The sequence below is a fragment of the Kitasatospora sp. NPDC087314 genome (genome assembly GCF_044744365.1).
Lineage (GTDB): Bacteria > Actinomycetota > Actinomycetes > Streptomycetales > Streptomycetaceae > Kitasatospora.
Genome location: NZ_JBIUYE010000007.1, coordinates 1 through 57671, shown reverse-complemented (window position 1 = coordinate 57671; position 57671 = coordinate 1). Strand labels below are relative to the sequence as shown.

Genomic DNA, 57671 nt, shown 5'->3' with positions numbered 1-57671 from the left:
CCGTCTCCTGGTCCGGCCTCGCCGTCCTCGCCGCCGGCCTCGCCCTCCTCGCCCTCCCCACCCGCCCGGTTCGCCACCGCGCCTGACCGGGTCGGACGGTCGCGGACCGTCCGCCGCGCAGGAAGCCGGCCCGTCCGACTTCCTACGCAGTCGGGGGCGGGGCGGGTCGGCGCCGGGGTCAGATGCCGAGGTGGGTGGCGATGCCGGTGAGGACGCAGTCGAGGCCGGTTTCGAACTGCCAGGTGGGGTCGTCCTTGCGGGTGGCCTCGTGGAGGTAGCGCTGGTAGGCGGGGTAGCGGCCGGTGCCCATGAGGAAGGACATGCGGGGGGCGAGGGCGGCGCGGGTTTCGTCGCCGCCGGACCAGCCGTGGTCGCGTTGGAGGTCCTGCAGGGCGATCTCGGCGGCGACGGAGCCGTGGACGTAGCCGGTGACGGTGCGGAAGACCGCCATGGTGGTGTCGGCGTCCAGGCCGTGGTCGGCGAGGGCGGCGAAGGCCCGCTCGGGGACGGCCAGTTGGTTGGGGCTGAGGGAGGCGGCGGCGGCGCGGACGGTCCACGGGTGGGCCAGGTTCATGGCGCGCAGGTGGACGGCCAGGATGCGCATGGTGTCGCGCCAGCCGGCGGCCGGGGCGTCCAGGGGGAGCCGGCCGTAGACGAAGTCGACCATCAGCTCGATGAGTTCGTCCTTGCCGGAGACGTACCGGTAGGCGGCCATCGGGGCGACGCCGAGGGCGGTGGCGAGCCGGCGCATGGTGACGGCGTCGAGCCCCTCGGCGTCGGCGATCTCGACCGCGGCCTCGGCGATCCGGTGCGGGGTGAGGGTGGTGCGCGGTGCGGGCGCCGGGCGGGCGAGGCGCTCCCAGAGTGAGGCCTGGGGCTGGGTCCGGTCGTCGTCCCCGGTGGGGGCCTGCTGGGCGGGCATGGGGCGGGCTCCTTCCGGCTGGGGCTCCCCACCGTACCACTCGCGTGTACGGCGTATCGGTAGTGGACGGCGTACGCGACTGTGTGTACGTTGTATCCAACAGATACGGTGTACGCATCGTCCCGGAGGGGGACCCCATGTCCACGGATGACAAGCAGGGCCTGCAGGTCGCGGTCATCGCCGGCAGCACCCGGAACGGCCGGTTCGCGCCCGTCGTCGCCGACTGGCTGCTCGGCCACGTCGCCACGCGCGACGACATGACCGCCGACCTGATCGACCTGGTGGAGACCCCGCTGCCGACCACTTTCCCGTCCTTCGGTGGCGAACTGGAGTCGGGCGCCGCCGAGTTGATCGCCGCCGTCTCGCCCCGACTGGAGTCCGCCGACGCCTTCGTGATCGTCACGCCCGAGTACAACCACAGCTTCCCGGCCCCGCTGAAGAACGCCATCGACTGGCACAACCACCAGTGGCACGGCAAGCCGGTCGGCTTCGTCTCCTACGGCGGACTCTCCGGCGGTCTGCGCGCCGTCGAGCAACTGCGGGTGGTCCTCGCCGAGTTGAACGCCATGACGATCCGCAACACGGTCAGCTTCCACGGCGCCGCCCAGTGCTTCGATACCGACGGCAAGCCGCTGGACCCGGCCGCCGACGCCGCCGCCAAGACCATGCTCGACCAACTCGCCTGGTGGGCCGAGGCGTTGCGCGAGGCCCGGCGCGTCCGCCCGTTCGCGGCCTGACCCGGTGACCCCGGGAAAGCGGATGGTGGACCCACCATGGTGACGGAACCGGTCGAGGAGCGCCCCAAGCCGCCGCTGCTCGGCATCCTCGGGCTGATGCTCGGCATCTTCCTCTCCGCCCTCGACGGCCAGATCATCGGCACCGCGCTGCCGACCATCGTCGGCGACCTCGGCGGGCTGGACCACCTCTCCTGGGTGGTCACCGCCTACCTGCTCACCTCCGCCGCCGCCACCCCGCTCTGGGGCCGGCTCGGCGACCTGTACGGGCGCAAGGGTGCCTACCAGTGGGCGGTGGGCGTGTTCCTGGCCGGTTCGGTGCTGTCCGGACTGGCCCAGAACATGGGCGAGTTGATCGCCTTCCGGGCGGTCCAGGGGGTCGGCGCCGGCGGGCTGATGGTCGGCGCGCTCTCGGTGATCGGGGTGCTCATCCCGGCAACCGACCGGGGGCGGGTGCAGTCGGTGATCGGGGTGCTGATGCCGATCGCCTTCGTCGGCGGGCCGCTGCTCGGCGGCTTCCTCACCGACCGGCTGAGCTGGCGCTGGGCGTTCTACGTCAACCTGCCGGTGGGCCTGTTCGCGCTGGCGGCGGTCGGACTGGGCGTCCGGCTGCGGACGGAACGCGTCCGCGCGCCGTTCGACTGGGCCGGGGTGGCCCTGCTGACCACCGGCATCCTCGCCCTCACCCTGATCGGCAGCTGGGGTGGCGTGACGTACTCCTGGACCTCGCCCCGGATCCTCGGGACGGCGGCCGTCGCGACCATCGCGCTCGCCTGGTTCGCCCGGGTGGAACGGCGCGCGCCCGGACCGCTGATCCCGCCCGCCCTGTTCCGCGACCGCAACTTCACGGTCGCCCAGGTCCTCGGCTTCCTCACCGGCGCGTTGATGCTCGCCCTGGTCGGCTACCTGCCGCAGTACCTGCAGTTCGTGCAGGGCGCCTCGCCGACCACCGGCGGCCTGCTCCTGCTGCCGCTGATGCTCGGCATGATGGGCACCCAACTCCTCACCGCCCGGCTGATGGCCGAGCCCGGCGGCGAGCGGCGCTACCCGCTGCTCGGGGGCGCCCTGGCGGTGGTCGGGGCGGCCCTGCTGCTGCTCCTCGGCACCGGCACCCCGACGGTCCTCGCCTCGGCGCTGACCGCCGTCGCCGGGGTCGGGATCGGCCTGCTCATGCAGAGCACCATGCTGACCTCGATGGGCGCCGTCCGGCCTCGGGACATGGGCGCCGCGATGGGGGTGGTCACCCTGCTCCGCAGCATCGGCGGCTCGCTCGGCATGGCGGTACTCGGCGCGGTCTACACGGCCCGGATGGCGGCCGCCCTCACCGAGCGGCTCGGCGCCGGCCGGAGCGCCCGGCTGACCGGTGGCGGCGAACTCACCCCGGCGGCGCTCACCGGCCTGCCGACCGGCGTCCGGGACGCGGTCGGGGCGGCCGTCACCGCCGGCCTGCACGGCGCCGTGGCCGGCGGGGTGGTGCTGGCCGCCGTCGCCACCGCCGTCGCCTGCCTGGCCCGCCCGAACCCGCGGCCGGGCCCGGGCGTCGGCGCGGACCAGGAGGCCCCGGAGGGCGCGTCGGCCCCGGCGACGGCGGGCTGACCGCCGGGACGGCGGGCGGGCACGGCGGTTGAGCGGCCGGGGTCTTGACGCCCGACCGGGCGGGTGATCGGATTCCCGCATGCCGGACACCACCGCCCCGACCGACCTCGGCCCGCTCGACGTCCTGGCCCGCTATCGGCAGGCGATCCTCGACAAGGACGCCGACGCCCTGGCCGACCTCTACGCCGTCGACGCCGTGCACGAGTTCCCGTTCCTGTCCCCCGGCATGCCGGAGCGCCACCAGGGGCGGGAGGAGGTCCGGGCCGGGTACCGCGCCGTCTGGGGCGCGAGCCCGGCGCAGCCGCAGGAGATCCGCGAGGTCGCCGTGCACGAGGGCGCCGACGGCGAGGTGATCACCGTCGAACAGGTCGTGGTGGGGACGCTGGCCACGACGGGCAAGCCGTTCCGCGTGCCGGGGCTGCTGGTGATCAGGGTCCGGGACGGCCGGATCGTGCACGTCCGCGACTACATGGACGGGCTCGGCGTGGCTCACGCGATGGGTCGGTTGGGCGCCGTCGCGGCCCGGCTCGAAGCCGAGGGCGAGAGCGAGGGCCGGGCCTGACGGGCGCCGGGGGAGAACGCCACGAGCCTCCGGAGGGATCCCCTCCGGAGGCTCGGTACGAGGCTCAGGCGGTCAGCGTCCCGGACGGGCCCTAGCCGTCAAGGCCCGCCGGCCGGGCGATCAGCACTCGATGACGTTCACGGCGAGGCCGCCGCGCGAGGTCTCCTTGTACTTGATCTTCATGTCGGCGCCGGTCTCCTTCATCGTCTTGATCGCCTTGTCGAGCGAGACGTGGTGCCGTCCGTCGCCGCGCAGGGCCATCCGGGCGGCGGTGACGGCCTTGACCGAGGCCATGCCGTTGCGCTCGATGCAGGGGATCTGGACGAGGCCGCCGACCGGGTCGCAGGTGAGGCCGAGGTTGTGCTCGATGCCGATCTCGGCGGCGTTCTCGACCTGCTCGGGGGTGCCGCCGAGGACCTCGGCGAGGCCGCCGGCGGCCATCGAGCAGGCGGAGCCGACCTCGCCCTGGCAGCCGACCTCGGCGCCGGAGATGGAGGCGTTCTCCTTGAAGAGCATGCCGATGGCGCCGGCCGCGAGGAGGAAGCGGACGATGCCGTCCTCGTCGGCGCCCGGGATGAAGTTCAGGTAGTAGTGCAGGACGGCGGGAATGATCCCGGCCGCACCGTTGGTCGGCGCGGTGACCACCCGGCGGCCGGAGGCGTTCTCCTCGTTGACCGCCATCGCGTAGAGGGTCACCCACTCCATCGCGTTGGCCGGGCCGATGCCCTCGGCGCGCATCGCCCGGGCGGCGGCCGCGGCGCGGCGGCGGACCTTGAGGCCGCCGGGCAGGATGCCCTCGCGGGACATGCCGGCCCGCACGCACTCCTGCATGACCTGCCAGATCTCCAGCAGACCGGTTCGGATCTCCTCCTCGGAGCGCCAGGCCTTCTCGTTCTCCAGCATCAGGCCGGAGATGGACAGCCCGGTCTCGCGGGTGAGCCGCAGCAGCTCCTCGCCGGTGCGGAAGGGGTAGCGCAGCGCGGTGTCGTCGGGCTTGACCCGGTCCGCGCCGATGGCGTCCTCGTCGACGACGAAGCCGCCGCCGACCGAGTAGTAGGTCTTCTCCAGCAGCGTGGAGCCGTCCGCCGCGAACGCCCAGAGGGTCATGCCGTTGGCGTGGTACGGCAGCGAGCGGCGGCGGTGCAGGATCAGCTGGGTGTCGGGGTCGAAGGCGATGGGGTGGGTGCCGAGCAGGTTGATCCGCTTCTCGGCGGTGATCCGCTCGACGTCCTTGTCCGCCTGGTCGACGTCGACCGTGCGGGGGGAGTTGTTCTCCAGGCCGAGCAGGACGGCCTTCGGGGTGCCGTGGCCGTGGCCGGTGGCGCCCAGCGAGCCGTAGAGCTCGGCGCGCACGCTCGCCACCGCGGGCAGCAGGTCCTCGGACCGCAGGCGGCGGGCGAACATCCGGGCCGCGCGCATCGGGCCGACGGTGTGGGAACTCGACGGGCCGATGCCGATGGAGAAGAGGTCGAAGACGCTGATGGCCACGGGGGACGTCCTTGTCTGGTCTCGTGGAGGAACGTGCGGGCAGGGCTGCTGACACGGGTCGGGGCACCGCGCGCACTGTCCAGTGTGCGCGGTGCCCCGGGGTCCCAGGTACCGCGGCGACGTGAGGCCGGTCACCCCGCCCGAAGGATCACCGCAGTGATCGGAGACCGGTCGCTTACAGGTTGGGGTACAGCGGGTACTTGTCGGCCAGCGCGGTGACGCGGGCCTTGAGCGCGGCGGCGACGTCCTCGTCGAAGGCGGGCTTGAGCGCCTCGGCGATGATGTCGGCGACCTCGCGGAAGTCCTCGGCCCGGAAGCCGCGGGTGGCCAGCGCCGGGGTGCCGATGCGCAGGCCGGAGGTGACCATCGGCGGGCGCGGGTCGTTCGGGATGGCGTTGCGGTTGACCGTGATGCCGACCTCGTGCAGCCGGTCCTCGGCCTGCTGGCCGTCCAGCTCGCTGTTGCGCAGGTCGACCAGGACCAGGTGCACGTCGGTGCCGCCGGACAGCACCGAGGCGCCGGCCTCGGCGACGTCGGCCTGGAGCAGGCGCTCGGCGAGGATCCGGGCCCCCTCCAGGGTGCGCTCCTGGCGCTCCTTGAACTCCTCGGACGCGGCGATCTTGAAGGCGACGGCCTTGCCCGCGATCACGTGCTCCAGCGGGCCGCCCTGCTGGCCGGGGAACACCGCGGAGTTGATCTTCTTGGCGTACTCGGCCTTGGACAGGATGACGCCGCCGCGCGGGCCGCCCAGGGTCTTGTGGGTGGTGGTGGTGACCACGTCCGCGTACGGCACCGGGTTGGGGTGCAGACCGGCGGCGACCAGGCCGGCGAAGTGCGCCATGTCCACCATCAGCAGCGCACCGACCTCGTCGGCGATGCGGCGGAACTCGGCGAAGTCCAGCTGGCGCGGGTAGGCGGACCAGCCGGCGATGATCAGCTTCGGCTGGTGCTCCTTGGCCAGACGCTCGACCTCGGCCATGTCGACCTGGCCGGTCTTCTCGTCCACGTGGTACGCGGCCACGTGGTAGAGCTTGCCGGAGAAGTTGATCTTCATGCCGTGGGTCAGGTGACCGCCGTGGGCCAGGCTCAGGCCCAGGATGGTGTCACCCGGCTGGATCAGCGCGAACATCGCGGCGGCGTTGGCCTGCGCGCCGGAGTGCGGCTGGACGTTGGCGTGCTCGGCGCCGAACAGGGCCTTGATGCGGTCGATCGCGATCTGCTCGACCACGTCGACGTGCTCGCAGCCGCCGTAGTAGCGGCGACCGGGGTAGCCCTCGGCGTACTTGTTGGTGAGCACCGAGCCCTGGGCCTCCATGACCGCCACCGGGGCGAAGTTCTCGGAGGCGATCATCTCCAGGGTGGTCTGCTGGCGGTGCAGCTCGGCGTCGACCGCGGCGGCGATCTCCGGGTCGAGGGCGTGCAGGGACTGGTTCAGAACCGTCATGGTGTGGTCTTCCCGGGAGGAGAGAGGGGGGAGCCGGGCGGGACGGCCGCCGCGCTGCGGCCGCCCCGTCACAAGAGGGTCAGCCGCCGATGAAGGCGGTGTACTCGTCCGCGCTGAGCAGCTCGTCGGTGGACTCGACCTGGACCTTGAACAGCCAGCCGCCCTCGAAGGGGGCGCTGTTGACCAGGCTGTTGTCGTCCACGACGTCCTGGTTGATCTCGACGATCTTCCCGGTCACCGGGGAGAACAGGTCGCTGACCGACTTGGTGGACTCCAGCTCGCCGCAGGACTCGCCCGCGGTCACGTCGTCGCCGACCTCGGGCAGCTGCACGTAGACGATGTCACCGAGCGCGTCGGCCGCGTGGGCGGTGATGCCGACCGTGGAGACACCGTTCTCGGTGGCGGTCAGCCACTCGTGCTCCTTGGTGTACTGCAGGTGCTGGGGGTTGCTCATGGCGTCATTCTCCAGGATGGGAAGCGGGTACGACGAAGCGGGCCGCCGCACGGACGGCTTCGACGTGGGTCTACGGGGGAGGAGGCCTCGGCGGGCGCGCCGGTGGGTCGTCAGCAGGCGCGCCCGCAGGGCCTCAGCGGGCGCGCTTGTAGAACGGCAGCGCCACGACCTGGACCGGCTCGTGCTTGCCGCGCACGTCCACCGCGACGGTGGTGCCGGGGGCGGCGTGGGCCGCGTCGACGTAGGCGATCGCGATCGGCTTGCCCAGCGTCGGGGACGGGGCGCCCGAGGTGATCCGGCCGATCGGGGCGCCGTCGGCGGAGACCACGGTGTACTCGGCGCGCGGGACGCGCTTGCCCTCGGAGACCAGGCCGACCAGCACCCGCGGCGGGTTGGCCTCGGCCTCGGCGGCGGCCTTCTCCAGCGCCTTGCGACCGATGAAGGCGCCCTCGTTGGTGGTCTTGTCGAAGCGGACGACCCGGCCCAGGCCCGCGTCGAACGGGGTCAGGTCGGTGGAGAGCTCGTGCCCGTACAGCGGCATGCCGGCCTCCAGGCGCAGCGTGTCACGGCAGGACAGGCCGCACGGGACCAGGCCGTGGCCCTCGCCGGCGGCGGTCAGTGCCTGCCAGACCGCCTCGGCGTCGCCCGGGTTGCAGAAGACCTCGAAGCCGTCCTCGCCGGTGTAGCCGGTGCGGGCGAGCAGCACGTCGCGGCCGGCGACCTGGGCCGGGAGGATCGCGTAGTACTTCAGGCCGGGCAGGTCGGCGTCGGTGGTCCCGGCCAGGATGGCGGTGGACTCCGGGCCCTGGACGGCGATCAGCGCGTAGGTGTCGCGGTCGTCGGTGACGACGGCGTCGAAGCCCTTGGCGCGGGCGATCAGCTCGTCCAGCACCAGCTGGGCGTTGGAGGCGTTGGCGACGACCAGGAAGGCGTCCTCGCGCAGGCGGTAGACGATCAGGTCGTCCAGGATGCCGCCGTTCTCGGCGCAGATCATGGTGTAGCGGGCACGCAGCACGCCCAGCGCGGAGACGAAGCCGACCAGCGCGTGGTCCAGCATCTCGCCGGCCTGCGGGCCGGTGACGGTGATCTCGCCCATGTGGGAGAGGTCGAACAGACCGGCCCGGGTGCGGACGGCGAGGTGCTCCTCGCGCTCGCTGCCGTAGCGCAGCGGCATGTCCCAGCCGGCGAAGTCGGTCATGGTCGCGCCGAGGGCGCGGTGCAGCGCGTCGAGCGCGGTGAGGCGGAGGGACGACATGGCCTGGAACTCCTCGGTCGGGGCACTCATGGGTGCACGCGCCGGAACCGGACCCGCTCGGGGACCGACCCTGCGCGCGGGCATGCGGCGGCGTGGGTCTCCCCATCTGTCGTCGAACCTGAGAGCTTCACCGCCCACCTGCCCGCAGCTGTTTCCAGCATCCAGGACAGCATGGTGGCTTGCACCGTGGGTGGGCGCGCGACAGGGCCGTGCGCCACTTTCCAGATGTGCCTAACCCGTGCGGTAGGGGGGCCTGAGAGATTCCGGGGAGGACTTGCTCCTTCGGCGCCGGCCGTGCCGCCTGACGGGGCACTCCGGGCTCTCCCGCGCGGGTTCGAGCGGCCGGTATGGAGTTGTGGGTCCGGCGGCGCGTCGCGCCGTCGAACGCGCACATCATGGCACGTCCGCGCCGACGGCGGGAGAGGGGGACCGGTCACACGGTGCCGTACCCGCCGGTCACCCCGTCCGGTACCGAACGGGAGCGCTGCCGGGAGCCCTAGACTGCTGCGCGTCGGCGCAGCAGAGGGCGGCCGACCGGCAGAGGGCGGATCAGGCGCGCATGGGGTACCCGGTGGAGCAGCAGCAGGGGTGGGGCAGCCCGGAGTCGGCGCCGCCGGGCGGCGGGTGGCCGGCCAACGAGCTCGAACAGGTGCTGACCGCCGCGCTGGGCGACCCGGGTGCGACGCCGCGGGTGGTCGAGGTGCTGGCCCGCAGCCAGGTGTGGATCCCGCTGCCCTCGGGCGGCGACCCGCAGGGGACGGCGCTGGACCTGCCGACCATCGAGCTGGCCGGCGACCCGTACGTGCCGGTGTTCTCCTCGCAGGAGGTGTTCCTGCGCCAGGCGCCGGGGATGGCCTTCGCGGTGGCGCCGGTCTGGGAGTTCGCCCGCGGGCTGCCGCTGGGCGTGGGAATCGCGGTCAACCCGGAGGCGGCGGTGGGCATCCCGGTGCCGCCGCAGGGCGTGGCGGAGCTGCGCCGCGGCCCGCGCGAGGAGCGCTGGGCGGGCCCGGACCAGGGCGGGCACCAGCCCCAGGAGGAGCCGACCGGCGGCCGGGTGGCGCTGCGCGAGCCGGTGCCGGGCGAGGACCCGGAGTACTTCCTGGCCGCCTGCCGGGCCGAACTGTCGGCCCTGCCCGGAGTGTTGACCGCCCGCCGGGCGCTGGCCAGCGTCGAGGGCGAACCGACCGTGATGTTCGTGGGCGTCCAGTTGGACCCGGCGGCCCCGGCCGACCCGGCCGCGGTGAACGAGGCGCTCGGCCGGGCGCTGGGAACCGCGCCGCTGCCGGGGGGCGTCCACCTCGTACTGCTCGATCTCGCCGATGATCCGGTGGTCGAGTGGCTGCTCACCCGGGTACTCCCCTTCTACGCCCGGGTGTGAGCGACGTTCGTTCGTAGGCACGTCGCCGTGGCGGTGGCCGGTGCCGCGCCATAGGGTGCGTGCAGACGGCCGACGGGTCGGCGGGGTCGAGGAAAGAGGCGCGGCGAGGTGGGCGCATGAGTGCGGGAGCGGTAGCGGGCGGTGCACCGGGGCCCTGGGGCCAGGCATCCGCCGGGCGCCCCGGAGCGGATCCGGGCGCGCTGGAGCGCGCCCTGCGCGAGGTCGCGCCGGAGCGCTACGAGGCGTACGAGCAACTGCTGCACGCGCTGGCCGACGGCCAGGTCTGGATGCTGCTCTGGCACGGCACGCCGGGCAGCGCCGACGCCCAGTACGGGAACATGGAGATCAGCGGCCACGGCTACGCGCCGGCCGTCACCTCGCCCGAGCAGCTGACGGCCTCCGGCTGGGCGCGGGCCCACGAGGTCATCTCCGGGCGGGAGATCGCCGCCTCGCTGTACCGGACCCGCTGGGGCCTGTGGCTCAACCCGCACGCTCCCGGCGGCGGGGTCGGCGTGCCCTGGGCGGACCTGCGGCGGATCGCCGCGGGGCTGGAGCGGCTGCCGGCCGGGCCGTTGAAGCTGAGCGAGCCGCAGCTGAACGCCCAGCAGTTCTTCGCGCTGCTGGAGCGGCAGGCCGGCGAGGTGCGCGCGGTGCGGGCGCTGCGCCGGGCCTGGGTGCAGCCGGCCGTGGGGGAGCCGTACCTGGCGATCGGCCTTGAGCTGTACGAGAGTTCGCCGCCGGCGGTGGAGGCGGTGCGGGCGCTGATGCAGCGGGCGATCGCGGTCGCCCCGGAGGGGCTGGCGGTGTCCACGGTGGCGATGGCGGACGAGTACGACCCGGTGGCGCTGTGGATGCGGGCCCACGCGCGCCCGTTCTTCGACCGGGAGGCCGGCCGGCCTCCGACCGGTCCCTACCCGCCGGTGCCGCCCCCGCCGTACCCGTCGCAGCAGGGGCCGGGGTACGGCTACGCCACCCGCCCGCCCGCGCAGGGTTGGCCCGGGCAGCAGCCGCAGCAGCAGCCGTGGCCCGGATACCCCGGACGATAGATCCAAAACCTCTTCACCGAAGCCGACTTGATCTTGCATCAGGTCGGCTTCGGTGTTTTCCGGACGACATTCCGGCCGGTGCTGTCAGGCATCTTGACATGCCAGTTGTGGCCATGTGAAGAGGGATATGCCGAAGATCAGGAGGTGCATGCGTACAGATCACAGTTGGGCATCTGTCGGTGGTCAGGGCTGGCGTAAGCCAGTTCGGATGGCAGAGAGTTCTGCGCAACGCACCGCGCGTACTGGGAACCCCACGAAGGTGAACGCGCACGCCGACCGCCAGAACCACGCGACGCCCATCCCGCGTGGGGGCAGTACCTGTGCACGACGTACTGCCGCGAACACCCGCTCCTAGCACCTCCGCACGTCCGCAGCCGTACCGCCAACCGGTGACCGGCGCCCGTGGGCCGGCCACCGTCGGCGAGGGGACCAACTGACCATGACCGCAACCGCCACAACCGCCGGGAACGAGCCCGAGGCGCCCGCCTCCACGACCCCGGCCAAGACGATCGAGGGACGCTCCCTCGGCCGGATCGCCTGGACCCGCTTCAAGCGGGACAAGGCCGCCGTCGCCGGCGGCATCGTGGTGATCCTGCTGATCCTGCTGGCCTTGCTGGCCAAGCCGATGGAGGCGGTGTTCGGCCTCGACCCGGACGCCCTCCACCAGGACCTGCTGGACGCCAACCTCGGTGGCATCCCGCTCGGGGACTGGGGCGGGATGAGCTGGGACCACCCGCTCGGCGTCGACATCGCCCAGGGCCGTGACCTGCTCTCCCGGGTCATCGAGGGCTCCTGGGTCTCGCTGCTGGTCGCCTTCGGCGCGACCGTGCTGTCCAACGTGATCGGCACCGTCCTCGGCGTGATGGCCGGGTACTACGGCGGCTGGGTGGACACCCTGATCAGCCGGATCATGGACGTCTTCCTGGCCTTCCCGCTGCTGCTCTTCGCCATCGCGATCTCGACCTCGCTGCAGGGCGGCGCGTTCGGCCTGGACGGACTGCCGCTGCACATCGCGGTGCTGATCTTCGTGATCGGCTTCTTCAACTGGCCCTACATGGGCCGGATCGTGCGCGGGCAGACGCTCTCGCTGCGCGAGCGGGAGTTCGTCCACGCGGCCCGCAGCCTGGGCGCCCGCGGCCCGTTCATCCTGTTCAAGGAGCTGTTGCCGAACCTGGTCGGTCCGATCCTGGTCTACTCGACCCTGCTGATCCCGACCAACATCCTCTTCGAGGCGGGGCTCAGCTTCCTCGGCGTCGGTATCCAGCCGCCGCAGGCCTCCTGGGGCGGGATGCTCCAGGACGCGATCAAGTACTACCAGGTGGACCCCCAGTACATGGTGGTCCCCGGTCTGGCGATCTTCATCACCGTGCTCGCCTTCAACCTGCTCGGCGACGGGCTGCGTGACGCCCTCGATCCCAAGAGCAACTGACGTCGCGTCAGAGCCCTCCGTATCTCTCCACATCCTCAAGGGGTTGATCTCACCCATGCGTAGGTCCCGTACCGTCGCGCTGACCGCGGCGGCAGCCGCCGCGGTCCTGATCGTGACCGGCTGCTCGTCCGGCAGCAAGAGCTCCGGTTCCTCCTCCGCCAGTGGCAGCGCCGCCGGCGGCGGCGGCGCCGACGCGGCAACCAAGGGCGTCGTCAACGCCTCGGACAAGAAGGGCGGGACGGTCACCTACGAGATGAAGGGTGCCCCGGACTCCTTCGACCCGGGTAACACGTACTACGCCTACATCTACAACTTCTCGCGCCTGTACGGGCGTCCGCTGACCACCTTCGCCCCCGGTGCCGGCGCGGACGGCAACAAGCTGGTCCCGGACCTCGCCGAGTCCCTGGGCAAGCCCAGTGCGGACGGCCTGACCTGGACGTACAAGCTGCGCGCGGGCCTGAAGTACGACGACGGCACCCCGATCAGCTCGAAGGACGTCAAGTACGCCGTCGAGCGCTCCAACTTCGCGCCGGACGTGAACTCCAACGGCCCGACGTACTTCCACGACTTTCTGGTCGACAACGCGACCCCGTACCAGGGCCCGTACAAGGACAAGACCGGCGGCCTGGACTCGATCGAGACCCCGGACGACCAGACCATCGTCTTCCACCTGAAGCAGCCGTTCGCGGACTTCGACTACCTGGTCAGCGCCCCGCAGACGGTCCCGGTCCCGCAGGCCAAGGACGACGGCTCCGGCTACGTCAAGCACGTGGTCTCCTCGGGCGCCTACAAGTTCGACTCCTACGACGACGGCAAGCAGCTCACCCTGGTCCCGAACACCAACTGGGACCCGGCCACCGACCCGATCCGCAAGCAGCTCGCGGACAAGATCGTGGTCCGGATGGGCATGGAGCAGTCCACCATCGACAAGGACCTGATCGCCGGCAACGCCCAGGTGGACCTGGTCGGCGGCGGCGTCGACCCGCAGACCCAGGCGCAGATCCTGCAGAACCCGAAGCTCAAGACCAACACCGACAACGCCTACGGCGGTCGCCTGGTCTACACCGCGATCAACACCAAGGTCGCGCCGTTCGACAACATCGAGTGCCGCAAGGCCGTCCAGTACGCGATCGACAAGGTCTCCGTGCAGACCACGCTCGGCGGCCCGATCCGCGGCCAGATCGCCAACACCGTGCTCCCGCCGGACATCGCGGGCCACCAGGACTTCAACGTCTGGGAGACCAAGGACAACAAGGGCGACCTCGACAAGGCCAAGGCGGCCCTGAAGGCCTGCGGCAAGCCGGACGGCTTCAACACGGTGATCACCGCCCGCACCGAGCGTGACCCGGAGGTCCAGGCGGCGACCGCGATCCAGGCCGCGCTGAAGAAGATCAACATCAACGTCGAGATCCAGAAGTACGCGCAGGGCAAGTACTTCTCGGACGCCGCCGGTGTCCCGCAGTTCACCCAGGACCACAACATCGGCCTGATGATGATGCAGTGGGGCGCCGACTGGCCGACCGGCTACGGCTTCCTGCAGCAGATCTCGGACGGCCGCGCGATCAAGGCCTCCGGCAACAGCAACCTGGCCCAGCTGAACGACCCCGAGGTCAACAAGCTGCTCGACGACGCCATCACCAACACCGACCAGTCGGCGCGCGAGAAGATCTACGGCCAGATCGACAAGAAGATCATGGACCAGGCGGTCTACGTCCCGCTGACCGACTTCAAGGTCTTCCTGTACCGCCCGGACAGCGCCACCAACCTGGTGTCCACGTCGGCCTTCTCGGGCGAGTACGACTACCTGAACATCGGCATCACCAAGTAAAGAGCCTGGCTCCGCATCCCTGAAGGCAGGTGAAGGCAGCGGCGCCCGTCGCCGTCCGGAAGATCCCGGACGGCGGCGGGCCGCCGGAGCCGCCCTACTGTGTTTGCCTACATCATCCGCAGGATCTTCGCAGCCGTCGTGCTGCTACTGGTGGTCAGCGCGGTCACCTTCGCGATCTTCTTCCTGCTCCCGCGCATCGCCGGCGAGACGGCCGACCAGCTGGCCACGCAGTACGTCGGGAAGAACCCGTCGCCCGAGGCGATCGCCGCGGTCAAGCAGAACCTCGGCTTCGACCAGCCGCTGTACACCCAGTACTGGAACTTCCTGAAGGGCCTGGTCGGCGGCGCCGAGTACAAGTTCGGCCCGGATCCGGTCACCTGCCACGTCCCGTGCTTCGGCTACTCCTTCAAGAACCACCTGGAGGTCTGGCCCGAGCTGACCAAGCGCATCCCGATCACGCTCTCGCTGGCCATCGGCGCGGCCGTGTGCTGGCTGGTCTCCGGCGTCACCACCGGCGTCATCTCGGCCCTCAAGCCGCGCTCGATCTTCGACCGGCTCGCCATGGGCATCGCCCTCACCGGCGTCTCGCTGCCGGTCTTCTTCACCGGCGCGCTGCTGCTGACCCTCTTCAGCTACCAGTGGCCGATCCTGGACAACCTCCAGTACGTCGACTTCACCGACGACCCGCTCATGTGGGCCCGCAACCTGATCCTCCCGTGGATCTCACTGGCCTTCCTCTACTCCGCGCTCTACGCCCGGCTCACCCGCGCCGGAATGCTGGAGACCATGAGCGAGGACTACATCCGCACCGCCCGGGCCAAGGGCCTGGTCGAGCGCAAGGTCGTCACCCGGCACGGGCTGCGCGCCGCGCTCACCCCGATCGTCACCATCTTCGGCATGGACCTCGGCCTGCTCCTCGGCGGCGCCCTGATCACCGAACAGGTCTTCTCGCTCCAGGGCGTCGGCGCCTTCGCCGTCCAGGCGATCGCGGACAACGACCTGCCCAAGATCCTCGGCGTCACCCTGCTCGCCGCCTTCTTCATCGTCGCCTGCAACCTCGTGGTCGACCTCCTGTACGCCCTCGTCGACCCCCGCGTGAGGCTCTCGTGACCGAGCTCCAGAAGACCCCGGCGGACACCGGGCAGACCCCGTCCGGCGACCCCTTCCTCTCCGTCCGCGACCTGCGGATCCACTTCGACACCGACGACGGCCTGGTCCGGTCGGTGGACGGGGTCAGCTTCGACCTGCACAAGGGCCGCACCCTCGGCATCGTGGGTGAGTCCGGCTCCGGAAAGTCCGTCACCTCGCTCGGCATCATGGGCCTGCACCGCTCCAAGCGGGCCCGGATCAGCGGCGAGATCCGGCTGAACGGCGAGGAGCTGATCGCGGCCGGCCCCGAGCGGGTGCGCCAACTGCGCGGCCGTGAACTGGCGATGATCTTCCAGGACCCGCTGACCGCGATGCACCCCTACTACACCGTCGGGGCGCAGATCATCGAGGCGTACCGGGTGCACCACCCCGAGGCGTCCAAGAAGCAGGCCCGGGCCCGCGCGATCGAGATGCTCGACCGGGTCGGCATCCCGCAGCCCGACCGCCGGGTGGACGACTACCCGCACCAGTTCTCCGGCGGCATGCGCCAGCGCGCCATGATCGCCATGGCGCTGGTCAACGACCCGTCCCTGCTGATCGCCGACGAGCCCACCACTGCCCTGGACGTCACCGTCCAGGCGCAGATCCTGGACCTCATCCGCGACCTCCAGGAGGAGTTCGGCTCGGCCGTCATCATCATCACCCACGACCTCGGGGTGGTCGCCGAGCTCGCCGACGACATCCTGGTCATGTACGGCGGCAAGTGCATCGAGCGGGGCCCCGCCGAGACCCTCTTCGACGCGCCCGAACACCCCTACACCTGGGGCCTGTTGGGATCCATGCCGCGCCTGGACCGCGAGCTCCAGGACCGGCTCGTCCCGGTCAAGGGCACCCCGCCCAGCCTGATCAACGTGCCGTCCGGCTGCGCCTTCCACCCGCGTTGCCCGTACGCCGACCTGACCGGCGGGCGCTCGTCGAGCGAGGTGCCGGTGCTGGTCGAGGCCGCGCCCGGGCACCACGCGGCCTGCCACCTCCCGGCCGCCGAACGGCACCGCATCTTCGCCGAAGAGATCGCGCCCCGGCTGTGAGCCCGGCCTCGTACCACCTTTCTGGAGAGAACCGATGACGGACACTCAGGCGGCCACGATCCCTTCGCCGGCGCCCGCCTCCGACCGCGAGCCGCTGCTCCGGGTGACCGGCCTGACCCGGCACTTCCCGATCCGCGGCGGACTGCTGCGGCGTCAGACCGGTGCGGTGCGGGCCGTCGACGGCATCGACTTCACCGTCAACGCCGGCGAGACGCTCGGCGTCGTCGGCGAGTCCGGCTGCGGCAAGTCGACCATGGGCCGGCTCATCACCCGGCTCGACGAACCGACCGGCGGGAAGATCGAGTTCGAGGGCACCGACATCACCCACCTGGGCGTCGGCGCGATGCGGCCACTGCGCCGCGACATCCAGATGATCTTCCAGGACCCGTACTCCTCGCTCAACCCGCGGCACACCGTCGGCACCATCGTCGGCGCGCCGTTCCGGCTGCAGAAGGTGGCGACCGAGGGCGGCACCAAGAAGGCCGTCCAGGAGCTGCTGGAGCTGTGCGGGCTCAGCCCCGAGCACTACAACCGCTACCCGCACGAGTTCTCCGGCGGCCAGCGCCAGCGCATCGGCATCGCCCGGGCGCTCGCCCTGAAGCCGAAGATGGTCGTCGCGGACGAGCCGGTCTCGGCCCTGGACGTCTCCATCCAGGCGCAGGTGGTCAACCTGCTGGACGACCTCCAGCGCGAACTCGGCCTGACGTACCTGATCATCGCGCACGACCTCTCGGTGGTCCGGCACGTCTCGGACCGGGTCGCGGTGATGTACCTGGGCAAGATCGTCGAGATCGCCGACCGCGACTCCCTGTACGCGAACCCGATGCACCCGTACACCAACGCGCTGATGTCCGCGGTGCCGGTGCCCGACCCGCGCCGGCGCCAGCGGGCCGGCCGCGAGCGGATCCTGCTCAAGGGCGACGTCCCCTCGCCGATCAACCCGCCCAGCGGCTGCCGCTTCCGCACCCGCTGCTGGAAGGTCCAGGACGTCTGCGCGAGCCAGGAGCCGCCGCTGACCGCGCTGAAGACCGGGCACCAGGTGGCGTGTCACTTCCCCGAGCAGCGCGAGGGGAACGACTAGCACCGCCCCGAGCAGCGCGAGGGGAACGGCTGACCCCGCCCCGAGCAGCGCGAGGGCGTTGATCTTCAGGCCGCCACGGTCTGACACCTCGCGGTCCGGAGGGGAGGTCTGCGCCGGTCATAGTTGTCCGGTGACCTCGCAGATCTTCCCCTCCGACGTGCAGCAGTCGCTGGACCTCGTCGGCATCTTCGTCTTCGCCCTCTCCGGAGGGCTGCTCGCCGTCCGCAAGAACATGGACATCTTCGGCATCGCGGTGCTGGCCGAGGTCACCGCGCTCGGCGGCGGTGTGATCCGGGACCTGGTGATCGGCGCGACCCCGGTCGCCGCCTTCAGCAACCTCGGCTACTTCGTCACCCCGCTGGTGGCGGGCCTGGTGGTGTTCTTCCTGCACCCCGAGGTCGAGCGGATCAACCGGGCGGTGCAGACCCTGGACGCCCTCGGCCTCGGACTGTTCTGCGTCACCGGCACCGCCAAGGCGCACGACTACGGGCTCGGCGCGGTGGCGGCCGTCGCACTCGGCATGGTCACCGCGGCCGGCGGCGGGGTGATCCGCGACGTGCTGGCCGGCGAGATCCCCTCGCTGCTGCGCTGGGACCGGGAGATCTACGCCGTGCCGGCCCTGGTCGGCGCAGCCCTGGTCGCGGTGCTGATCGGTACCGACCGGCTGACCGGTGCCACCGGCACCGCCGCCGCGCTCACCGCCTTCGGGCTGCGGATGCTCGCCCTGAAGTACGGCTGGCGCGCCCCGCGGGCTTGGCGCCGCAACGGTTCTCGCACCAGCGAGGAGTAGGCGAGCCGCCGTACGCGAGCGAGATCGCCTCCGCCGTGCAGAGCAGTTCCGGCACCATCCGGGCCAGTTCGGCCGGCGGCACCTGGCTCGCCGGGGCGCTCAGCGCGCAGGCCGCGACCGTCCGGCCGCCGCTGCCCGCCACCGGCGCGGCCACGCAGGTCACCGGCTCCAAGTGCTCGGCCGACTCCGCCGCCCAGCCCCGGCGCCGCACCGCCACCAGCTCGGCCGGCAACTCCTCGTCCGGGGTGCCGTCCTCGGGCAGCCCGGCCAGTAGCACCCGGCCGATCGCCGTCCCGCCGGCCGGTGCCCGCCGCCCGATCCGGGACGCCCGCCCGGCGCCCGGCCCGGCCCAGCTCCCGGCCACCTCGTCCAGGTACAGCACCTCGCCGTCCTGCAGCACGGCCAACTGGACGGTGTAGCCGCAGCGCGCGTTGAGCGCCGCCAGGTACGGCGCGGCGACCTGCCGGACGTCGATCTCCTCCAGCGCCCGGTGGGCCAGCGAGAGCACCCGGCCGCCGAGGCGGTAGCGCAGATCGGGCTGGCGCTGCGCGAAGCCGTGCTCCTCCAGGGTGCGCAGCAGCCGCAGCGCGGTGGACTTGTGCACGCCGATGCTGGTCGCGGCCTGTTCCAGGGTGACCGGCCCGTCGCCGAGGGACCCGAGCAGGGTCAGGGCGCGATCGACCGACTGCGACATGGCGCCCCCTCCTGTCCGCGCCGATGGGAAGTGTTCGTGGGAGGTGTCCGTGGGGGCGCGGCCGGAGAGCCTGCCCGTCGGGAAGCGTCCGCCAGGCTAACCGCTCGGCCGCGCGGCGGGTCAAACGGGTGCCGGACACCGCCGTCCGGTGGGCGCACTCGGGGAGCCGCGTTGTGGCCGGATCGGTGCGCACACCGGGACGGCTCTCGGGAGTGCCCTCTACAGCCCGGGGAGCGCCCTCTACAATCGGATGGTTATGCCATACCTGGACCATGCGGCGACCACGCCGATGCTGCCCGAGGCGATCGCCGCGATGACGGCGCACCTGGGGGTGGTCGGCAACGCCTCGTCCCTGCACGCGGCCGGCCGCCGGGCCCGCCGGGTGGTCGAGGAGGCCCGCGAGTCGCTGGCCGACTCGCTGGGCGCCCGACCGAGCGAGATCGTGCTCACCGGCGGGGGCACCGAGTCCGACAACCTGGCCGTCAAGGGCCTGTACTGGGCCCGCCGGGACGCCGACCCGGTCCGTACCCGGGTGCTGTGCAGCCCGGTCGAGCACCACGCGGTGCTGGACGCGGTGCACTGGCTCTCCGAGCACGAGGGCGCCGACGTCGAGTACCTGCCGGTCGACCCGCTCGGCCGGGTCCACCCGCAGGCGCTGCGCGAGGCGATCGAGCGCGACCCGGCGTCCGTCGCGCTGGTCACCGTGATGTGGGCCAACAACGAGGTCGGCACCGTCCAGCCGGTGCGCGAACTCGCCGCCGTGGCGGCCGAGTACGGCATCCCGATGCACGCCGACGCGGTGCAGGCGCTCGGTCAGGTTCCGGTCTCCTTCGCCGAGTCGGGGCTCACCGCGCTCACCGTCACCGGGCACAAGATCGGCGGCCCGTTCGGCATCGGCGCGCTGCTGCTCACCCGCGGCGCCACGCCCGTCCCGCTGCTGCACGGCGGCGGCCAGGAGCGCGACGTCCGTTCCGGCACCCTGGACGCGCCCGCCGCCGCCGGCTTCGCCGCCGCGGCGGCCCTCGCGGTCGAGCGCCAGCCCGAGCACGCGGTCGCGCTCGGCGCACTGCGCGACGAGCTGATCGCCGCCGTGGCGGCGGCCGTCCCCGACGCGGTGCTCAACGGCGATCCGGCCGCCGAGGGGCGGCTGCCCGCCAACGCCCACTTCTCCTTCCCCGGTTGCGAGGGCGACGCGCTGCTGATGCTGCTCGACGCCCAGGGCATCGAGTGCTCCACCGGCTCGGCCTGCTCGGCGGGGGTGCCGCAGCCCAGCCACGTGCTGCTCGCGATGGGCGTCGACCCGCTGCTGGCCCGGGCCTCGCTGCGGTTCTCGCTCGGGCACACCTCGGTGCGCGAGGACGTGACGGCGCTGGTCGAGGCCATCGGGCCGGCCGCCCAGCGGGCCCGCAACGCGGGCCTGGCGGCGGTGCGCCGCTGACCACCGCGCGCTGTTGCCGGCTCCGGGAACAGCGGCCGCAGGACGTACGCTTGGAGCCATCATGACTGACTTCCCGGGTGCCCCGACCGCTCCGTCCACCGGCCGCCTGCGCGTGCTCGCGGCGATGTCCGGCGGCGTCGACTCCGCCGTCGCCGCCGCCCGCGCCGCCGAAGCGGGGCACGAGGTGACCGGCGTCCACCTGGCGCTGTCCGCCAACCCGCAGTCCTTCCGCACCGGCGCCCGCGGCTGCTGCACCATCGAGGACTCCCGGGACGCCCGCCGCGCCGCCGACGTGATCGGCATCCCGTTCTACGTCTGGGACCTCGCCGAGCGCTTCCGCGAGGACGTCATCGACGACTTCGTCGCCGAGTACGCGGCCGGCCGCACCCCCAACCCCTGCCTGCGCTGCAACGAGAAGATCAAGTTCGCCGCGCTGCTGGACAAGGCGATCGCGCTCGGCTTCGACGCGGTCTGCACCGGCCACTACGCCCGGATCGTCGACCTGCCCTCCGGGGAGCGCCAGCTCCACCGCGCCGTCGACGCGGCGAAGGACCAGTCGTACGTTTTGGGCGTCCTCGACGCCGACCAGCTCGCCCACTCCCTCTTCCCGCTCGGCGACACCACCAAGGACGTCATCCGCGAGGAGGCCGAGCGCCGCGGCCTGGCCGTTGCCAAGAAGCCGGACAGCCACGACATCTGCTTCATCGCCGACGGCGACACCCAGGGTTTCCTGGCCAAGCACCTCGGCACCGCCACCGGCGACATCCTCGACGTCGACGGCACCAAGCTCGGCGAGCACGACGGCGCGTACGGATTCACCATCGGCCAGCGCAAGGGCCTGCGGATCGGCCGCCCCGCCCCGGACGGCAAGCCCCGCTACGTCCTCGACATCTCCCCGGTGAACAACACCGTGACCGTCGGCCCGCTGGAGGGTCTGGACGTCACCGGGCTCACCGCGATCCGGCCGCGCTGGTGCGGCACCGAGCCGCTCGCCGACGGCCGGTACACCGCCCAACTGCGCGCCCACGGCGAGGAGGTGCCGGTCTCCGCCGCCGTCGTCGACGGCGAGCTGCGGGTGCAGTTGGACACCCCCGTCCGCGGCATCGCCCCCGGCCAGGCCGTGGTGCTGTACGACGGCACCCGCGTCGTCGGCTCGGCCACCATCGCCAGCACCGAGCGCCCGGCGATCCACGCCTGAGCGGTCATCACGATGGATGACGCCGCTGAATCCCCGGGATGACCACGGCCGGAGATTGCATCCATTGGGCTGATTCGACGGTCCGGGCCACGAACCTAATCTCACAGCCATGAACCGATCCCGCCGTATCGCGGCCATCGCAGCCCTTGTCCTCGCCCTGCCCCTCCCGATGGCCGGGGCCGCGATGGCCTCGTCGTCGCCGTCCGCCACCGCGCCCGCCGCTGTCGCCGGTGCCTCGACCCCCGCCGCCTTCCACGGTGAGCTGCCCCGCCCGACCGGGCAGTACGCGGCCGGTGAGGAGGTGCTGCGGCTGACCGACCGGAGCCGCACCGACCCCTGGGTGCCCTCGGCGGGGCCGCGGCAGCTGGCGGTGTCGATGTTCTACCCGGCCCGGCAGGGCAGCGGCGAGCCCGCTCCGTACATGACCCTCGGCGAAGCGCAGGGCTTCGTGGCGACGCGGGTCCCGCCGGGTACCGGACTCCAGCCGCAGGACGTCGTGGACATCAGGACCCACGCCTACACCGGCGCGAAGGCCGCAAACGGGAAGTTCCCGCTGGTGGTCCTCTCCCCCGGCTTCGAGAACCCCCGCGCCACGCTGACCGGTCTGGCGACCGACCTGGCCAGCCACGGCTACGTCGTGGCCCTGGTCGGTCACACCTACGAGGACTCCGGCGAGACGCTCGCCGACGGCAGCACCCCGGGCTGCGCGCTGTGCGACACCGGCGCGCCGGACTCGCTCCCGGACAGCCGGGCGAAGGACGTGTCCTTCGTCCTGGACCAGCTGACCGGGCAGCACCCGGTCTGGCGCCTGTCCCACCTGATCGACCGGGACCGGATCGGGATGGCCGGGCACTCGATCGGCGGCGCGTCGACGCTCAACGCGATGGCCGGGGACCGGCGGATCCTCGCCGGGGTGAACATGGACGGCAGGTTCTGGCCGCCGGTCCCGACCGACACGCTCAAGGGCCGCTCGTTCCTCCTGCTCGGGAAGGAGAGCGACCACTCCGCCGGCGGCGGGGACGGGTCATGGGGGCAGGCCTGGGCGGGCTGGGACGGCTACAAGCCCTGGGTGACCGTCGCGGGCACCAACCACGGCAGCTTCACGGACGTCACCGTCCTGGCCGCCGAGGCCGGCATCCCTGCCCCTCCGGGGACGACCACCTCGCCGGAGCGCGGGATGCAGCTGACCCGGGAGTACGTCGGGGCCTTCTTCGACCGGACGCTCAAGGGCATCGACCAGCCCCTGCTCGACGGCCCGTCGGCGGCGAACCCGGAGGTGTCCTTCCAGCACCCGTGACAGGTCGTGGCGGAACTCGCCCCGCTCGACGGACACCGGGGCGCAAAGCCGGTGAGTGGGGGCGGCAGGGCGTGATAGACCAGTCAGCACTATGAACATCACTGTCTTCTGCTCCGCGTACTCGCTCGACGACCGTTACACCGCCCCCGCCGCCGAGTTCGCCCGGCTCCTCGGGGAGGGCGGGCACACCCTGGTGTGGGGTGGGTCGAACGCCGGGCTGATGGGGCTGCTCGCCGACGAGGTGAAGGCGGCGGGCGGCCGGCTGGTCGGCGTGCTGGTCGAGATGCTGAAGCACAAGGGGTACGTCGGCGCGGACGAGCTGGTGATGACCGCCGATCTGGCCGAGCGCAAGGCGGAGTTGGCCGCCCGCGCGGACGCCATCGTCGTCCTGGTGGGCGGGCTGGGGACCTTGGACGAGGTGACCGAGGTGCTGGAGCTCAAGAAGCACGGGATGTTCGCGAAGCCGGTGATCGTCCTCGACACCGAGGGCTTCTACACCGGCCTGCGCACCCAGCTGGAGCGGATAGACGCCGAGGGCTTCCTGCCCCGGCCGCTCGGTGAGCTGATCGGCTTCGCCGACACCCCGGCCGAGGCGTTCGCGCAGCTCAAGGCCTGAGAGGATCAGGACCATGGCTGTACACCTGATCACCGGCGCCGGCTCCGGCATCGGCGCCGTCCTCGCCGAGCACCTCGCCGAACGCGGCGACGACCTCTGGCTGCTGGCCCGCGACGCCCGCCGCGCCACCGAACTGCGCGAGCGCTTCCCCGGCGCCCGCACCCTGGTCGGCGACCTCGGCGACCCGGCCAAGCTCTCCTGGGCCTTCGGCCACCAGGCGCTGCCCGTCGAGCTGGACTCCGTGCTGCACGTCGCCGGCATGGTCGAGCTGGGCACGGTCGGCGAGCTGCCCGTCAAGGCCTGGCAGGAGACGCTCAACGTCAACCTGGTCGCCCCCGCCGAACTGACCAGGCTGCTGCTGCCCTCGCTGCGCCTGGTCAAGGGGCACATGGTGTTCGTCAACTCCGGTGCCGGCCTGCGCTCCGACGCCGAATGGTCGGCCTACGCGGCGAGCAAGCACGGCCTGAAGGCGCTGGCCGACGCACTGCGCCACGAGGAGCACGCCAACGGCGTCCGGGTCACCTCGGTCTACCCGGGCCGCACCGCCACCGCGATGCAGGCCAAGGTGCACCAGCAGGAGGGCAAGGCCTACGACGAGAGCCGCTGGATCGCCCCCGAGTCGGTGGCGAAGGCCGTCCTGGCCGCCCTCGACGCCTCCCGCGACGCGGAGATCACCGACATCACCGTCCGCCCGGGCGCATAGGGCCCGTCCGGCGCATGCGTCCGGCGGCCCCGGTGCCGAGCCCCGCGCTCGGCACCGGGGCCGTCCTCGTGGGTAGGCTCGGGCGGGTGAGCACCCCACAGCCCTTCCCCGACCTGCGCGGCGCCGCCACCGGCGTCGGTTCGCTGCCCGGCACCGACGCGCGGGAGGCCGCCAAGACCTCCACCGGAGCGCTGGAGCAGCTGCCGTTCCTGCCCGAACTGCCCGCCCGCGGGCCGGGCGCCGACATGATCGGCCGCGGTGCCGGGCTGCTGGTCGAGCTGTTCGCACAGACCGAGCCGAGCGGCTGGCGGTTCACCGACCGGCCGGGCCGGGACACCCGGCGGGCGCACTCCTGGCTGGGCGAGGACCTGGACGCGCTGGAGGAGTTCACCCAGGGCCACCAGGGCGCGCTCAAGGTGCAGGCGGTCGGGCCGTGGACGCTGGCCGCCTCGATCGAGCTCAAGCACGGCGAGAAGGCGCTCGCCGACCAGGGCGCCTGCCGGGACATCGCCGGCTCGTTGACCGAGGGGCTGCGCCGCCACCTCGCCGACGTCCGCAGGCGGGTGCCGGGCGCGGAGGTGGTGCTCCAGCTCGACGAGCCCTCGCTGCCCGCCGTGCTGGCCGGCGCGGTGAAGACCGCCAGCGGCTTCCAGCGGCTGCGTTCGGTGGACCGGCAGGTCGCCGAGGAGGTGCTGCGCGAGGTGGTGCGCGGCCTGGACGCGCCGGTGGTGGTGCACTGCTGCGCGCCGCAGGTGCCGATCCCGCTGCTGCGCCGGGCCGGGGCGGCCGCCGTCTCGCTGGACTTCTCGCTGCTGACCGGGCGGGAGGACGACGACCTGGGCGAGGCGGTCGAGGCGGGCACGGTGATCCTCGCCGGTGTCGTGCCCTCCACTGACCAGGCGGTGTCCGACCCGGCCGGTAGTGTCCAGGGTGTCAGGACCTTGTGGCGCAGGCTCGGGTTCGCCCCGGAGCTGCTGGGCCGACGCGTGCTGGTGACGCCGACCTGCGGGCTGGCCGGGGCCTCCCCGGCGTACGCGCGCAAGGCGCTGTCGCTTGCGGCGCGGGCGGCGCAGAGCCTGGTGGACAACCCGGAATGAGAACGTAGGAGGGCTTGCGGTGGTGGCTGTCGAGGGCTGGGAGGACGTCCCGGCGGAGGTGCGCAGGCGGCACGCCGAGCTGGCCGTGGAGATCACCGAGCACCGCGCCCGGTACTACGAGCAGGACGCCCCGGTCGTCAGCGACGCCGAGTTCGACGCCCTGATGCGCGAGCTGGAGGCGCTGGAGGCCGAGCACCCGGCCCTGGTGACGCCGGACTCGCCGAGCCAGCGGGTCGGCGGTGCGCCGACCGAGCTGTTCGCCGCCGTCGAGCACCGCGAGCGGCTGCTCAGCCTCGACAACGCGATGGACGAGGAGGAGCTCGCCGCCTGGGCCGAGCGGGTCGCCACCGAACTGCACGGCATCGACTACCACTACCTGTGCGAGCTCAAGGTGGACGGCCTGGCGGTCAACCTCACCTACGAGAACGGCCACCTGGTGCAGGCGGCGACGCGCGGCGACGGCCGGGTCGGCGAGGACATCACCGCGAACGTCCGCACCATCAAGGAGATCCCGCACCAGCTCAAGGGCGACGACATCCCGGAGCTGGTGGAGATCCGCGGCGAGGTCTACTTCCCGACCGAGGAGTTCGACGCGCTCAACGCCTCGTTCGCGGAGGAGAACGAGCGCCGCCGGCAGGAGAACGAGGAGCGCGCCAAGGAGGGCAAGCGGCCCCGGGCGTTGATCCGGCTGTTCATGAACCCCCGCAACGCCGCCGCCGGTTCGCTGCGCCAGAAGGACCCGCACGTCACCGCGTCCCGCCCGCTGCACATGGTGGTGCACGGCATCGGCGCCCGGGTCGGCTTCGACATCGACAACCAGTCGCACGCCTACCGGCTGCTGCACGACTGGGGCCTGCCCACCGCCCGGCACAACAAGGTGGTGAAGACCCTCGACGAGGTGCGGGCGTTCATCCGGCACTTCGGCGAGCAGCGGCACTCGGTCGAGCACGAGATCGACGGCGTGGTGGTGAAGGTCGACGAGATCGCCCTGCAGGGCCGGCTGGGCGCCACCTCCAAGTCCCCGCGCTGGGCGATCGCCTGGAAGTACCCGCCGGAGGAGGTCACCGGCAAGCTGGCCGAGATCAAGGTCGGCATCGGCCGCACCGGCCGGGCCACCCCGTTCGCGGTGCTGGCCGAGCCGGTGAAGGTGGCCGGTTCGATGGTCCAGTACGCGACCCTGCACAACCAGCAGATCGTCAAGGCCAAGGACGTCCTGCTCGGCGACACCGTGGTGCTGCGCAAGGCCGGTGACGTCATCCCGGAGATCCTCGGCCCGGTCTACGACCTGCGGGACGGCGGCGAGCGGGAGTTCGTGATGCCCTCGCACTGCCCCGAGTGCGGCGCCGAGCTGCGCCCGATGGCCGAGGGCGACATCGATCTGCGCTGCCCGAACGCGCAGTTCTGCCCGGCTCAGATCCGCGAGCGGATCGCCTTCCTGGGCGGGCGGCAGTGCCTGGACGTCGAGGGCCTCGGTTACGTCGCGGCCACCGCGCTGACCCAGCCGCTGGAGCCGGCCGAGGCGCCGGTGCGCAACGAGGGCGACGTCTTCGGCCTCACCGAGGAGCAGTTGCTGCCGATCAAGGTGCTGGTCCGGGACCCGAAGACGGGCATGCCCAAGCTGGACGACAAGACCGGCAAGCAGAAGGAGGTGTTCTTCTTCGCCACCACCAAGGGCGAGCCGAAGAAGTCGCTCCGGACGCTGCTCGACAACCTCGACCAGGCCAGGCAGCGCCCGCTGGCGCGGTTCGTCAACGGCCTGTCGATCCGCCACGTCGGTCCGGTGGCGGCCCAGGAGCTGGCGCGCGAGTTCCGCGACCTGGAGAAGATCTTCGAGGCGAGCGAGGAGGAGCTGGCGGCGGTCGAGGGCGTCGGTCCGACCATCGCCCGCTCGATCAAGGAGTGGTACGCGGAGGAGTGGCACCGGGGCATCCTGGAGAAGTGGCGCGAGGCCGGTGTCCGCTTCACCGAGGAGTTCGCCGACGAGGAGCTCGGCGAGCGTCCGCTGGAGGGCCTGACGGTGGTGGTGACCGGCACCCTGGCCGGGCACACCCGGGACGGGGCCAAGGAGGCGCTGACCTCGCGCGGCGCGAAGGTGACCGGTTCGGTGTCGAAGAAGACCGATTTCCTCGTCGCGGGTGACAACCCTGGGTCCAAGTACGACAAGGCCGTTCAGCTCGGCCTGCCGGTCCTGGACGACGCCGGTTTCGCCGTGCTGCTCGCCGACGGAGCGGCCGCGGCCCGCGCCCACCTCGGCCTGCCCGAGGTCGAGCAGGCCCCCGCCGAGACCGCCCCGGAGGCCGACCCGACCGGCGCCTGACCGAATCCGTCTTGTTATCGTCCTGATGCAACGTCACCGGGTGTCGCGCCGTGAAAGCGGGCATTGTGTCACTGTGCGACATCCGGGCGCGGTGGCGCGTTTCCGGTTGTCCGAAAGTCTGCCCACCGGGTGGACCCCGGCATACCCTGGAGCGCAACAGAGTGTCAGCAGGGGTGGGGGCACCGGCTGAGCCGGTACTCCGCGGGGTCGCTCCATGCCCGGCAGCAGTCGGTACCGGCACGGTGCCTCACCGTACGGCGGCCTGACGGGGCGGGCCCGACGGAGGACAGGGCTTATGGATCGTACGACCGGCGGTGCGCCCACACGCCCGCCGCAGGGGGTGGCGGGTGCGGTCCTGCTGCTCGGCGTGCTGCTGGCCGGTGCAGCGCCGCTCATCCCGCTGGCCGTCCTGGTCTACCGGTACGAACCCGAACTGCTGCCGCTGTTCGCGGTGCCGCTGGCGGTGCTGGTCGCCGCCTGGCGGATCGCCCGCGACCGCGCCCGCGACCAGCTGACCGACCCGCTGACGGACCTGCCCAACCGTCAGGCGCTGCTGATGGCCGCTCAGGAGGCGATAGCGGAGCGTGAGGACGGCTACAGCGTCGGTCTCATCCTGCTTGATCTCGATCGCTTCCGATCGCTCAACGACACCCTCGGTCACACCGCCGGCGACCGGCTGCTGGTGCACATCGCCCGTCGGCTGCACCGCGCGCTGCGCTCCGGCGGTCCGGCCGGCAGCGCCACCCGGGAGTCCATCGACGACGTCTTCGCCGGCCTGCCCCGGCACTACCGGCGCGGCCGCCCGATGGTGGCCCGGATGGGCGGCGACGAGTTCGCCGTGCTGTTGCCCGGCATCAACTGCCCGGACAGCCTGGAGCGGGTCGCCAAGGCGCTGATCGCCGAACTCGCCGCGCCGATCCGGCTGGACGGACTGCTGCTCGTGCTGGAGGCCAGCGCCGGGGTCTGCGTCTACCCGCAGCACGCCCAGGACGCCGAGTCGCTGCTGCGCCGCGCCGACGTGGCGATGGGCCACGCCCAGCGCGGTTGCAGCGGCGTCGCGCAGTACGACGAGGCCCAGGACGCCGACACGCCGTACCGGATAGGGCTGCTCGGCGATCTGCGGCGGGCCCTGGAGACCGGTGAGGTGCAGCTGCACTACCAGCCCAAGGTGGCCTTCGACGGCCGGGTGGTCGGCCTGGAGGCACTGCTGCGCTGGGAGCGGCCCGGCCAGGGCAGGGTCTCGCCGGACGAGTTCGTCGGGCTCGCCGAGTCCAGCGGCCTGATGCCCCGGCTCACCGACTACGTGCTGGAGGCCGCCGTCGGGCAGCTCGCCTACTGGCGGGACCAGGGCCTGCAGGTGCAGGTCGCGGTCAACGTCTCCCCGCGCGACGTGCTCAACCCCGGCTTCGCGCAGCGCGTCGCCGGCCACCTCGTCCGCCACCAGGTGCCGGCCCACGCGCTCCAGCTGGAGATCACCGAGCGGCTGCTGCTGGACGACTCCCGGCGCGCCGCCGACACCCTGGCCGAACTGCGCGGCTACGGCGTCGGGATGTCCCTGGACGACTTCGGCACCGGCCACTCCTCACTGGTGCGGCTGCGCAGCCTGCCGGTCGGCGAGTTGAAGATCGACCGTTCCTTCGTCTCCCGGATGGTCGCCGACGACCACGACGCGGCGGTGGTGCGCTGCTCGGTCGAGCTCGCCCACTCGCTGGGCCTGACCGTGGTCGCCGAGGGCGTCGAGGACGACGAGACCTGGGAGCGGCTGCACTGCATGGGCGTGGACGCCGTCCAGGGCTGGCTGGTGTCGGCGGCGCTGCCGGCCGAGCAGGCCACCGCCTGGCTGCGGGTGCACCGCACCGGCGCCCCGCCGGTGGAGCGGCTGGCGGCCTCGCGCGGCCAGCTGCCGTCGGCCCTCCGGGCGATGCAGGGGGGCCAGCCGGTGCTGCCGCCGGTCGTCCAGCCCGCCCTCCCGCCGATGCTGCCCCCGACCCTCCCGCCGGTGCTGCCGCCCGCCGTCCAGGCCGTCCAGACCGGTCCGGTGCCCCAGCCGGTGCCGGCCGCGCAGCTGGAGATCAAGGCGCCGGGCACGCAGGGTTGGGCCCGTACCAGGCCGCAGTGACGGGCGCGCGCGCTGACTCGTTGGCCGGTGGCCGGGCCGGGCCCCATAGGATGGGTCCAAAGACCACGAGGACGGAGCACCGGACCGGTTGCTCCTGCCCGGGCCCGGTACCGCCTGAGCGCGGTGCCGGGTCTCACCAGAACTCACCCTGAGGATCGCTGCATGCCTGGCATCACGCGCGAGGAGGTCGCCCACCTCGCCCGGCTGTCGCGTCTTGAGCTGAAGCCCGAAGAGCTGGACCACTTCGCCGAGCAGCTCGACGTGATCATCGGCGCGGTCGCCCGCGTTTCCGAGGTCGCCGGACAGGACGTCCCGCCGACCTCCCACCCGCTCCCGCTGACCAACGTCATGCGCGCGGACGAGGTGCGGCCGTCGCTCACCCCGGACCAGGCGCTGTCCGGCGCTCCGGCCGCCGAGGAGCAGCGTTTCCGTGTGCCGCAGATCCTCGGGGAGGACTGACCGAGATGACCGAGCTGATCCGTTACACCGCCGCCGAGACGGCCTCCGCCATCGCCAAGGGCGAGGTGTCCGCGGTCGAGGTCGCGCAGGCGCACCTGGACCGCATCGACGCCGTCGACAAGAAGGTCAACGCCTTCCTGCACGTGGACACCGAGGGCGCGCTGAAGGCCGCCAGGGCCGTCGACGAGAAGCGCGCCAAGGGCGAGGAGCTGGGCCCGCTGGCCGGCGTCCCGCTCGCGCTGAAGGACGTCTTCACCACCGAGGGCATCCCGACCACCTGCGGCTCCAAGATCCTCGAAGGCTGGATCCCGCCGTACGACGCCACGCTGACCAGCCGTCTCAAGGACGCCGGCGTCGTCATCCTCGGCAAGACCAACATGGACGAGTTCGCGATGGGCTCCTCCACCGAGAACTCCGCCTACGGCACGACCGGCAACCCGTGGGACCTCTCCCGTATCCCCGGCGGCTCCGGCGGCGGCTCGGCCGCGGCGCTGGCCGCCTTCGAGGCCCCGCTGGCGATCGGCACCGACACCGGCGGCTCGATCCGCCAGCCCGGCGCCGTCACCGGCACCGTCGGTGTCAAGCCGACCTACGGCTCGGTGTCCCGCTACGGACTGGTCGCCTTCTCGTCCTCGCTGGACCAGGGCGGCCCGTGCGCCCGCACCGTGCTGGACGCGGCGCTGCTGCACGAGGCCATCGCCGGGCACGACCCGCTGGACTCCACCTCGATCGACGCGCCCGTCCCGGCCGTGGTCGAGGCCGCGAAGCTGCGCGACGTGCGCGGCATGCGGATCGGCGTGGTCAAGGAGTTCGCCGGCGAGGGCTACCAGGCCGGCGTGATGCAGCGCTTCAACGAGTCGGTCGAGCTGCTGCGCGAGCTGGGTGCCGAGGTCGTCGAGGTGTCCTGCCCGTCCTTCACCCTGGCGCTGCCGGCGTACTACCTGATCGCACCCAGTGAGGCCTCGTCCAACCTGGCCCGCTTCGACGCGATGCGCTACGGCCTGCGGGTGGGCGACGACGGCTCGCGCTCGGCCGAGGAGGTCACCGCGCTGACCCGCGAGGCCGGCTTCGGCGACGAGGTCAAGCGTCGCATCATCCTGGGCACCTACGCCCTCTCCTCGGGCTACTACGACGCCTACTACGGCTCGGCCCAGAAGGTCCGCACCCTCATCTCGCGCGACTTCGACGCCGCCTTCGCGGGCGTGGACGTGCTGGTCTCGCCGACCACGCCGACCACCGCCTTCCCGATCGGCGAGCGCGCCGACGACCCGATGGCGATGTACCTGGCCGACCTCTGCACGATCCCGTCGAACCTCGCGGGCAACGCGGCCATGTCGCTGCCGGTCGGCCTGGCCCCGGAGGACAATCTCCCGGTCGGCCTGCAGATCATCGCGCCCGCGATGGCGGACGACCGCCTGTACCGGGTGGGCGGCGCCGTCGAGGCCGCACTCAACGACAAGTGGGGGCACACCCTGCTGGAGGAGGCACCGGCTCTGTGAGCAAGATCGAGAAGGCCAAGGCCCAGTCCGCTTCGCTCAAGGGTTTCAAGCACTCGAAGCCCGGTCTCTGGCTGTCCATCGGCAGCAGCGCCTTCGGCGCGGTCTCCGTCGTCAAGGACGTCCGCAAGGCCCGCGAGGAGAGCGACACCCTCAAGCTGGTCAACGCCCTGGTCGGCGCCGCCGCGCTGATCACCGGCACCGCCCTGCTGGTGCGCGAGCTGCGCCGGCTCGGCTCCGACGACGTACTGCTGGGCTGAGCTGAGCGCCCCGGCCCGGCCCCGCGCGAGCGGCGGCCGGGCCCGTACCTCCCAAGTCTTTTAGTGAAGGGGACGCTGTGAGCGTCATGAACCTGGTCTCCTACGAGGACGCTCTCGCGTCGTACGACCCGGTGATGGGCCTTGAGGTCCACGTCGAGCTGGGTACCAAGACCAAGATGTTCTGCGGTTGCTCGACCGAGCTGGGCGCCGAGCCGAACAGCCAGACCTGCCCGACCTGCCTGGGCCTGCCGGGCTCGCTGCCGGTGGTCAACGCGATCGGCGTGGAGTCGGCCGTCAAGATCGGCCTGGCGCTGAACTGCGAGATCGCCGAGTGGTGCCGGTTCGCTCGGAAGAACTACTTCTACCCGGACATGCCCAAGAACTTCCAGACCTCGCAGTACGACGAGCCGATCGCCTTCAACGGCTACCTCGACGTGCAGCTGGAGGACGGCTCGACCTTCCGCGTGGAGATCGAGCGCGCCCACATGGAGGAGGACACCGGCAAGTCCAGCCACGTCGGCGGCGCCACCGGCCGCATCCACGGCGCCACCCACTCGCTGCTCGACTACAACCGGGCCGGCATCCCGCTGATCGAGATCGTCACCAAGCCGATCGTCGGCGCCGGCGAGCGCGCCCCCGAGGTCGCCAAGGCGTACGTCGCCGAACTGCGTGAGCTGATCAAGGCGCTGGGCGTCTCCGAGGCCCGGATGGACAAGGGCCAGATGCGCTGCGACGTCAACCTGTCGCTGCGCCCCAACGGCACCGAGACCTTCGGCACCCGCTCGGAGACCAAGAACGTCAACTCGCTGCGCAGCGTGGAGCGGGCCGCCCGGTTCGAGATCCAGCGGCACGCCACCGTGCTGACCGACGGCGGCACGATCGTCCAGGAGACCCGGCACTTCCACGAGGAGGACGGCTCCACCACCTCGGGCCGGATCAAGGACAACGCCGAGGACTACCGTTACTTCCCCGAGCCGGACCTGGTGCCGATCGCCCCCGCCCGCGCGTGGGTCGAGGAGCTGCGCGCCGGCCTGCCGGAGCTGCCGCGGGTGCGCCGGGCGCGGCTGCAGGCCGAGTGGGGCCTGTCCGACAAGGACATGCAGTCGGTGCTGAACGCCGGCGCCGTCGAGCCGATCCTGGAGACCATCGCCGCCGGTGCCCCGGCCGACCAGGCCCGCAAGTGGTGGATGGGCGAGCTGGCCCGCCGGGCCAACGAGACCGGCACCGAGCTGAGCGAGCAGCCGATCACCCCGGCGCAGGTCGCCCGGGTCACCGCGCTGGTCGCCGAGGGCAAGCTGAACGACAAGCTGGCCCGCCAGGTCATCGAGGCCGTGCTGGCCGGCGAGGGCGAGCCGGACGAGGTCGTCGAGAAGCGCGGCCTGGCCGTCGTCTCGGACGACTCCGCGCTCGGCGCCGCCGTCGACCAGGCCATCGCCGACAACGAGGCGATCGCCGCCAAGATCCGCGACGGCAAGGTCGCGGCGGTCGGCGCGCTGGTCGGCGCGGTCATGAAGGCCACCCGCGGCCAGGCCGACGCGGCCCGCGTCAAGGACCTGATCCTGGAGCGGCTGGGCGTGGAAGGACAGTAGGCGCTGGGTGCCTCTGCCTGAGGTTCCTAAGGTGTCTAAGGCATCTAAGGCCCTCTAAGTAAGGCCTAAGGCCCGGTCTCACCTCTGTATCGAGGTAAGACCGGGCCTTTGTCGTCCCCCGGGCCCCGATCTAAGGCATCCGGGGCCCGGAAGATCGGTAGGGCTTCCGATGTGGCACCCCCCTCTGGGAGAGGAAGCTCTTACTCGACAGCGAAACGCAGTGAGACCCACAAGGGGAACCGAAGTGATCGAGTACGAGCTCATCCAGCAGCAGGCCCACGAGCTTGCCGCCCGCGCCGAGCACCAGCGCCTGGTGCGCGAGGCCAAGGAGGGGCGCCGCCTGCGGCAGCGTCCGGTGGCCGCCCGCTTCCAGCGGCGCCCCGTGCGTCAGCCGGAATGCTGACGGACCGGCACCATGACGGTGCCGAGGGAACATCCGAGGGGGAGGCGCTGCGGGGGAGCGCCTCCCCCTCCGGGCATCCACGGGGCGGGATATCCGCTCGGCCCGCCGGCTCCGGCTATGGCATGCTCGCCTCCATGCAGCAGATATCGGTGAGTCCCGTCTTCGTCGGCCGCGGCAGCGAGATCACCGAACTGACCGACGCGCTGCGCCGGGCCGGCTCCGGCAGCCCGCAGGCGGTGCTGATCGGCGGCGAGGCGGGCGTCGGCAAGACCCGCCTGCTGGAGGAGTTCCTGAAGCGGGCCGGCGACGGGGGAGCGGTCACCACGCTCGGCGGCTGTCTGGAGATCGGCGCCGAGGGCCTGCCGTACGCCCCGCTGGCCGGCGCGCTGCGCCGACTGCACCGCTCGCTGGGCGCGGAGCTGGAGGCCGCGGCTGTCGGCAGCGAGGGGCATCTGGCCCGGCTGCTGCCCGAGTTCGGCGAGGCCGACGGGGAGCCGAACGACGAGTACGGCCGGGCCCGGCTGTTCGAGCACACCGCGAGGCTGTTCGAGCGGCTCGGCGCGGAGCGTACCCTCGTTTTCGCCGTCGAGGACCTGCACTGGTCCGACCGCTCCACCCGCGAGCTGCTCGCCTTCCTGGTCCGCACCCTGCACCGCTCCCGGGTGCTGCTGGTCGCCACCTACCGCTCCGACGACCTGCACCGCCGGCACCCGCTGCGCCCCTTCCTGGCCGAGCTCGAACGGCTGCGCACCGTCCAGCGGCTGGAGCTGGAGCGGTTCGGCCGCGGCGAGGTCGCCGCCCAGCTGGCCGGCATCCTCGGCACCGCCGACCCCGACCGGAAGCTGGTGGACCGCATCCACCGCCGCTCCGAGGGGAACCCGTTCTTCGTCGAGGAGTTGGCCACCGCCTTCGAGGACGGCTGCGGCGCCGGGCTCACCGATTCGCTGCGCGACATCCTGCTGGTCCGGGTGGAGACCCTGGACGAGGAGGCCCAGCGGGTGGTGCGGATCGCCGCCGAGGGCGGCTCGCACGTCGAACACGCCCTGCTGGCGGCCGTCCTGGACGACGACGAGGAGGCGCTGATCGAGGCGCTGCGGGCGGCCGTCGGCGCCAACATCCTGCGCCCGGACGGCGACGGCGAGGGCTACCGCTTCCGGCACGCGCTGGTCCGCGAGGCCGTCTCGGACGACCTGCTGCCCGGCGAGCGGCACCGGATCAACCGCAAGTTCGCGCTCGCCGTGGAGGCGCAGCCGCACCTGGTCTCCTGTGACGCCCTGCCCGCCCGGTTGGCCAACTACTGGTACCACGCGCACGATCCGGCCCGCGCCCTGCCGACCGCCCTGGACGCCGCCCGCGCGGCCCGGCGCCGCAACGCCTTCGCCGAGCAACTGGGCATGCTGGAACGCGCCCTGGAGCTGTGGGACATGGTCTCCGAGGAGGTGCTGGCGCACACCCTGCGCCCGTACGACTGGGCCGAGACCTACCCGCCGGGCTCCTGCGACCACAGCACCGCCGACGAGGACTGCGACCGGATCCAGCTGATCGACGTCCTGGCCGAGGCGGTGGTCGCGGCCCGGCGCTGTGGCGACCGCGAGCGCGGACTGAGCCTCGCCAGGCGGGGGCTGCGGCTGGTCGACGAGACGGTGCACCCGGTGCGCGCGGCCTGGTTCCGGATCAACCGGGCCCGGATGCTGGGCAATCTGCGCCGCTCCGGGGACGACGAGGAGATCCTGTACGCGCACCGGCTGGTCGACCACCTGCCGCCGTCCGCCGTCCAGGCCGAGGTGTTCGCGCTCGGCGCCGGGGTGGCGATGCTCAAGAAACCCGGCCCCGAGCACCTCGGACTCGCCGAGCGGGCGATCCGGATCGCCCAGGAGGTCGGTGCGCACTCCGTCGAGGTGCACGCCCGGATGACGCTCGGCGGCCTGCGGTACGACGTGCAGGGCGACGCCGAGGGCGGGCTGGCCGAACTGGCCGGGGCGGTCGAGACGGCCCGCCGGCTGGGCGTGCCCGACCTGCTGCTGCGCGGCGTCAACAACCTGGCCAGCCTGCAGCGCGGGCTGGGCCGGGCCGAGGAGGCGGTGGCGCTGGCCCGCGAGGGCCTGGTCTTCGCGGACGGCAACGGCCTGCTGCGCAACATCGGCACCATCCTGACCGGCAACCTGGCCGAGGCGCTGACCGACCTCGGGCGGGCCGCGGAGGCCGAGGAGGTGCTCGCCGCCTGCGAGTTGACCAGCCTGACCGGCACCCACGCCGAGTTCCTGGACCGGATGCGCGGCGACCTCGCCGTGCTGCGCGGGGACCTGGCCGGCGCGGCGACCATGCTGGCGCAGGCCCGGACGGCCAACCGGGTCGGCCAGCTCCAGCACAGCATGCCGATCAGCCGGCTGGCGGTGCGGGTCGCCGCGCTCGGCGGGCGGCCGCTGGAGGCCCGGGAGGAACTGCTCGCCGCGCTGGCGGAGGAGGGGCGGCTCGGCCACGAGTCCGACGTGTACCCGCTGCTGGTCGAGGCCGCCGCGGTGGAGGCGGACAGCCGGGGCCTGCCGGAGGCCGTGGCGGGCCGGGCCGAGGTGCTGGCCGCGATCGCCGAGGCGGCCACCCGGCTCCGGCCGCGGGCGCCGCTGCACCACGGCTGGGCCCGACTGCTGGAGGGCGAACTGGCCCGCGCCGAGGCCGCCGACACCCCGGCGCAGTGGGCCGCCGCGGTCGCCGCGCTGCGGCCGACCGGGCTGCCGTACCCGCTGGCGGTGGCCCTGCTGCGGGCCGGCGAGGCCGAGGTGCAGGCCGGGCGGCGCGAGGCCGGGACCGAACTGCTGCGCGAGGCGCGGGAGCTGGCCACCGTCCGGGGCGACCGCCCGCTACTGGCGGAGATCGCGGGGCTGGCCGACCGGGCCGGGCTGACGCTGACCCCGGCGCCGGCCGCACGCCCGGCCGCGGGGCCGGCCGTGGCCCCGTCCGCCGGGGAGTCCTTCGGCCTCACCCCCCGTGAGCGGGACGTGCTCCGATTGCTCGCACGCGGCTGGACCAACCGGCAGATCGCGGAGGAGCTGTACATCTCTCCGAAGACCGCGAGCGTGCACGTCTCCAACATCCTGGGCAAGCTCGCGGTCACCGGCCGGGGTGAGGCGGCCGCGCTGGCGCACCGGCTGCGGCTGTTCCCGGACGATCTGACCCCGGCCGTCCGCTGACCCACGCGCCCGGCGCCGGGCCCCCGACCGTCGCCGGTCCGGGGCCCGGAGGCCGGGCGCCGTCACGTGCTTCTGTGCGCGCCGTGTGAGCCCCCGGCCGAGCGCCGCCGCCAACCGGGCCGATCCGCCGGAATCAGGTGCATTTCCCTACCCTCCCGCCATTACTCTAAGTTGAGTGTGCGTGTCATTGAGTGACGGATTTGGTGTAGGGTCCCGATTGGGAACATCGGTGCGGTGCGGCGACCGGAAGGCCGCCCACCCCCTGGGCCGCCGTCCTGACGGGGCGCCAGGCCACCGCGTACGGCCAAGAGATGCGCGGCCGGCGGCCCGTGGCCGGGGCGCCGGGCCTCGGGTCGGAGGGGGAGAGGTCGAGTGAGCTCCACCGATACGGTGCTGCCCGGTGCCGAACGGCCGGACGTGCCGCCCGCCGACCCGTCCGCGCCCGGCGTGTCCGCACCCGACCGGCGCGGCCCGCTGCGCCGGCTCCGGGGGAGCCGCACCCTGCCCGGCCTCGTCCTGGGTGCACTCTGCCTGGCCTACGCCCTGGGCGCATCCACCGGCTGGGGATCGCCACAACTCTCCATCTTCATGGGCGACTTCGGCTTGGCCGCGGCGGCCCTCGCGGCCGCGCTGTCCTGCCTGGTGTACGGCTGCACGGTCGGCGGGCACGCCCGAACGGCGTGGCTGCTGTTCGGCCTCTCCTCGCTCATGGTGGCCTTCGGCAACGGCACCTGGGGCTGGTACGAACTCGTCGCCCGCACCGCGTTGCCGCAGGACTCGCTCGCCGAGTACGCCTTCCTGCTGTTCTCCCCGCTCGCCATCACCGGCGTCCTGGTGCTCGCCCAGCGCCCGCGCTCCGCCGCCGGCTGGCTCTGCCTGCTGCTCGACGGCTGGCTGATCGCCGGCTCGCTGTTCACCCTCAGCTGGAGCCTGGCGCTCGGCCGGATCGCCGCCGGCGAGGACGGCTCGCCGCTGCGCCTGGCCCTCAACCTGGCCTACCCGGTGCTGGACATCCTGCTGGTCAGCCTGGTGGTCGGACTGCGCTTCGGCGGTCGGGACGGCAACCGGGCGGCCGTGCACACCGCGATGGTCGCGCTCGCCGTCACCGTCCTGTGCGACGCCCTGTTCACCTCCCCGGAGCTGCGCAGCGACTACCACTCGGGCGAACTGCTGGACGCCGGCTGGTTCTCCGGCAGCCTGCTGCTGGCCTGGGCGCCCTGGTCGCCGCGCTGGCGCCGCCCGCTGCGCGAGCACCCCTCGGCCGGCGGCCTGCCGCGCCGCCGGGTCGCCACCACCTTCAGTGCGCTCACCCCGTACGCGGCCGCCGCGGTGTGCACCGCCGGAATCCTCTACAACGCGCTGGGCGGGCGGGAGCTGGACCGGGTGGTGGCCGCGGCCGCCTGCACCGTCGGCCTGGCGCTCATCCTGCGCCAGGGCGTGATGCTGCTCGACAACCTGTCACTCGCCCAGGAACTCGCCCACAAGGAGGCGCACTTCCGCTCCCTGGTGCAGGGCTCCAGCGACGTCATCATGATCGCCGGCGCCAACGGCGTGCTCTCCTACGTCTCCCCGGCCGCGTTCGGCGTCTACGGGCGGGACCCGGAGGAACTGGTCGGCGGCAACCTGCTGGACCTGGTCCACCCCGAGGACGTGGACCGGGTGCTCGCCGAGGTCCGCCGCTACCTGGCGAGGGTCCGGCTCGCCGCCCACCGCTCCCCGGGCACCGCCGAACCGTCCGCCCGGGTGGAGTGCCGGATCAGCTCCGGCGGCGGCGAGTGGCTGCACGTCGAGTCGACGGTCAGCCGGCACCGCGACGGGCTGCTCCTCAACAGCCGGGACGTCACCGAACGGGTGATACTCCAGGCCCAGTTGCAGCACAACGCCTTCCACGACCCGCTCACCGACCTGCCCAACCGGGCGCTGTTCGCCCAGCGGCTGCGGGCCGCCCTCGGCGCCCGTGGCCAGCAGGGCGAGGCCGGCGCCGGGGTCGCGGTGCTCTTCCTCGACCTGGACGGCTTCAAGGCGGTCAACGACACCGCCGGCCACCAGGTCGGCGACGAACTGCTGGTGCAGGCCGCCCGTCGGCTCCAGGGCGCCGTCCGCTGTGGGGACACCGTCGCCCGGTTCGGCGGCGACGAGTTCGCCGCACTGGTCTGCGGCCCGCTCGGCCGGCTCCAGGTCCAGGAACTCGCCGAGCGGCTGCGGATCGCGCTCTCCGAGCCGTACTGGATCGGCGGCACCGAACTCGGCGTCGCCGCCAGCATCGGCATCGCCTTCGGCACCCCCGAACGCGGCCCGGCCGCCGACCCGCGGGCGGCCACCGACGCGCTGATGCGCAACGCCGATCTCGCGATGTACCGGGCCAAGTCCGAGGGCAAGGGCCGGGTGGTGCTCTACACCCCCGCGATGCGGGCCGACCTGGAGCGCCGCACCGAACTGGAGGAACGGCTGCGGATCGCCGTCCGGGAGGGCGGCTTCACCCTGCTCCACCAGCCCGTGGTGGACCTCGGCAGCGGCGCGGTGACCGGCGTCGAGGCGCAGGTCCGCTGGCGTTCGGCGGGCGGCCTGCTGCTCACCCCGGCCGAGTTCCTGCGCTCGGCCGAGCACGGCGACGCGGCCACCCGGTTCTCCCGCTGGCTGATCCAGGAGGCGGTGACGGCCGCCGCCGCCCGGCGCGGCCAGTCCGGCCGCAACCGCACGGGCCCCGCCCCCGTCCCGGTCTCGGTCCGGCTCTCCACCGAGCGGCTCTGCACGCCCGGCCTGTACGAGACGGTGGCCGCGGCGCTGCGCGACAGCCGGCTGCCGGCCGGCGAGCTGGTGATCGAGGTGGCCCGGATGGGCCCGGACTCGCTCGCCGACGAACTAGGCCGCCGGCTGGCCGCGTTGCGCCGACTCGGGGTCACCACCGTGCTGGCCGGCTACGGCGCCGGCAGCGGTTCGCTCGGCGAGCTGGCCCGGCTGCCCCTCGACGGGCTCAAGCTGGACCGCACGCTGGTGCAGGACCTCGGGGAGTCCGCCCTCAGTCGCACGCTCGCCGGGCACGCCCTGCGGCTCGGCCGCGACCTCGGACTGGTCACCGCCGCCGAGGGGGTGGACCTGCCCCGCCAGGTGGCCGCGCTCCAGGAGCTGGGCTGCCGGCAGGGCCAGGGTTCGGCCTTCGCGCCGCCGCTGGACGAGACCCGGCTGCGCCGGGCGCTGGTGCGCCGCGGCTACCCGCTGCCGAGGCCGCTCGGCTCGGTCTCGGCCCGGCGCGCGTACCTCGCCGCAGAGACCCGGACGGGTGGCCGTGGGGAGGGCGGCGGGGGGCGTGTCGTACATCACCACGGTGCCCCCGACCTGCCCGAACACCGCGCGGCGACCGGTCCAGGACCGGGTCCGCATGGCGAGACGGTCATCCCACCTGCTTGACACGTGCCCCCGGTCAGGAGGAGGGTCGTTGCCATGCGCACCCGAATTCTCGTACTTGGCGGGCGCGTCGGCTGAGCGGGCTCGCACGCCCCGCTTGTGACAGACCGACGCGCCACCCCTCGCATGCCCTTGGCACGAGGGGTTTTTTGTTGCACTGACGCTGTTCCACCACCGCAAGACCCCTGGCCTCAACCGCCCGATCCGCCCCGATTCGCGGGGAGGAAGCGGGACGATTGAGGCAGAGCCGGCGATCGGCCCGAAACCGGGACCCCCCTCGCACCACGGGGCCCGCAACCACCGGGCCGGCAAAATCCGAGAAGAGACAGGCAGATGACTGAGCACGCCGCATCCCCCCGCCGCGGGGACACCCCGGCCGCACACGCTCCCGCTCCCCAGCACGTCGTCGAAACCATGACCGGCGCCCAGTCGCTCATCCGCTCCCTGGAGGCCGTAGGCGCGGACACCGTCTTCGGCATCCCGGGCGGGGCCATCCTTCCCGCGTACGACCCACTGATGGACTCGTCCAAGGTGCGCCACATCCTGGTCCGGCACGAACAGGGCGCCGGCCACGCCGCCACCGGCTACGCCCAGGCCACCGGCCGGGTCGGGGTCTGCATGGCCACCTCCGGACCGGGCGCGACCAACCTGGTGACCCCGATCGCCGACGCCTACATGGACTCGGTGCCGATCGTCGCGATCACCGGTCAGGTCTCCTCCAAGGCGATCGGCACCGACGCCTTCCAGGAGGCGGACATCTGCGGCATCACGATGCCGATCACCAAGCACAACTACCTGGTCACCGACCCGGCCGAGATCCCCCGGGTGATCGCCGAGGCGTTCCACATCGCCGCCACCGGCCGCCCCGGCCCGGTCCTGGTCGACATCGCCAAGGACGCCCTGCAGGCCACCACCACCTTCCGCTGGCCGGTCGAGACCTCGCTGCCCGGCTACCGCCCGGTCACCAAGCCGCACGCCAAGCAGATCCGCGAGGCCGCGAAGCTACTGGTGGGCGCCAAGCGCCCGGTGCTGTACGTCGGCGGCGGCGTGATCAAGGCTCAGGCCACGGCCGAGCTGCGGATCCTCGCCGAGCTGACCGGCGCCCCCGTGGTCACCACCCTGATGGCGCTCGGCGCCTTCCCCGACAGCCACCCGCAGCACCTGGGCATGCCCGGCATGCACGGCACCGTCCCGGCGGTCACCGCGCTGCAGAAGGCCGACCTGCTGTTCACCCTCGGCGCCCGCTTCGACGACCGCGTCACCGGCAAGCTGGACAGCTTCGCCCCGTACGCCAAGGTCGTCCACGCGGACATCGACCCGGCCGAGATCGGCAAGAACCGCCCCGCCGACGTGCCGATCGTCGGTGACGCCCGCGAGGTGCTGGCCGACCTGATCGTGGCCGTCCAGGCCGAGTTCGACGCCGGCCACAAGGGCGACTACGCGGAGTGGTGGGAGAAGCTCGACGAGTGGAAGCGGACCTACCCGCTGGGCTACGAGCCGGCCCCCGGCGGCCAGCTGTCCCCGCAGCAGGTCATCGAGCGGATCGGCCGGCTGGTCGGCCCGGAGGCGGTCTACGCCGCGGGCGTCGGCCAGCACCAGATGTGGAGCTCGCAGTTCATCCAGTTCGAGAAGCCGGGCACCTGGCTCAACTCGGGCGGCGCGGGCACCATGGGCTACGCCGTCCCGGCCGCGATGGGCGCCAAGGCCGGCCGCCCGGACACCGTGGTGTGGGCGATCGACGGCGACGGCTGCTTCCAGATGACCAACCAGGAGCTGGTCACCTGCGCCCTGAACGACATCCCGATCAAGGTCGCGGTCATCAACAACGGCTCGCTCGGCATGGTCCGCCAGTGGCAGACGCTGTTCTACAACCAGCGCTACTCCAACACCGTGCTGCACGCCGGCCCCGACCACGACGGCATCGCGCCGCCGGCCCAGGGCACCCGGATCCCCGACTTCGTCCTGCTGTCCGAGGCGATGGGCTGCGTCGGCCTGCGCTGCGAGCGCCCCGAGGACCTCGACGCCGTCATCAAGCAGGCGATGGAGATCAACGACCGCCCGGTCGTCATCGACTTCATCGTCCACCAGGACGCCATGGTCTGGCCGATGGTCGCCGCCGGCACCAGCAACGACGAGATCCAGTTCGCCAAGGGCGTCCGCCCCGACTTCGGCGACGACCTCGACTGAGGCCCCCCGCCCACCGCCACCCTTCTTACGGCCGGCTACGCCGGGCCCCTCATGTGACTGAGGAACCCCATGTCCAAGCACACCCTCTCCGTCCTGGTCGAGAACAAGCCCGGCGTGCTCGCCCGCATCGCCGCGCTGTTCTCCCGTCGGGGCTTCAACATCGACTCCCTCGCCGTCGGCCCGACCGAGCATCCGGACGTGTCCCGGATGACCATCGTGGTCAACGTCGAGGACCTCCCGCTGGAACAGGTCACCAAGCAGCTCAACAAGCTCGTGAACGTGATAAAGATCGTCGAACTCGACCAGTCCGCTGCGATCCAGCGGGAACTGGTCCTGGTGAAGGTCCGCGCCGACAACGAGACCCGGTCGCAGATCGTCGAGATCGTCCAGCTGTTCCGTGCCAAGACCGTCGACGTGTCGCCCGACGCGGTGACCATCGAGGCCACCGGCAGCTCGGACAAGCTGGAGGCCATGCTCCGGATGCTGGAGCCTTACGGCATCAAGGAGTTGGTCCAGTCCGGCCTGGTCGCCATCGGGCGCGGCGCCCGTTCGATCACGGACCGCTCGCTGCGCGCCCTCGACCGCAGCGCCTGACAACCCCGAGACTCCGACCGTCTCACACCCTGAAGCACCGACCCACACCCCCGCCAGTACGCCTACGGTAGAGAGCGCGTACCCGGCAACCATCACGCAAGGAGATGTGCCCCCGTGGCCGAGCTGTTCTACGAAGACGACGCCGACCTGTCCATCATCCAGGGCCGCAAGGTCGCGGTCATCGGCTACGGCAGCCAGGGCCACGCCCACGCGCTGTCCCTGCGCGACTCGGGCGCCGACGTCCGGGTCGGCCTGAAGCCGGAGTCCACCTCCCGCGCCAAGGCGGAGGAGGCCGGCCTGCGCGTCGTCACCCCGGCCGAGGCCGCGGCCGAGGCCGACGTCATCATGATCCTGGTGCCGGACCCGATCCAGGCCGACGTCTACGAGGCCGACATCGCCCCGCACCTGAAGGCCGGCGACGCCCTGTTCTTCGGCCACGGCCTGAACATCCGCTTCGGCTTCATCAAGCCCCCGGCGGACGTCGACGTCTGCATGGTGGCCCCGAAGGGCCCGGGCCACCTGGTCCGCCGCCAGTACGAGGAGGGCCGCGGCGTCCCCGCGATCGTCGCCGTCGAGCAGGACGCCTCCGGCAAGGCCTTCGACCTGGCGCTGTCCTACGCCAAGGGCCTGGGCGCCACCAAGGCCGGCGTCATCAAGACCACCTTCACCGAGGAGACCGAGACCGACCTGTTCGGTGAGCAGGCCGTCCTCTGCGGTGGCACCGCCGCCCTGGTGAAGGCCGGGTTCGAGACCCTGGTCGAGGCCGGCTACCAGCCGGAGATCGCCTACTTCGAGTGCCTGCACGAGCTGAAGCTCATCGTCGACCTGATGTACGAGGGCGGCCTGGAGAAGATGCGCTGGTCGGTCTCCGAGACCGCCGAGTGGGGCGACTACGTCACCGGCCCGCGGATCATCACCGACGCCACCAAGGCCGAGATGAAGAAGGTCCTCGCCGAGATCCAGGACGGCACCTTCGCCAACACCTGGATCGCCGAGTACAAGGCCGGTCTGCCCAAGTACAACGAGTACAAGAAGGCCGACGAGGACCACCTGCTGGAGACCACCGGCAAGAAGCTGCGCTCGCTGATGAGCTGGGTCAACGAGAAGGCCTGAACCGGCCTCGGGCCCGGCCCGATTTTGTAACGCCCTTGTACAAGTAGGCTGCTCCCGTCCGGGTGATTTCGCCGGACGGGAGCAGCCTGGCACCTAGCCCGTCGATACACTTCCGAGTGCGCGTCAGGCCCACAGCGTCGTGCGTCTACCTACGCGGCATGCCACCTTCCCCCGCCCTTCCACGCCACCTACGTGCCGGGGGAACCGGACAGTTAAGGACACACTGTCGTGAGCAAATCCGTCGTTCTGATCGCCGAAGAGCTGTCGCCCGCCACCGTCGACGCCCTCGGTCCCGACTTCGAGATCCGCCACTGCAACGGTGCCGACCGCACCGAGCTGCTCACCGCGATCGCCGACGTCGACGCGATCCTGATCCGCTCCGCCACCAAGGTCGACGCGGAGGCGCTGGCCGCCGCCCGCAAGCTCAAGGTGGTCGCCCGGGCCGGCGTCGGCCTGGACAACGTGGACGTCGCCGCCGCCACCAAGGCCGGCGTGATGGTCGTCAACGCGCCGACGTCCAACATCGTCACCGCCGCCGAACTCGCCTGCGGCCTGCTGATCTCCGTCGCCCGCAACATCGCGCCGGCCAACGCCGCGCTCAAGCAGGGCGAGTGGAAGCGCAACAAGTACACCGGCGTCGAGCTGAGCGAGAAGGTCCTCGGCGTCGTCGGCCTCGGCCGGATCGGTGTCCTGGTCGCCCAGCGGATGTCCGCGTTCGGCATGAAGATCGTCGCGTACGACCCCTACATCCAGGCCGCCCGCGCCGCCCAGATGGGCGTCAAGCTGGTCACCCTGGAGGAGCTGCTGGAGGTCTCGGACTTCATCACCGTCCACCTCCCCAAGACCCCCGAGACCATCGGCCTGATCGGCGACGAGGCGCTGCACAAGGTCAAGCCGAGCGTGCGCATCGTCAACGCCGCCCGCGGCGGGATCGTGGACGAGGAGGCGCTCGCCGGCGCCCTGCGCGACGGCCGGGTGGCCGGCGCCGGCCTGGACGTGTACGCCAAGGAGCCGTGCACCGACTCCCCGCTGTTCGCCTTCGACAACGTGGTCGCCACCCCGCACCTGGGCGCCTCCACCGACGAGGCGCAGGAGAAGGCCGGCATCGCGGTCGCCCGCTCGGTGCGCCTCGCGCTGGCCGGCGAGCTGGTACCGGACGCCGTCAACGTCCAGGGCGGCGTGATCGCCGAGGACGTCCGTCCGGGTCTGCCGCTGGCCGAGAAGCTCGGCCGGATCTTCACCGCGCTGGCCGGCGAGGTGGCCGTCCGGCTCGACGTCGAGGTCCGCGGCGAGATCACCCAGCACGACGTGAAGGTGCTCGAACTGTCCGCGCTGAAGGGCGTGTTCGAGGACGTGGTGGCGGAGACGGTGTCCTACGTCAACGCCCCGCTGTTCGCCCAGGAGCGCGGCGTCGAGGTGCGCCTGACCACCTCCAGCGAGAGCGCCGAGCACCGTAACGTGATCACCGTCCGCGGCACGCTCGCGGACGGCGAGGAGATCGCCATCTCCGGCACCCTGGCCGGCCCGAAGCAGACCCAGAAGATCGTCGGCGTGGACGCCTTCGACGTGGACGTGGCGCTCACCGACCACATGGCCTTCTTCAAGTACGAGGACCGCCCCGGCGTGGTCGGCGTGCTCGGCCGCCACCTCGGCGACGCCGGCATCAACATCGCCGGCATGCAGGTCGCCCGGGACGGCAGCGGCGCGCTCGCCTCCATCACCGTGGACAGTCAGATCCCGCAGGACGTGCTGTCGGCGATCGCCGCCGAGATCGGCGCCCGCTTCGCCCGCTCGGTCGACCTGGGCGCCTGAGCCCGGACGCCCCCCGGGGCCCGGACCGCCGTTCGCCGGCGGTCCGGGCCCCGTTGCGTTCCTCCGGGTGGTGACCGTCTCAGATACTAGGAAATCCAAGTATTCGTGCAGACACGGCCCGGGCCCGGCCGTACCGTGGAAGGGCCATACGGTGTGCCGCCCCTGCAGCCAGGGCGTGCGGCCCGTGTGCGCGTGCGCCCTCATCGGCAGGTGACCCCTGCCCCGGGCCCTCTCCCGTCGCCCCGCCGTGTGCGACGCCCTGCGCGCGACACCCCTTGACCTCCCCACCCTCCGCGTGCCCGGTGCACGTGTCGCCCCCAAGGAGCCCGGTATGCCCGCCATCGCAGACCGCCACGTCACCCCCGCCCCCGCCACCACTCCCGTCCGTGCCCCGCGCCGCCGCCGGGCCGCCGAGCGCAACCCCTTCGCGGCCGCCGCCCTGCAGCGCTCGCTGGACCGCCGTGACAACGGCGGTGCGACCGGGCACCGCTGAGGGGGCCGCAGCCGGGGCCGGGTGCGCTCCGGCATTCGGCCGCCCGGTGGCCCTCGGCGCCCGGCCGCCGCCGTTCATCCGTCGAATAGGCCACTCGGCCTGACGCCGGGTCACTCCGTCGAGTGCAACCGGCGGGCGTCCGAGGGAAGTTGCTCGCGCTCGTCAGCGCGATCATCCTAATTTGGGGCCCCCGGAAGGGTGATCGACGTTCGCGCGGGCGGGCGTCAGCGACACGGTGTGCGGATCAAGCCCCCCTGCCGGGGGAGAGGGCCCAGTGCGCCTGCCACCCGTCCGTCGACCCGTCACCCGGATCGGCCTCACCCTCGCCCTGCTGGCCGGGACCGCGGTGCTCGCCGCCACCCCGGCCTCCGGCGGCCCCCCGAGGGAGCCGGCGAGGGCCGACCGAACGGCCTCCGTCCTGCTCGAACTCACCACCGAGCCGGCCGGCCCCGCCTGGCGGCGCGCCGCCGACGGGGCCCGGCGGGCCCGGCGCTCCCCGGAGGCCGTCCGCCGGGAGGCCGCCGACGCCGGCGCCGCCCAGCGGACCAAGGCCGACGAAGCCCTCGACCGGCTCGCCGAGGCCGTCCACCGGGTGGTCCCGGGCGCCGGTGAGATCTACCGCACCCGCACCCTGCTCACCGGCCTCGCGGTCACCGTGCCCGCCGACCGGCTGCCCGCCCTGCGCGCGCTGCCCGGCGTCCGGTCCGTCCACCCGATCGTCCGCAAGCAGCGGGACAACGCCTACTCCGTCCCGCTGACCGGTGCCCCGCAGGTCTGGGCCGGTGCCACCGGCGACGGCAACACCGGCCAGGGGGTGCGGATCGGGATCATCGACAGCGGCATCGACTACACCCACGCCGACTTCGGCGGCCCCGGCACCGAGGCCGCCTTCCGTTCCGTCGAACGCGGCAAGCCCGCCCCGCCCGCCCTGTTCCCCAACGCCAAGGTGGTCGGCGGCAAGGACCTGGTCGGCGACGACTACAACCCCGACCCGTCCTCCCCGCACCACCAGCCCGTCCCGCACCCCAGCGACAACCCGCTCGACTGCGACCGCAACGGGCACGGCACCCATGTCGCCGGCACCGCCGCCGGCTACGGCGTCACCGCGGACGGCCACCCGTACACGGGTCCCTACCGGCCCGGGCTCGACCCCGCCTCGTTCAAGGTCGGCCCCGGCGCCGCCCCCGGCGCCCAGCTGTACGCGATCCGGGTCTTCGGCTGCGACGGCTCCACCGACCGGCTCGCCCAGGCCCTCGACGTCTCCGCCGACCCCAACGGCGACGGCGACCTCGGCGACCGCCTCGACGTCGTCAACCTCTCGCTCGGCAGCCGCTTCGGCAGCCCCGACGACACCGACGCCCTCGCCGTCGACCGGCTGGCCGCCCTCGGTACCGTCGTGGTCGCCGCCGCCGGCAACGACGGCGACGTCTACGGCATCGGCGGCAGCCCCGGCACCGCCGCCCGGGCCATCGCCGTCGCCGCCTCCGTCGATCAGCACAGCGACGCCGACGGCCTCACCGTGCTCGCCCCCGCCGACCTGGCCGGGGTCGTCCCGGCGCACTGGAGCGAGCGCTACCAGGGCTGGTCCACCGCCGACGTCAGCGGCCAACTCGCCCTGCCCGCCGACCAGTCGGACGGCTGCGCCGCCTTCAGCGAAGCCGACCGGCAGCGGCTCGCCGGAAAGATCGCCGTCCTCGCCTGGCGCACCCGCGACACCGAGCGGCCCTGCAACTCCGGCCCCCGCGCCGACCACGCCGCCGACGCCGGCGCGATCGGCGCGCTGTACGCCGCGGACACCGACCACCTCGCCGAGATCTCCGGCAACGACCGGATCCCGGCCGCCCTGCTCGCCCACGCCGACGGCGAACGGCTCCGGCAGGCCGCCGCGGCCGGGCCCGTGCAGATCCGGCTCGCCGCCCCCGGCAACCCGCTGCACGGCTCGGTCTCCCAGAACCAGCCCGCCCGCACCGACACCCTCACCGACTTCACCTCCCGCGGCATCGGCGTCCCCGGCGTCGTCAAGCCCGACCTGGCCGCCCCCGGCGAGACCATCTGGTCCGCCCTGGTCGCCAGCGGCAGCGGTGGGCAGCGCGAGGACGGCACCTCGATGGCCACCCCGCACGTCACCGGCCTCGCCGCCCTCGTCCGTGCCGCCCACCCGGACTGGCCGGTCGAGCAGCTCAAGGCCGCGCTGATGAACACCGCCGGCGACACCTGGCTCGGCGACGACCACGGCGGACCGGTCTACGGCCCCGAACGCACCGGCGCCGGGCGCGCCCAGGTCGACCGGGCCGTCCACACCCCCGTCGTCGCCTACGCGGCCGGCGAGGGCGCGCCCGAGGGCAGCGTCGGCGTCTCCTTCGGGCCGGTCGAGATCGCCGGGCCGACCACTCTCGGCCGCGACATCGAGGTGCGCAACCACGCGGACCGGCCGCTGAGTTACCGCACCGGCTACGCGGCCGCCACCGAACAGCCCGGCGCCGGCTTCGAGGTGACGCCCGCGCAGGTCGACGTCCCGGCCGGCGGCACCGCGCGGGTGCACGTCACCCTCGCCGTCCCCGGGGAGCTGGGCCGCGCCCCCGACCCCACCATCGACACCCTGCAGGGCGGCAAGGCCCGCAGCTACCGCGGCGAACTCTCCGGCCGCGTCCTGCTCACCCCCGTCACCGACCCGGCCCTGCCCCAGCTGCGCGTCCCCGTCCTCGCGGCCCCGCGCCCGGCCAGCGACCTCGCCGCCACCGCCGCCGCCCGCACCACCCGGGACGGCACCCTCCTCATGCTCGGCGGCAGCGCCGTCCCCGGGAACCGGCCCGGACTCGTCACCGCCCTCACCCTCGGGGGTGAGGGCACCCGCTGGGCCGACTGCCCGCCGGACGGCGGCGCCGCCGTCGGACCCGGCGCCGGCGTCCGGCCCGAGGACGCCGCGGACCCGGCCGGTCCCCCGCAGGACGTCTGCGTCGAACACCCCGGTGATCGGGCCGCCGACCTGCGGGCCGCCGGCGCCGCCGCCTCCGCCGACCTGCTCTACGTGGGCGCCCAACTCTGGGCCCCGGCCGCCACCCCGGTCGGGCTCTACGGCGTACGGGTCTCCCTGGACACCGACGGCGACGGCACCACCGACGTCATCCTCGAAGCCGACCGGCTGCGCGGCAGCGACGTCCTGGTCTCCCGCGCCCTCGACGCCCGCACCGGCGCCGAACTCGACGTCCAGCCGCTCAACGGCCGCTGGGGCGACACCGACACCGGCCTGCTGGACAGCGACGTCCTCGTCCTCCCGGTCCGGCTGAGCGCCCTCCCCGGCATCCGGGAAGGCCACAGCACCATCCAGTACGGCGTCTGGACCAGTACCGTCTCCCCGGGCAAGCCGGACCCGGCCGAGGCCTACTCCACCATCGGCCTGCGCGGCACCCGCCCCGGCCTCCCGCTCGACGTCCTCCACCCGGCCGTCGACATCCGGGCCGGCCTCGGCGGCCCCGCCGCCCTCGCCACCGCGATCCGGCCCGGCACCGTCCTCGACGTCCACCGCTCCACTGGCGACACCTCCCGCCTCCTGCTGCTCCACCACCTCAACACCGCCGCCCACCGGGGCCAGGTGATCGCCCTGCCCTGACCGCCCGTGCACCGGGGGCGGCCGCCGATTCCGGTGGGCCGCCCCTTCGTCGTTCCTCCACCGGGCGCGGCGGTGAGACCCGAGCCGGGCGCTGCGCTCAGGCGCGGCCGGCGGCCCGGGCGGCGAGTCGGCGGGTGCGGCGCGGGGTGCGGGTGGGGCGTCGGGAGAGCCGGGTGAAGGCGGTGACCAGGGCGAGGGCGGCGGCGGTGGCGGAGGTGACGGTGAGGCCCTCGGTGAGGCCGGGCGGGCGAAACGCGCAGGCGATGCGGTCGGCTCCGCCGCCGAGCGGCACCCCGATCATGCCCAGGACCGGCGTCGGCACGGCGTACCGGCCGCCGCCTACCGCGCAGGTCCAGCCCTCGGTGGCCGGGACGGACAGCAGCGCGGTGCCGGTGGAGCCGGCCGGGAGGGTCGCGGAGAGGGAGTGCCCGTCGGCCGTCACCTGCGTCGCGCCGGTGGCGGTGAGGCGGGCGACCGCGGCGTCCAGGGCGCCGGGCCGCAGGCAGCCGATCGGGCGGGCGGGGATCTGGCCGACGGTGTCGGACCGCAGCGTCACCCGGACCGTCCCGTCGGCGGGGACGGGCCCGAGCCGGTGGATCGCGACGGCGGTGGTGGGCTGCTCGCCGTCGCTGCGGTAGGTGGTGCCGAGGCCGCTGACCGTGCCCCGGTACCAGACGCCGTGGAAGTAGGCCGTCCCGCCGGGGGTGCAGGTCGCGGTGAGGACGGTGCCTTCGGCGCCGCCGGGCAGCGACCAACCGCTGGTGCCGTGCAGGGTGGGTGCCGGGCCGCCCGCCGGGGTGGGCAGCGGGGCGTCGTACACCTGACTGCCGAGCAGCGACTCCTGCCGGGACCAGACCGAGGAGGTGTCCGGCCGGGCGCCCGGCGGCAGCACGGTGACCAGCGGTGGCGCGGCGGCCCGGCCGGGGGTGAAGCCGTCCGGGGGCGGCCCGTCGTCGAGGTGGGCGCGGACGGCGAACAGGGCCTGCCCGACCGGGTCGGTGACGCTGGTGGTCTGTCGCCCGCCGGCCGTCCAGCCCGCGCCGAGGTCGTGCGGCAGCAGGGCGGCGACGGTGGGCAGGTAGCCGCTGAAGTAGCCGCCGCCCTGGCCGTCCAGCAGCAGCGGGTCGTTGGTGGTGAAGGCGTGCGGGCCGGGGTCGCTGCGGCCCCGGGGCCAGTCGGCGGCGCTGCGGACCGCCGTGTACCCGGCCCGGACGGCGGCGGCCGAGGGGCCGCCGGCCGGGGCGGCGGAGAGCGCCGCGTAGCCGGACCAGACGGCGTTGCCGAGCACCGCGCCGCCCACCACCCAGGTGGCGACGGCGACGGCCCGGCGGTCGGTGTGCCGGTGGTCCAGGGTCCGGAGCGCGGCGAGCAGGACGGCGCCGCCGACGGCCAGCAGCACCCAGGTGGAGGTGCGGACCGAGTGCCGCCCCGCCGCCAGCACGGCGATCACCGCGACCACGGCGGCGCCGCCCAGCAGGGTGAGCAGGTCCGGCCGGTGTGCCAGCGACACCCAGCCGGCCAGCACCAGCAGGCCGCTGAGCGCGAACGCGACCCGGTACGGCCCGCCGGCCGGGATCGCCAGGCCGTGCCAGACCAGCACGGTCGGGGTCCAGACGAAGCTGAGCACCACCAGCGCCAGCACCCCGCACCACACCGCCCGCTCCCGTGCCCGCACCCGCCGGTTGAACGGCAGCCCGCACACCAGCAGCAGCCCCAGCAGGCCGATCGCGACGTCCGGCAGCGGCCGCCCGCCGTGGGTGGCGGGCAGCAGCTGCGCGAGGTGCCCGCCGAGACCGGACGGGCCGAGCGGCTGCACCGGGGACTCCGGCTGGGCGCCGCGCGCGGCCCGGACGGCGACGAACAGCACGGGGGCGGCGAGCAGGACGCCGGCGGTGGCCATGGTGACGGCCCGCCCGGTGACCCGCACCCGGTGCCGGAACAGCCGCGGGGTGGCGAACAGCCGGACGGCCAGCAGCAGTCCGGCCATCAGGGAGGCCAGCGCGGCGGTGTACAGGTTGCCCGCCCAGGCGAGGGTGACGCACAGCGAGCCGGCCACCCAGCGGCGCTCGTGCAGGCACCAGTCGGTGGCCAGGCCGAGCAGCGGCAGCGAGACCAGGCCCCAGAGCCACATCGGCGCCGCCCCGCCGACGTCCAGCACCCAGGCGCAGAGCCCGTACCCGACGGCGGCGAGCGCCCGCAGCCAGTGCGGGCCGGTGTGCAGCCGTCCGAGCAGGTGGGCCATCAGGGCGGTGCCGAGGCCGATGGTGGCCAGGGTGACCAGGAGGACCGCGAGCCGGCCCTGGTCGCGGGGGAGGAGCGCGGTCGGCCAGGAGAACGGGTTCATCAGGTAGGCGAAGAAGTCGGCCAGGAACGGGACGCCGTACCCGCTGTTCCAGTTGAACAGGAGGTCCCCGGCGGCCCGCCCGTGCAGCAGGTCCCACAGGTGGGCGTGGTACGGCACGGCGACCTCGCCCACCCCGGCCGGCCACGCCCCGTGCAGCCCCACCGCGAGCGTGTACCCGCCCACCGCCAGCCCGGCCGCACTCCCGCAGACCAGCACCTCCCGCCGCCGCTTGCCCATCTGCTGCTCGACCCCGTCCCACGAGGGAATCCCGGACCCCGCCACCCTAAGACCGACCCCCGCGCAGCACCGTCCGCACGCGCTCCCTCGAAGGGGTGACGAGTCGCCGGCCCCGCGCCCGGGCCGGCTGACGGACCACCTGACGCGTCCGAATAGTGGACATGGGGTGTCATTCTCTGGGACGCCGGAGTAGGGTCCGAGCATGTCTCGCACGATTCGTCTCGCAGTTGTCCCCGGTGACGGCATCGGCCAGGAAGTGGTGGCCGAAGGTCTCAAGGTCCTGGGAGCCGTGCTTCCCGCCGAGGTGAAGCTGGAGACCACCGAGTACGACCTCGGCGCCCGGCGCTACCACCGGACCGGGGAGACGCTGCCGGACAGCGTGCTGGCGGAGCTGAAGTCGCACGACGCGATCCTGCTGGGCGCCATCGGCGACCCGAGCGTGCCGTCGGGCGTGCTGGAGCGGGGGCTGCTGCTGAAGCTGCGGTTCGCCTTCGACCACCACATCAACCTCCGCCCGGGCCGCCTGTTCCCCGGGGTGAAGTCCCCGCTGGCCGGTGAGCCGGACATCGACTTCGTGGTCGTCCGCGAGGGCACCGAGGGCCCGTACGTCGGCAACGGCGGCTCGCTGCGCACCGGTACCCCGCAGGAGGTGGCCACCGAGGTCAGCCTGAACACCGCGTTCGGCATCGAGCGCGTGGTGCGCGACGCCTACCGCCGGGCCCAGGCGCGGCCGCGCAAGAAGCTGACGCTGGTGCACAAGAACAACGTGCTGGTGCACGCCGGGCACCTGTGGTCGCGGATCTTCGCGGAGGTCGGCCGGGAGTTCCCCGAGGTCACCACCGACTACCTGCACGTCGACGCGGCGACCATCTTCTTCGTCACCCAGCCGGAGCGCTTCGACGTCATCGTCACCGACAACCTGTTCGGCGACATCCTGACCGACCTGGCCGCCGCCGTCACCGGCGGGATCGGCCTGGCCGCGAGCGGCAACATCAACCCGGGCGGCGAGTTCCCGTCGATGTTCGAGCCCGTGCACGGTTCGGCGCCGGACATCGCGGGCCAGGGCAAGGCCGACCCGACGGCCACCGTGCTGTCGGTCGCCATGCTGCTGGAGCACCTCGGCTTCGCCGCCGAGGCCGCCAAGGTCGAGGCCGCCGTCGCGGCGGACCTGACCGAGCGCACCGGCACCCGCAGCACCTCCGAGGTCGGCGACGCGCTCGCCACCCGAGTAGCCGGCTGACGGGCCGGATCCGAGCGACGGACCCCGGCCTGCGGGCCGGATCCGACCAACGGTGCGGCCCGGGCGGGCCGCACCGCATAACCGCAGCTTGCAGCTCCCCAAGGAGCAGGCAACTGTTCGGCACGGCCCTCTGGATGCGAGTATCGACAGTGGGTCGTGCCGCTGTGCGTTCGTTCCGGTGTTCGTGTGCCGTGACGCGCAGCCGGCGGTGGCGACCCGGACCTACCCCACGGTGAAGGAAACAGCCATGAGCACGCCCACCCAGGCGCCCATCACGTTCGACCTCAAGCCTTCCGCCCACCCGCTGCCCACCGCGGAGCGCGAGGCCCGGCTGACGAACCCCGGCTTCGGCCGGGTCTTCACCGATCACATGGTCACCATCCGCTGGACCGAGGGCGTGGGCTGGCACGACGCCCAGCTGGCGCCGTACGCGCCGCTGGAGATCGACCCGGCGAACATGACCCTGCACTACGGCCAGGCGATCTTCGAGGGCCTCAAGGCCTACCGCCAGGCCGACGGCTCCATCGCGACCTTCCGCCCGGAGGCGAACGCCGCCCGTTTCCAGGCCTCGGCCCGCCGACTGGCGATGCCGGAGCTGCCGGTGGAGGCCTTCGTCGAGGCCGTCGAGCTGCTGGTCCAGCAGGACCAGGCCTGGGTGCCGAACGAGCCCGAGCAGAGCCTCTACCTGCGTCCGTTCATGTTCGCCACCGAGGTCGGCCTGGGCGTCCGACCGGCCAACTCCTACCTGTTCATGATCATCGCCTCGCCGGCCGGCGCCTACTTCGCGGGCGGCGTCAAGCCGGTCTCGGTCTGGCTGTCCAAGGAGTACGTCCGGGCCGCGCCCGGCGGCACCGGCGCCGCCAAGTGCGCCGGCAACTACGCCGCCTCGCTGATCGCCCAGGCCGAGGCCGCCGAGAAGGGTTGCGACCAGGTGGTCTGGCTCGACGCCGCCGAGCACCGGTGGGTCGAGGAGATGGGCGGTATGAACCTGTACTTCGTCTTCGGCGAGGGCAAGGACGCGAAGATCGTCACCCCGGAGCTGTCCGGCGCCCTGCTGCCCGGCATCACCCGCGACTCGCTGCTCCGGCTCGCCGCCGACCTCGGCTACGCCGTGGAGGAGCGGAAGATCTCCACCGACGAGTGGCAGCAGGCCAACGCCGACGGCACCCTCACCGAGGTGTTCGCCTGCGGCACCGCCGCCGTCATCACCCCGGTCGGCTCGGTCAAGTCCGCCGCCGCCGACTGGACGGTCGGCACCGGCGAGCCCGGCCCGACCACCATGGAGCTGCGCCGGGCCCTGCTGGCCATCCAGGGCGGCCAGGCCCCCGACACCCACGGCTGGCTGCACAAGATCGTCTGAGCCCGCATCCGTCCCGGCCTGCCCGTTCCGCATCGCGAGACGGGCGGGCCGGATCCCGGAGCCTGTGCCAGACTGCGAGGGTGTCCTCGCTGTCGCTGATCATTAGCAGCAGGCGCGCCGGTCCGCAGTGACCGCTCCCGCAGGACCCGATGCGGAGCGACCACCAGCGTCCAGACCCGCGCGCAGACCTCTCGCACCCGCGAGGGGTCTTTTTGTTTCCTCGGACCGGCCGGAGCCCCCACAAGGGGCCCAGGGACACCGGGGCCACGCGCGGGATGCTGGACAGTGGAGCCGGGACTCGAAATCCGGCAGAGCAGTACAAGCCTCCCCGAACGGAGAACCAGGGGTCATGACCGAGGTCAGCCGTACCGACGACAGTTTCCACGTGTTCGACACCACCCTGCGCGACGGCGCGCAGCGGGAGGGCATCAACCTGACGGTGGCGGACAAGCTGGCCATCGCCCGGCACCTGGACGAGTTCGGGGTGGGCTTCATCGAGGGCGGCTGGCCCGGGGCGAACCCGCGCGACACCGAGTTCTTCGCCCGGGCCGCCGCCGAACTGGACCTCCGGCACGCCCGGCTGGTCGCCTTCGGCGCCACCCGCCGGGCCGGCGGGAAGGCCGCGGAGGACCCGCAGCTGGCCGCGCTGGTCGCCTCGGGCGCCCCGGTCGTCACCCTCGTCGCCAAGGCGCACGACCGTCACGTCGAGCTGGCGCTGCGCACCACCCTGGACGAGAACCTGGAGATGGTCCGGGACAGCGTCGAGTTCCTGCGCGCGCAGGGGCGGCGGGTGTTCATCGACTGCGAGCACTTCTTCGACGGCTACCGGGCGAACCGGGAGTACGCACTGGCCGTGGTCCGCACCGCGCACCGGGCCGGGGCCGACGTGGTGGTGCTCTGCGACACCAACGGCGGAATGCTGCCGGCCGGCGTCCGCGAGATCGTCGCCGACGTGCTCGCCCACTGCGAGGGCTACCAGCCCGGTGCCCGGCTGGGCATCCACGCGCAGGACGACACCGGCTGCGCGGTGGCCAACACGCTGGCCGCGGTGGACGCCGGCGCCACCCACGTCCAGTGCACCGCCAACGGCTACGGCGAGCGGGTCGGCAACGCCAACCTGTTCCCGGTGGTCGGCGCGCTGGAGATCAAGTACGACCGGCGGGTGCTCCCCGAGGGCCGGCTCGCCGAGATGACCCGGATCTCGCACGCGATCGCCGAGATCGTCAACCTGGCCCCCTCCACCCACCAGCCGTACGTCGGCTACTCGGCCTTCGCGCACAAGGCTGGCCTGCACGCCTCCGCGATCAAGGTCGACCCGGACCTGTACCAGCACATCGACCCGGAGCGGGTCGGCAACACCATGCGGATGCTGGTCTCCGACATGGCCGGCCGCGCCTCGATCGAGCTCAAGGGCAAGGAGCTCGGCTACGACCTGTCCACCGACCGGGACCTGGCGGGCCGGGTGGTGGCCAAGGTGAAGGAGCAGGAGAACCTCGGCTACACCTACGAGTCCGCCGACGCCTCCTTCGAGCTGCTGCTGCGCGACGAGGTGCGCGGCAGCCGGGACCGCTTCTACACCCTGGAGTCCTGGCGGACCATCAGCGAGCAGGGCCCGAACGGTTTCACCGGCAACGAGGCGACGGTGAAGCTCTGGGCGAAGGGGGAGCGCCGGATCGCCACCGGCGAGGGCAACGGCCCGGTGAACGCGCTGGACCAGGCGCTGCGTACCGCGCTGGAGGGGATCTACCCGCCGCTGGCCCGGTTCGAGCTGGTGGACTACAAGGTCCGCATCCTGGAGGGCCAGCACGGCACCGGCTCCAAGACCCGGGTGCTGATCGAGTCCACCGACGGCACGTCCACCTGGTCCACCGTCGGGGTGGCCGACAACGTGGTGGCCGCCTCCTGGCTGGCGCTGGAGGACGCCTACACCTACGGGCTGATCCGGGCCGGGCTGGAGCCCACCGCGTAGCGGGCGCCCGGTACGGCCGCGGCCCACGGACCTTCGCGCGAAGGTCCGTGGGCCACGGCCGTGTCCGTCATCGCAGTCGGGCGAGGAGGGCGTGTTCGACGAGGGTGATGAGGGCGCTCTTGGCGCTGTCGCGGCGGCGGGCGTCGAGGGTGATGACGGGGGTTTCGGCGCTGAGTTGGAGTGCTTCGCGGACTTCGTCGGCGGTGTGGGGCTGGTGTCCGTCGAAGCCGTTGAGGGCGACGACGAAGG

Annotated in this window: 42 protein-coding genes, 2 pseudogenes and 1 riboswitch (1 of these 45 running past the window's edge); of the genes and pseudogenes, 36 read left to right on the top strand and 8 right to left on the bottom strand. The window is 72.9% G+C overall.

Features of this window, described 5'->3' with window-relative positions; all coding sequences use genetic code 11:
• Positions 1-86: the end of a DMT family transporter gene (locus ACIO5E_RS16785; protein WP_400668034.1), read on the top strand. Its footprint begins 868 nt before the window's first position; only the last 86 of its 954 coding nucleotides appear in the window; the start codon falls outside the window, past its left edge; its stop codon occupies positions 84-86.
• A gap of 92 nt (positions 87-178) precedes the next feature.
• Here the strand turns inward: ACIO5E_RS16785 and ACIO5E_RS16780 are convergent, their stop codons facing one another.
• Positions 179-922, bottom strand: a complete 744-nt coding sequence (locus tag ACIO5E_RS16780; RefSeq protein ID WP_400668032.1) for a TetR/AcrR family transcriptional regulator — start codon at positions 920-922, stop codon at positions 179-181.
• A gap of 137 nt (positions 923-1059) precedes the next feature.
• Between ACIO5E_RS16780 and ACIO5E_RS16775 the strand changes: the two genes are divergently transcribed.
• From ACIO5E_RS16775 to ACIO5E_RS16765, 3 genes are all read left to right on the top strand, one after another.
• Entirely contained in the window at positions 1060-1659 is a 600-nt protein-coding gene (locus ACIO5E_RS16775; protein ID WP_400668029.1) for an NADPH-dependent FMN reductase, read from the top strand.
• 36 nt (positions 1660-1695) lie between these two features.
• Complete coding sequence (locus ACIO5E_RS16770) at positions 1696-3252, top strand: MDR family MFS transporter (protein ID WP_400668026.1); 1557 nt, start codon at positions 1696-1698, stop codon at positions 3250-3252.
• A 79-nt stretch (positions 3253-3331) separates the two neighbouring features.
• Positions 3332-3814: a nuclear transport factor 2 family protein gene (locus ACIO5E_RS16765; protein WP_400668023.1), complete on the top strand. Its 483-nt coding sequence runs from the start codon at positions 3332-3334 to the stop codon at positions 3812-3814.
• 120 nt (positions 3815-3934) lie between these two features.
• Here the strand turns inward: ACIO5E_RS16765 and ACIO5E_RS16760 are convergent, their stop codons facing one another.
• The 4 genes from ACIO5E_RS16760 to gcvT all read right to left on the bottom strand — a co-directional run bounded on the left by ACIO5E_RS16760 (position 3935) and on the right by gcvT (position 8455).
• Complete coding sequence (locus ACIO5E_RS16760) at positions 3935-5302, bottom strand: L-serine ammonia-lyase (protein WP_400668020.1); 1368 nt, start codon at positions 5300-5302, stop codon at positions 3935-3937.
• A 175-nt stretch (positions 5303-5477) separates the two neighbouring features.
• Positions 5478-6746: a serine hydroxymethyltransferase gene (gene glyA, locus ACIO5E_RS16755; RefSeq protein ID WP_400668017.1), complete on the bottom strand. Its 1269-nt coding sequence runs from the start codon at positions 6744-6746 to the stop codon at positions 5478-5480.
• Between the two features lie 79 nt (positions 6747-6825).
• Entirely contained in the window at positions 6826-7200 is a 375-nt protein-coding gene (gene gcvH / locus ACIO5E_RS16750; protein ID WP_280675909.1) for a glycine cleavage system protein GcvH, read from the bottom strand.
• 133 nt (positions 7201-7333) lie between these two features.
• Positions 7334-8455, bottom strand: a complete 1122-nt coding sequence (gene gcvT / locus ACIO5E_RS16745; RefSeq protein ID WP_400668728.1) for a glycine cleavage system aminomethyltransferase GcvT — start codon at positions 8453-8455, stop codon at positions 7334-7336.
• Positions 8456-8686: 231 nt separating this feature from the next.
• Positions 8687-8792, bottom strand: a riboswitch (glycine riboswitch).
• A gap of 222 nt (positions 8793-9014) precedes the next feature.
• On the opposite strand from gcvT, the gene ACIO5E_RS16740 reads away from it, so the two are divergent.
• From ACIO5E_RS16740 to ACIO5E_RS16705, 8 genes are all read left to right on the top strand, one after another.
• Positions 9015-9833: an enhanced serine sensitivity protein SseB C-terminal domain-containing protein gene (locus ACIO5E_RS16740; protein ID WP_400668014.1), complete on the top strand. Its 819-nt coding sequence runs from the start codon at positions 9015-9017 to the stop codon at positions 9831-9833.
• A gap of 116 nt (positions 9834-9949) precedes the next feature.
• Positions 9950-10879, top strand: a complete 930-nt coding sequence (locus tag ACIO5E_RS16735) for an enhanced serine sensitivity protein SseB C-terminal domain-containing protein (protein WP_400668011.1) — start codon at positions 9950-9952, stop codon at positions 10877-10879.
• Positions 10880-11318: 439 nt separating this feature from the next.
• Entirely contained in the window at positions 11319-12308 is a 990-nt protein-coding gene (locus ACIO5E_RS16730) for an ABC transporter permease (RefSeq protein WP_280675902.1), read from the top strand.
• A 55-nt stretch (positions 12309-12363) separates the two neighbouring features.
• Positions 12364-14136 carry an ABC transporter substrate-binding protein gene (locus tag ACIO5E_RS16725; RefSeq protein ID WP_400668008.1) on the top strand — a complete coding sequence of 591 codons (1773 nt, stop codon included), beginning with the start codon at positions 12364-12366 and terminating at the stop codon, positions 14134-14136.
• Positions 14137-14235: 99 nt separating this feature from the next.
• Complete coding sequence (locus ACIO5E_RS16720; protein ID WP_400668005.1) at positions 14236-15246, top strand: ABC transporter permease; 1011 nt, start codon at positions 14236-14238, stop codon at positions 15244-15246.
• Positions 15243-16313, top strand: coding sequence for an ABC transporter ATP-binding protein (locus ACIO5E_RS16715; protein ID WP_280675885.1), 1071 nt, complete (start codon positions 15243-15245; stop codon positions 16311-16313). The genes ACIO5E_RS16720 and ACIO5E_RS16715 overlap by 4 nt, the downstream gene beginning before the upstream one ends.
• A 34-nt stretch (positions 16314-16347) precedes the next feature.
• The gene (locus tag ACIO5E_RS16710; RefSeq protein ID WP_400668002.1) at positions 16348-17394 is read left to right on the top strand and encodes an ABC transporter ATP-binding protein; all 1047 of its coding nucleotides are present in this window, start codon (positions 16348-16350) and stop codon (positions 17392-17394) included.
• Between the two features lie 130 nt (positions 17395-17524).
• Positions 17525-18184: a trimeric intracellular cation channel family protein gene (locus ACIO5E_RS16705; protein WP_400667999.1), complete on the top strand. Its 660-nt coding sequence runs from the start codon at positions 17525-17527 to the stop codon at positions 18182-18184.
• Here ACIO5E_RS16705 and ACIO5E_RS16700 read toward each other — a convergent pair.
• Positions 18090-18878 carry an IclR family transcriptional regulator gene (locus ACIO5E_RS16700; RefSeq protein ID WP_400667996.1) on the bottom strand — a complete coding sequence of 263 codons (789 nt, stop codon included), beginning with the start codon at positions 18876-18878 and terminating at the stop codon, positions 18090-18092. The genes ACIO5E_RS16705 and ACIO5E_RS16700 overlap by 95 nt on opposite strands.
• A 256-nt stretch (positions 18879-19134) precedes the next feature.
• On the opposite strand from ACIO5E_RS16700, the gene ACIO5E_RS16695 reads away from it, so the two are divergent.
• From ACIO5E_RS16695 to ACIO5E_RS16595, 21 genes and pseudogenes are all read left to right on the top strand, one after another.
• Positions 19135-20316: a cysteine desulfurase family protein gene (locus ACIO5E_RS16695; protein ID WP_400667994.1), complete on the top strand. Its 1182-nt coding sequence runs from the start codon at positions 19135-19137 to the stop codon at positions 20314-20316.
• A 61-nt stretch (positions 20317-20377) separates the two neighbouring features.
• Positions 20378-21514, top strand: a complete 1137-nt coding sequence (mnmA, locus tag ACIO5E_RS16690; RefSeq protein WP_400667991.1) for a tRNA 2-thiouridine(34) synthase MnmA — start codon at positions 20378-20380, stop codon at positions 21512-21514.
• A gap of 109 nt (positions 21515-21623) precedes the next feature.
• Complete coding sequence (locus ACIO5E_RS16685) at positions 21624-22811, top strand: alpha/beta hydrolase family protein (RefSeq protein WP_400667989.1); 1188 nt, start codon at positions 21624-21626, stop codon at positions 22809-22811.
• A 91-nt stretch (positions 22812-22902) separates the two neighbouring features.
• Positions 22903-23427, top strand: coding sequence for a TIGR00730 family Rossman fold protein (locus ACIO5E_RS16680; protein WP_400667987.1), 525 nt, complete (start codon positions 22903-22905; stop codon positions 23425-23427).
• Positions 23428-23440: 13 nt separating this feature from the next.
• On the top strand, positions 23441-24130 hold the full coding sequence (locus ACIO5E_RS16675; RefSeq protein ID WP_400667985.1) for an SDR family oxidoreductase: 690 nt from the start codon (positions 23441-23443) through the stop codon (positions 24128-24130).
• Between the two features lie 86 nt (positions 24131-24216).
• The gene (locus ACIO5E_RS16670) at positions 24217-25227 is read left to right on the top strand and encodes a methionine synthase (protein WP_400667982.1); all 1011 of its coding nucleotides are present in this window, start codon (positions 24217-24219) and stop codon (positions 25225-25227) included.
• Between the two features lie 22 nt (positions 25228-25249).
• Entirely contained in the window at positions 25250-27544 is a 2295-nt protein-coding gene (ligA, locus tag ACIO5E_RS16665) for an NAD-dependent DNA ligase LigA (protein ID WP_400668727.1), read from the top strand.
• A 358-nt stretch (positions 27545-27902) separates the two neighbouring features.
• A pseudogene (locus tag ACIO5E_RS16660) lies at positions 27903-29663 on the top strand (putative bifunctional diguanylate cyclase/phosphodiesterase); the annotation flags it as partial.
• A 162-nt stretch (positions 29664-29825) separates the two neighbouring features.
• A complete protein-coding gene (gene gatC, locus ACIO5E_RS16655; protein WP_280675855.1) occupies positions 29826-30122 on the top strand; it encodes an Asp-tRNA(Asn)/Glu-tRNA(Gln) amidotransferase subunit GatC in 297 nt (98 codons plus the stop codon).
• Between the two features lie 5 nt (positions 30123-30127).
• Positions 30128-31621 (top strand): Asp-tRNA(Asn)/Glu-tRNA(Gln) amidotransferase subunit GatA, encoded by a 1494-nt coding sequence (gene gatA / locus ACIO5E_RS16650; protein WP_400667980.1) that lies wholly within the window; start codon positions 30128-30130, stop codon positions 31619-31621.
• Positions 31618-31878, top strand: coding sequence for a hypothetical protein (locus tag ACIO5E_RS16645; RefSeq protein WP_280675851.1), 261 nt, complete (start codon positions 31618-31620; stop codon positions 31876-31878). Before gatA ends, ACIO5E_RS16645 begins: the two co-directional genes overlap by 4 nt.
• Before the next feature lie 77 nt (positions 31879-31955).
• On the top strand, positions 31956-33467 hold the full coding sequence (gatB, locus tag ACIO5E_RS16640; RefSeq protein WP_280675849.1) for an Asp-tRNA(Asn)/Glu-tRNA(Gln) amidotransferase subunit GatB: 1512 nt from the start codon (positions 31956-31958) through the stop codon (positions 33465-33467).
• 244 nt (positions 33468-33711) lie between these two features.
• Positions 33712-33870 (top strand): hypothetical protein, encoded by a 159-nt coding sequence (locus ACIO5E_RS16635; protein ID WP_400667977.1) that lies wholly within the window; start codon positions 33712-33714, stop codon positions 33868-33870.
• A 134-nt stretch (positions 33871-34004) separates the two neighbouring features.
• Entirely contained in the window at positions 34005-37058 is a 3054-nt protein-coding gene (locus ACIO5E_RS16630) for a helix-turn-helix transcriptional regulator (protein WP_400667975.1), read from the top strand.
• Positions 37059-37532: 474 nt separating this feature from the next.
• A complete protein-coding gene (locus tag ACIO5E_RS16625; RefSeq protein ID WP_400668725.1) occupies positions 37533-40466 on the top strand; it encodes a putative bifunctional diguanylate cyclase/phosphodiesterase in 2934 nt (977 codons plus the stop codon).
• A gap of 330 nt (positions 40467-40796) precedes the next feature.
• Positions 40797-42650, top strand: coding sequence for an acetolactate synthase large subunit (locus tag ACIO5E_RS16620; RefSeq protein ID WP_400667973.1), 1854 nt, complete (start codon positions 40797-40799; stop codon positions 42648-42650).
• A 69-nt stretch (positions 42651-42719) separates the two neighbouring features.
• Entirely contained in the window at positions 42720-43244 is a 525-nt protein-coding gene (gene ilvN, locus ACIO5E_RS16615; protein WP_030302941.1) for an acetolactate synthase small subunit, read from the top strand.
• A 114-nt stretch (positions 43245-43358) separates the two neighbouring features.
• Positions 43359-44357 (top strand): ketol-acid reductoisomerase, encoded by a 999-nt coding sequence (gene ilvC / locus ACIO5E_RS16610; RefSeq protein WP_280675837.1) that lies wholly within the window; start codon positions 43359-43361, stop codon positions 44355-44357.
• Between the two features lie 228 nt (positions 44358-44585).
• A complete protein-coding gene (gene serA, locus ACIO5E_RS16605; RefSeq protein WP_400667971.1) occupies positions 44586-46169 on the top strand; it encodes a phosphoglycerate dehydrogenase in 1584 nt (527 codons plus the stop codon).
• Positions 46170-46500: 331 nt separating this feature from the next.
• The gene (locus tag ACIO5E_RS16600) at positions 46501-46662 is read left to right on the top strand and encodes a hypothetical protein (RefSeq protein ID WP_400667969.1); all 162 of its coding nucleotides are present in this window, start codon (positions 46501-46503) and stop codon (positions 46660-46662) included.
• A gap of 274 nt (positions 46663-46936) precedes the next feature.
• Positions 46937-50272, top strand: coding sequence for a S8 family serine peptidase (locus ACIO5E_RS16595; RefSeq protein ID WP_400667967.1), 3336 nt, complete (start codon positions 46937-46939; stop codon positions 50270-50272).
• Between the two features lie 97 nt (positions 50273-50369).
• On the opposite strand, the gene ACIO5E_RS16590 is transcribed toward ACIO5E_RS16595, so the two are convergent.
• Complete coding sequence (locus ACIO5E_RS16590) at positions 50370-52853, bottom strand: YfhO family protein (RefSeq protein WP_400667965.1); 2484 nt, start codon at positions 52851-52853, stop codon at positions 50370-50372.
• A 202-nt stretch (positions 52854-53055) separates the two neighbouring features.
• Between ACIO5E_RS16590 and ACIO5E_RS16585 the strand changes: the two genes are divergently transcribed.
• The 3 genes from ACIO5E_RS16585 to cimA all read left to right on the top strand — a co-directional run bounded on the left by ACIO5E_RS16585 (position 53056) and on the right by cimA (position 57422).
• On the top strand, positions 53056-54093 hold the full coding sequence (locus ACIO5E_RS16585; protein ID WP_280675827.1) for a 3-isopropylmalate dehydrogenase: 1038 nt from the start codon (positions 53056-53058) through the stop codon (positions 54091-54093).
• A 247-nt stretch (positions 54094-54340) separates the two neighbouring features.
• On the top strand, positions 54341-55453 hold the full coding sequence (locus ACIO5E_RS16580; protein ID WP_280675825.1) for a branched-chain amino acid aminotransferase: 1113 nt from the start codon (positions 54341-54343) through the stop codon (positions 55451-55453).
• Between the two features lie 349 nt (positions 55454-55802).
• Entirely contained in the window at positions 55803-57422 is a 1620-nt protein-coding gene (cimA, locus tag ACIO5E_RS16575) for a citramalate synthase (protein ID WP_400667962.1), read from the top strand.
• A 67-nt stretch (positions 57423-57489) separates the two neighbouring features.
• Here cimA and ACIO5E_RS16570 read toward each other — a convergent pair.
• Positions 57490-57671, bottom strand: a pseudogene (locus ACIO5E_RS16570) (ATP-binding protein); the annotation flags it as partial.

What these genes read in the sequence shown, in the direction of transcription:
- gcvH (WP_280675909.1), bottom strand. Translation starts at nt 7,200, where the DNA reads ATGAGCAACCCCCAGCACCTGCAGTACACCAAGGAGCACGAGTGGCTG.
- ACIO5E_RS16700 (WP_400667996.1), bottom strand. Translation starts at nt 18,878, where the DNA reads ATGTCGCAGTCGGTCGATCGCGCCCTGACCCTGCTCGGGTCCCTCGGC.
- ACIO5E_RS16725 (WP_400668008.1), top strand. Translation starts at nt 12,364, where the DNA reads ATGCGTAGGTCCCGTACCGTCGCGCTGACCGCGGCGGCAGCCGCCGCG.
- ACIO5E_RS16735 (WP_400668011.1), top strand. Translation starts at nt 9,950, where the DNA reads ATGAGTGCGGGAGCGGTAGCGGGCGGTGCACCGGGGCCCTGGGGCCAG.
- ACIO5E_RS16780 (WP_400668032.1), bottom strand. Translation starts at nt 922, where the DNA reads ATGCCCGCCCAGCAGGCCCCCACCGGGGACGACGACCGGACCCAGCCC.
- ACIO5E_RS16600 (WP_400667969.1), top strand. Translation starts at nt 46,501, where the DNA reads ATGCCCGCCATCGCAGACCGCCACGTCACCCCCGCCCCCGCCACCACT.
- ACIO5E_RS16675 (WP_400667985.1), top strand. Translation starts at nt 23,441, where the DNA reads ATGGCTGTACACCTGATCACCGGCGCCGGCTCCGGCATCGGCGCCGTC.
- glyA (WP_400668017.1), bottom strand. Translation starts at nt 6,746, where the DNA reads ATGACGGTTCTGAACCAGTCCCTGCACGCCCTCGACCCGGAGATCGCC.
- ACIO5E_RS16580 (WP_280675825.1), top strand. Translation starts at nt 54,341, where the DNA reads ATGAGCACGCCCACCCAGGCGCCCATCACGTTCGACCTCAAGCCTTCC.
- ilvN (WP_030302941.1), top strand. Translation starts at nt 42,720, where the DNA reads ATGTCCAAGCACACCCTCTCCGTCCTGGTCGAGAACAAGCCCGGCGTG.
- ACIO5E_RS16590 (WP_400667965.1), bottom strand. Translation starts at nt 52,853, where the DNA reads ATGGGCAAGCGGCGGCGGGAGGTGCTGGTCTGCGGGAGTGCGGCCGGG.
- gatA (WP_400667980.1), top strand. Translation starts at nt 30,128, where the DNA reads ATGACCGAGCTGATCCGTTACACCGCCGCCGAGACGGCCTCCGCCATC.
- ACIO5E_RS16680 (WP_400667987.1), top strand. Translation starts at nt 22,903, where the DNA reads ATGAACATCACTGTCTTCTGCTCCGCGTACTCGCTCGACGACCGTTAC.
- gcvT (WP_400668728.1), bottom strand. Translation starts at nt 8,455, where the DNA reads ATGTCGTCCCTCCGCCTCACCGCGCTCGACGCGCTGCACCGCGCCCTC.
- ACIO5E_RS16620 (WP_400667973.1), top strand. Translation starts at nt 40,797, where the DNA reads ATGACTGAGCACGCCGCATCCCCCCGCCGCGGGGACACCCCGGCCGCA.
- ACIO5E_RS16770 (WP_400668026.1), top strand. Translation starts at nt 1,696, where the DNA reads ATGGTGACGGAACCGGTCGAGGAGCGCCCCAAGCCGCCGCTGCTCGGC.
- ACIO5E_RS16775 (WP_400668029.1), top strand. Translation starts at nt 1,060, where the DNA reads ATGTCCACGGATGACAAGCAGGGCCTGCAGGTCGCGGTCATCGCCGGC.
- ACIO5E_RS16695 (WP_400667994.1), top strand. Translation starts at nt 19,135, where the DNA reads ATGCCATACCTGGACCATGCGGCGACCACGCCGATGCTGCCCGAGGCG.
- ACIO5E_RS16730 (WP_280675902.1), top strand. Translation starts at nt 11,319, where the DNA reads ATGACCGCAACCGCCACAACCGCCGGGAACGAGCCCGAGGCGCCCGCC.
- mnmA (WP_400667991.1), top strand. Translation starts at nt 20,378, where the DNA reads ATGACTGACTTCCCGGGTGCCCCGACCGCTCCGTCCACCGGCCGCCTG.
- ACIO5E_RS16740 (WP_400668014.1), top strand. Translation starts at nt 9,015, where the DNA reads ATGGGGTACCCGGTGGAGCAGCAGCAGGGGTGGGGCAGCCCGGAGTCG.
- ACIO5E_RS16710 (WP_400668002.1), top strand. Translation starts at nt 16,348, where the DNA reads ATGACGGACACTCAGGCGGCCACGATCCCTTCGCCGGCGCCCGCCTCC.
- ACIO5E_RS16585 (WP_280675827.1), top strand. Translation starts at nt 53,056, where the DNA reads ATGTCTCGCACGATTCGTCTCGCAGTTGTCCCCGGTGACGGCATCGGC.
- gatC (WP_280675855.1), top strand. Translation starts at nt 29,826, where the DNA reads ATGCCTGGCATCACGCGCGAGGAGGTCGCCCACCTCGCCCGGCTGTCG.
- cimA (WP_400667962.1), top strand. Translation starts at nt 55,803, where the DNA reads ATGACCGAGGTCAGCCGTACCGACGACAGTTTCCACGTGTTCGACACC.
- ACIO5E_RS16685 (WP_400667989.1), top strand. Translation starts at nt 21,624, where the DNA reads ATGAACCGATCCCGCCGTATCGCGGCCATCGCAGCCCTTGTCCTCGCC.
- ACIO5E_RS16765 (WP_400668023.1), top strand. Translation starts at nt 3,332, where the DNA reads ATGCCGGACACCACCGCCCCGACCGACCTCGGCCCGCTCGACGTCCTG.
- ACIO5E_RS16630 (WP_400667975.1), top strand. Translation starts at nt 34,005, where the DNA reads ATGCAGCAGATATCGGTGAGTCCCGTCTTCGTCGGCCGCGGCAGCGAG.